Annotated in this window: 58 protein-coding genes (3 of these 58 running past the window's edge); 28 read left to right on the top strand and 30 right to left on the bottom strand. The window is 70.6% G+C overall.

Annotated features, from left to right (window positions below; all coding sequences use genetic code 11):
* The 4 genes from GXW71_RS08155 to GXW71_RS08140 all read left to right on the top strand — a co-directional run.
* Positions 1-289 carry the final stretch of an NAD-dependent epimerase/dehydratase family protein gene (locus GXW71_RS08155; protein WP_211851920.1) on the top strand. It extends 695 nt beyond the left edge of the window, so 289 of the gene's 984 nt are visible here — the last part of the coding sequence; its start codon lies off the left edge, out of view; its stop codon occupies positions 287-289.
* Positions 290-318: 29 nt separating this feature from the next.
* Positions 319-1,728, top strand: a complete 1,410-nt coding sequence (locus GXW71_RS08150; protein WP_211851919.1) for an MmgE/PrpD family protein — start codon at positions 319-321, stop codon at positions 1,726-1,728.
* A 4-nt stretch (positions 1,729-1,732) separates the two neighbouring features.
* On the top strand, positions 1,733-2,701 hold the full coding sequence (locus GXW71_RS08145; RefSeq protein ID WP_211851918.1) for a Bug family tripartite tricarboxylate transporter substrate binding protein: 969 nt from the start codon (positions 1,733-1,735) through the stop codon (positions 2,699-2,701).
* Between the two features lie 61 nt (positions 2,702-2,762).
* Positions 2,763-3,737 (top strand): Bug family tripartite tricarboxylate transporter substrate binding protein, encoded by a 975-nt coding sequence (locus tag GXW71_RS08140; protein WP_246526385.1) that lies wholly within the window; start codon positions 2,763-2,765, stop codon positions 3,735-3,737.
* Here the strand turns inward: GXW71_RS08140 and GXW71_RS08135 are convergent.
* Entirely contained in the window at positions 3,724-6,135 is a 2,412-nt protein-coding gene (locus GXW71_RS08135; RefSeq protein WP_211851916.1) for a molybdopterin-dependent oxidoreductase, read from the bottom strand. The two genes, GXW71_RS08140 and GXW71_RS08135, sit on opposite strands and share 14 nt — an antisense overlap.
* Positions 6,136-6,221: 86 nt before the next feature.
* Between GXW71_RS08135 and GXW71_RS08130 the strand changes: the two genes are divergently transcribed.
* Together GXW71_RS08130 and GXW71_RS08125 are read left to right on the top strand one after the other, a co-directional pair.
* The gene (locus GXW71_RS08130; RefSeq protein WP_211851915.1) at positions 6,222-7,622 is read left to right on the top strand and encodes an aspartate aminotransferase family protein; all 1,401 of its coding nucleotides are present in this window, start codon (positions 6,222-6,224) and stop codon (positions 7,620-7,622) included.
* 194 nt (positions 7,623-7,816) lie between these two features.
* Positions 7,817-8,254: a MarR family winged helix-turn-helix transcriptional regulator gene (locus GXW71_RS08125; RefSeq protein WP_211851914.1), complete on the top strand. Its 438-nt coding sequence runs from the start codon at positions 7,817-7,819 to the stop codon at positions 8,252-8,254.
* Positions 8,255-8,447: 193 nt separating this feature from the next.
* Here GXW71_RS08125 and GXW71_RS08120 read toward each other — a convergent pair whose 3' ends face one another.
* The 8 genes from GXW71_RS08120 to GXW71_RS08085 are packed head-to-tail and all read right to left on the bottom strand — an operon-like array spanning position 8,448 to position 15,824.
* The gene (locus tag GXW71_RS08120; protein WP_211851913.1) at positions 8,448-9,167 is read right to left on the bottom strand and encodes an ABC transporter ATP-binding protein; all 720 of its coding nucleotides are present in this window, start codon (positions 9,165-9,167) and stop codon (positions 8,448-8,450) included.
* Positions 9,154-9,951 carry an ABC transporter ATP-binding protein gene (locus GXW71_RS08115; protein WP_211851912.1) on the bottom strand — a complete coding sequence of 266 codons (798 nt, stop codon included), beginning with the start codon at positions 9,949-9,951 and terminating at the stop codon, positions 9,154-9,156. The genes GXW71_RS08120 and GXW71_RS08115 overlap by 14 nt, the downstream gene beginning before the upstream one ends.
* Positions 9,948-10,979: a branched-chain amino acid ABC transporter permease gene (locus tag GXW71_RS08110; protein ID WP_211851911.1), complete on the bottom strand. Its 1,032-nt coding sequence runs from the start codon at positions 10,977-10,979 to the stop codon at positions 9,948-9,950. The genes GXW71_RS08115 and GXW71_RS08110 overlap by 4 nt, the downstream gene beginning before the upstream one ends.
* Positions 10,976-11,848 carry a branched-chain amino acid ABC transporter permease gene (locus tag GXW71_RS08105; protein WP_211851910.1) on the bottom strand — a complete coding sequence of 291 codons (873 nt, stop codon included), beginning with the start codon at positions 11,846-11,848 and terminating at the stop codon, positions 10,976-10,978. Before GXW71_RS08105 ends, GXW71_RS08110 begins: the two co-directional genes overlap by 4 nt.
* A gap of 18 nt (positions 11,849-11,866) precedes the next feature.
* The gene (locus tag GXW71_RS08100) at positions 11,867-13,024 is read right to left on the bottom strand and encodes an ABC transporter substrate-binding protein (RefSeq protein ID WP_246526384.1); all 1,158 of its coding nucleotides are present in this window, start codon (positions 13,022-13,024) and stop codon (positions 11,867-11,869) included.
* A gap of 23 nt (positions 13,025-13,047) precedes the next feature.
* Entirely contained in the window at positions 13,048-14,025 is a 978-nt protein-coding gene (locus GXW71_RS08095; RefSeq protein WP_211851909.1) for an isopenicillin N synthase family dioxygenase, read from the bottom strand.
* 12 nt (positions 14,026-14,037) lie between these two features.
* Complete coding sequence (locus GXW71_RS08090) at positions 14,038-14,802, bottom strand: SDR family NAD(P)-dependent oxidoreductase (RefSeq protein WP_211851908.1); 765 nt, start codon at positions 14,800-14,802, stop codon at positions 14,038-14,040.
* Positions 14,799-15,824, bottom strand: a complete 1,026-nt coding sequence (locus GXW71_RS08085; RefSeq protein WP_211851907.1) for an ABC transporter substrate-binding protein — start codon at positions 15,822-15,824, stop codon at positions 14,799-14,801. Before GXW71_RS08085 ends, GXW71_RS08090 begins: the two co-directional genes overlap by 4 nt.
* A 372-nt stretch (positions 15,825-16,196) precedes the next feature.
* Between GXW71_RS08085 and GXW71_RS08080 the strand changes: the two genes are divergently transcribed.
* Genes GXW71_RS08080 through GXW71_RS08065 form a run of 4 tightly spaced genes read left to right on the top strand, consistent with a single transcriptional unit; the run spans position 16,197 to position 21,113 of the window.
* Positions 16,197-17,486 (top strand): amidohydrolase/deacetylase family metallohydrolase, encoded by a 1,290-nt coding sequence (locus GXW71_RS08080; RefSeq protein ID WP_211851906.1) that lies wholly within the window; start codon positions 16,197-16,199, stop codon positions 17,484-17,486.
* The gene (locus tag GXW71_RS08075; protein WP_367617267.1) at positions 17,483-19,834 is read left to right on the top strand and encodes a xanthine dehydrogenase family protein molybdopterin-binding subunit; all 2,352 of its coding nucleotides are present in this window, start codon (positions 17,483-17,485) and stop codon (positions 19,832-19,834) included. The genes GXW71_RS08080 and GXW71_RS08075 overlap by 4 nt, the downstream gene beginning before the upstream one ends.
* The gene (locus tag GXW71_RS08070) at positions 19,831-20,634 is read left to right on the top strand and encodes an FAD binding domain-containing protein (protein ID WP_211851905.1); all 804 of its coding nucleotides are present in this window, start codon (positions 19,831-19,833) and stop codon (positions 20,632-20,634) included. The genes GXW71_RS08075 and GXW71_RS08070 overlap by 4 nt, the downstream gene beginning before the upstream one ends.
* On the top strand, positions 20,631-21,113 hold the full coding sequence (locus tag GXW71_RS08065; protein WP_246526383.1) for a (2Fe-2S)-binding protein: 483 nt from the start codon (positions 20,631-20,633) through the stop codon (positions 21,111-21,113). The genes GXW71_RS08070 and GXW71_RS08065 overlap by 4 nt, the downstream gene beginning before the upstream one ends.
* Positions 21,114-21,236: 123 nt before the next feature.
* On the opposite strand, the gene GXW71_RS08060 is transcribed toward GXW71_RS08065, so the two are convergent.
* Entirely contained in the window at positions 21,237-22,253 is a 1,017-nt protein-coding gene (locus GXW71_RS08060) for a polyprenyl synthetase family protein (RefSeq protein WP_367617266.1), read from the bottom strand.
* A 92-nt stretch (positions 22,254-22,345) separates the two neighbouring features.
* Between GXW71_RS08060 and GXW71_RS08055 the strand changes: the two genes are divergently transcribed.
* From GXW71_RS08055 to GXW71_RS08020, 8 genes are all read left to right on the top strand, one after another.
* Entirely contained in the window at positions 22,346-22,573 is a 228-nt protein-coding gene (locus tag GXW71_RS08055) for a putative signal transducing protein (RefSeq protein ID WP_211851904.1), read from the top strand.
* The gene (locus tag GXW71_RS08050; protein WP_211851903.1) at positions 22,570-23,298 is read left to right on the top strand and encodes a tRNA1(Val) (adenine(37)-N6)-methyltransferase; all 729 of its coding nucleotides are present in this window, start codon (positions 22,570-22,572) and stop codon (positions 23,296-23,298) included. Before GXW71_RS08055 ends, GXW71_RS08050 begins: the two co-directional genes overlap by 4 nt.
* A gap of 77 nt (positions 23,299-23,375) precedes the next feature.
* Positions 23,376-24,149 (top strand): enoyl-CoA hydratase-related protein, encoded by a 774-nt coding sequence (locus tag GXW71_RS08045; protein WP_211851902.1) that lies wholly within the window; start codon positions 23,376-23,378, stop codon positions 24,147-24,149.
* An 88-nt stretch (positions 24,150-24,237) separates the two neighbouring features.
* Complete coding sequence (locus GXW71_RS08040; protein ID WP_211851901.1) at positions 24,238-24,663, top strand: GNAT family N-acetyltransferase; 426 nt, start codon at positions 24,238-24,240, stop codon at positions 24,661-24,663.
* A gap of 21 nt (positions 24,664-24,684) precedes the next feature.
* Entirely contained in the window at positions 24,685-25,440 is a 756-nt protein-coding gene (locus GXW71_RS08035) for an AraC family transcriptional regulator (protein ID WP_211851900.1), read from the top strand.
* Between the two features lie 50 nt (positions 25,441-25,490).
* Entirely contained in the window at positions 25,491-26,321 is an 831-nt protein-coding gene (locus GXW71_RS08030) for a PhzF family phenazine biosynthesis protein (RefSeq protein WP_211851899.1), read from the top strand.
* Between the two features lie 50 nt (positions 26,322-26,371).
* The gene (locus GXW71_RS08025) at positions 26,372-27,295 is read left to right on the top strand and encodes a 2-dehydropantoate 2-reductase (protein WP_211851898.1); all 924 of its coding nucleotides are present in this window, start codon (positions 26,372-26,374) and stop codon (positions 27,293-27,295) included.
* 29 nt (positions 27,296-27,324) lie between these two features.
* Positions 27,325-28,566, top strand: coding sequence for an amidohydrolase (locus GXW71_RS08020; RefSeq protein WP_211851897.1), 1,242 nt, complete (start codon positions 27,325-27,327; stop codon positions 28,564-28,566).
* Between the two features lie 12 nt (positions 28,567-28,578).
* Here the strand turns inward: GXW71_RS08020 and GXW71_RS08015 are convergent, their stop codons facing one another.
* A complete protein-coding gene (locus tag GXW71_RS08015; RefSeq protein ID WP_211851896.1) occupies positions 28,579-29,457 on the bottom strand; it encodes a LysR family transcriptional regulator in 879 nt (292 codons plus the stop codon).
* Between the two features lie 109 nt (positions 29,458-29,566).
* Between GXW71_RS08015 and bla the strand changes: the two genes are divergently transcribed.
* The 5 genes from bla to purQ all read left to right on the top strand — a co-directional run bounded on the left by bla (position 29,567) and on the right by purQ (position 32,729).
* Positions 29,567-30,427: a class A beta-lactamase gene (bla, locus tag GXW71_RS08010; RefSeq protein ID WP_211851895.1), complete on the top strand. Its 861-nt coding sequence runs from the start codon at positions 29,567-29,569 to the stop codon at positions 30,425-30,427.
* Positions 30,428-30,709: 282 nt separating this feature from the next.
* On the top strand, positions 30,710-31,474 hold the full coding sequence (gene purC, locus GXW71_RS08005; protein ID WP_211851894.1) for a phosphoribosylaminoimidazolesuccinocarboxamide synthase: 765 nt from the start codon (positions 30,710-30,712) through the stop codon (positions 31,472-31,474).
* Between the two features lie 64 nt (positions 31,475-31,538).
* Positions 31,539-31,778 (top strand): phosphoribosylformylglycinamidine synthase subunit PurS, encoded by a 240-nt coding sequence (purS, locus tag GXW71_RS08000; RefSeq protein ID WP_211851893.1) that lies wholly within the window; start codon positions 31,539-31,541, stop codon positions 31,776-31,778.
* A 4-nt stretch (positions 31,779-31,782) separates the two neighbouring features.
* On the top strand, positions 31,783-32,031 hold the full coding sequence (locus GXW71_RS07995; protein ID WP_246526382.1) for a hypothetical protein: 249 nt from the start codon (positions 31,783-31,785) through the stop codon (positions 32,029-32,031).
* Positions 32,028-32,729, top strand: coding sequence for a phosphoribosylformylglycinamidine synthase subunit PurQ (purQ, locus tag GXW71_RS07990; protein WP_211851892.1), 702 nt, complete (start codon positions 32,028-32,030; stop codon positions 32,727-32,729). Before GXW71_RS07995 ends, purQ begins: the two co-directional genes overlap by 4 nt.
* 8 nt (positions 32,730-32,737) lie before the next feature.
* Here the strand turns inward: purQ and GXW71_RS07985 are convergent, their stop codons facing one another.
* The gene (locus tag GXW71_RS07985) at positions 32,738-34,237 is read right to left on the bottom strand and encodes an LCCL domain-containing protein (protein WP_211851891.1); all 1,500 of its coding nucleotides are present in this window, start codon (positions 34,235-34,237) and stop codon (positions 32,738-32,740) included.
* Positions 34,238-34,474: 237 nt separating this feature from the next.
* Here GXW71_RS07985 and purL point away from each other — a divergent pair, with 237 nt between their 5' ends.
* Genes purL through grxD form a run of 3 tightly spaced genes read left to right on the top strand, consistent with a single transcriptional unit; the run spans position 34,475 to position 37,268 of the window.
* Complete coding sequence (gene purL, locus GXW71_RS07980) at positions 34,475-36,682, top strand: phosphoribosylformylglycinamidine synthase subunit PurL (RefSeq protein ID WP_211851890.1); 2,208 nt, start codon at positions 34,475-34,477, stop codon at positions 36,680-36,682.
* A gap of 3 nt (positions 36,683-36,685) precedes the next feature.
* Positions 36,686-36,919 (top strand): BolA family protein, encoded by a 234-nt coding sequence (locus GXW71_RS07975; protein WP_211851889.1) that lies wholly within the window; start codon positions 36,686-36,688, stop codon positions 36,917-36,919.
* 10 nt (positions 36,920-36,929) lie between these two features.
* A complete protein-coding gene (grxD, locus tag GXW71_RS07970) occupies positions 36,930-37,268 on the top strand; it encodes a Grx4 family monothiol glutaredoxin (RefSeq protein ID WP_211851888.1) in 339 nt (112 codons plus the stop codon).
* 115 nt (positions 37,269-37,383) lie between these two features.
* On the opposite strand, the gene rpsD is transcribed toward grxD, so the two are convergent.
* Positions 37,384-38,001 (bottom strand): 30S ribosomal protein S4, encoded by a 618-nt coding sequence (rpsD, locus tag GXW71_RS07965; RefSeq protein ID WP_211851887.1) that lies wholly within the window; start codon positions 37,999-38,001, stop codon positions 37,384-37,386.
* 183 nt (positions 38,002-38,184) lie between these two features.
* Here rpsD and GXW71_RS07960 point away from each other — a divergent pair, with 183 nt between their 5' ends.
* The gene (locus tag GXW71_RS07960) at positions 38,185-38,436 is read left to right on the top strand and encodes a hypothetical protein (protein WP_246526381.1); all 252 of its coding nucleotides are present in this window, start codon (positions 38,185-38,187) and stop codon (positions 38,434-38,436) included.
* A gap of 113 nt (positions 38,437-38,549) precedes the next feature.
* Positions 38,550-38,966 (top strand): hypothetical protein, encoded by a 417-nt coding sequence (locus GXW71_RS07955; RefSeq protein ID WP_211851886.1) that lies wholly within the window; start codon positions 38,550-38,552, stop codon positions 38,964-38,966.
* A gap of 41 nt (positions 38,967-39,007) precedes the next feature.
* Here the strand turns inward: GXW71_RS07955 and GXW71_RS07950 are convergent, their stop codons facing one another.
* A complete protein-coding gene (locus GXW71_RS07950; protein WP_211851885.1) occupies positions 39,008-39,892 on the bottom strand; it encodes a polysaccharide deacetylase family protein in 885 nt (294 codons plus the stop codon).
* 10 nt (positions 39,893-39,902) lie between these two features.
* Positions 39,903-41,006: a cyanuric acid amidohydrolase gene (gene atzD, locus GXW71_RS07945; protein ID WP_211851884.1), complete on the bottom strand. Its 1,104-nt coding sequence runs from the start codon at positions 41,004-41,006 to the stop codon at positions 39,903-39,905.
* A complete protein-coding gene (locus GXW71_RS07940; protein ID WP_211851883.1) occupies positions 41,003-41,776 on the bottom strand; it encodes an ABC transporter ATP-binding protein in 774 nt (257 codons plus the stop codon). Before GXW71_RS07940 ends, atzD begins: the two co-directional genes overlap by 4 nt.
* Complete coding sequence (locus GXW71_RS07935; protein WP_211851882.1) at positions 41,769-42,614, bottom strand: ABC transporter permease; 846 nt, start codon at positions 42,612-42,614, stop codon at positions 41,769-41,771. The genes GXW71_RS07940 and GXW71_RS07935 overlap by 8 nt, the downstream gene beginning before the upstream one ends.
* A 28-nt stretch (positions 42,615-42,642) precedes the next feature.
* Entirely contained in the window at positions 42,643-43,599 is a 957-nt protein-coding gene (locus GXW71_RS07930; RefSeq protein ID WP_211851881.1) for an ABC transporter substrate-binding protein, read from the bottom strand.
* Positions 43,596-44,006, bottom strand: a complete 411-nt coding sequence (locus GXW71_RS07925; protein ID WP_211851880.1) for an allophanate hydrolase-related protein — start codon at positions 44,004-44,006, stop codon at positions 43,596-43,598. Before GXW71_RS07925 ends, GXW71_RS07930 begins: the two co-directional genes overlap by 4 nt.
* Positions 44,003-45,334 (bottom strand): allophanate hydrolase, encoded by a 1,332-nt coding sequence (atzF, locus tag GXW71_RS07920; RefSeq protein ID WP_211851879.1) that lies wholly within the window; start codon positions 45,332-45,334, stop codon positions 44,003-44,005. The genes GXW71_RS07925 and atzF overlap by 4 nt, the downstream gene beginning before the upstream one ends.
* A 160-nt stretch (positions 45,335-45,494) precedes the next feature.
* Positions 45,495-46,181, bottom strand: a complete 687-nt coding sequence (locus GXW71_RS07915; protein WP_211851878.1) for a GntR family transcriptional regulator — start codon at positions 46,179-46,181, stop codon at positions 45,495-45,497.
* Between the two features lie 37 nt (positions 46,182-46,218).
* Positions 46,219-47,070, bottom strand: a complete 852-nt coding sequence (locus tag GXW71_RS07910; protein WP_211851877.1) for an RNA methyltransferase — start codon at positions 47,068-47,070, stop codon at positions 46,219-46,221.
* A 22-nt stretch (positions 47,071-47,092) separates the two neighbouring features.
* Positions 47,093-48,511 (bottom strand): cysteine--tRNA ligase, encoded by a 1,419-nt coding sequence (gene cysS / locus GXW71_RS07905; RefSeq protein ID WP_211851876.1) that lies wholly within the window; start codon positions 48,509-48,511, stop codon positions 47,093-47,095.
* A gap of 138 nt (positions 48,512-48,649) precedes the next feature.
* On the bottom strand, positions 48,650-49,984 hold the full coding sequence (gene gltX, locus GXW71_RS07900) for a glutamate--tRNA ligase (RefSeq protein ID WP_211851875.1): 1,335 nt from the start codon (positions 49,982-49,984) through the stop codon (positions 48,650-48,652).
* Positions 49,981-50,289, bottom strand: coding sequence for a hypothetical protein (locus GXW71_RS07895; protein WP_211851874.1), 309 nt, complete (start codon positions 50,287-50,289; stop codon positions 49,981-49,983). The genes gltX and GXW71_RS07895 overlap by 4 nt, the downstream gene beginning before the upstream one ends.
* Positions 50,286-50,672, bottom strand: coding sequence for a hypothetical protein (locus GXW71_RS07890; protein WP_211851873.1), 387 nt, complete (start codon positions 50,670-50,672; stop codon positions 50,286-50,288). Before GXW71_RS07890 ends, GXW71_RS07895 begins: the two co-directional genes overlap by 4 nt.
* On the bottom strand, positions 50,669-52,336 hold the full coding sequence (locus tag GXW71_RS07885; RefSeq protein WP_211851872.1) for an NAD+ synthase: 1,668 nt from the start codon (positions 52,334-52,336) through the stop codon (positions 50,669-50,671). The genes GXW71_RS07890 and GXW71_RS07885 overlap by 4 nt, the downstream gene beginning before the upstream one ends.
* A 31-nt stretch (positions 52,337-52,367) precedes the next feature.
* Positions 52,368-53,264 carry a DMT family transporter gene (locus tag GXW71_RS07880; protein WP_211851871.1) on the bottom strand — a complete coding sequence of 299 codons (897 nt, stop codon included), beginning with the start codon at positions 53,262-53,264 and terminating at the stop codon, positions 52,368-52,370.
* A gap of 97 nt (positions 53,265-53,361) precedes the next feature.
* Positions 53,362-54,526, bottom strand: the 3' portion of a protein-coding gene (locus tag GXW71_RS07875) for a beta/alpha barrel domain-containing protein (protein ID WP_211851870.1). 2 nt of this gene lie beyond the right edge of the window; 1,165 of the gene's 1,167 nt are visible here — the last part of the coding sequence; the start codon is cut by the window's right edge — 1 of its three bases falls inside, at position 54,526; its stop codon occupies positions 53,362-53,364.
* Positions 54,525-54,526 carry a 2-nt sliver of a class II 3-deoxy-7-phosphoheptulonate synthase gene (locus tag GXW71_RS07870; RefSeq protein WP_211851869.1) on the bottom strand. The gene runs 1,375 nt beyond the window's last position, so a 2-nt sliver of its 1,377-nt coding sequence is all that appears in the window; its start codon lies off the right edge, out of view; its stop codon straddles the right edge of the window (only 2 of its three bases are visible, at positions 54,525-54,526). Before GXW71_RS07870 ends, GXW71_RS07875 begins: the two co-directional genes overlap by 4 nt.

The raw sequence follows: 54,526 nt of genomic DNA, 5'->3' as shown, positions 1-54,526 counted from the left end.
GGCCGGCTGCCTCGCCGCCATGGCGAGCGAGAAGAGCGGCGCCGTCATGAACCTGGCGACCGGTGTGGACTCCACCCTGACCGATGTGGTGCAGGCGGTGCTGCGCATCTGCGGCTCAGACCTGCAGCCGGAATATCGGCCGGATACGCGCGCGGTCCGCTCCGCCGGCGGCACCCATCTCGGCTTCAGCCGCGGCCGCGCGGAAGCGACGATCGGCTGGGTGCCCAGGATCAACCTCGAAGACGGCATCCGCCGCTACATCGCCTGGCGGGAGACGCGATCGCAGTAGGAGCCCATCCACGGCTGGAGGAAACGATCATGAACATCGCCACCACGCCCGCTGAGGCCAGCACTGCGCCCCTCGCCCGCCGCATCGCCGACTTTGCCGTTGCACTGGATTACGACCTGATCCCCGCCAAGGTGCGGGAACGCGCGCGCATCCAGATGCTGGATGGGCTCGGCGTCGGCCTCGCCTCCAATGCCTATCCCTTCGCAGCACGGGCGATGGCCGGTATCCAGGCGCTCGGCGGTGCCGGCGACTGCGGCGTGCTTGGGCGACCGGAGCGCCTGCCGCTGCGCGATGCCGCCTTGGCGAACGGCATCCTCATCCACGGGCTCGATTTCGACGACACCCACCTCGCCAGCATCGTGCACGCGACCGCCGCCTGCCTGCCCTGCGCCCTCTCGCTCGGCGAGCATCTCGGGGCGCATGGGCGGGATGTGCTGGTGGCCTATGCCGCGGGCATGGAGGCGGCGATCCGCATCGGCGCCGCGGTGAAGGGCGGCTTCCATCACGCCGGCTTCCACGCCACCGGCATCGTCTCCCATTTCAGCAGCGCGATCGTCGCCGGCAAGCTGCTGGGGCTGACGGTGGAGCAACTCGTCTCCGCCCAGGGGATCGCGGCGAGCACCGCCGCCGGCGTGCAGGTCTTCCTCGAGGAAGGCGCCTGGACCAAGCGCTTCCACCCCGGCTGGGGCGCCGTCGCCGGCATCACTGCGGCGCATCTGGCGCAGCACGGCTTCGTCGGGCCCTCGCGGCCCTATGAGGGCAAGTTCGGGCTGCTGGAGACGCATCTGCAGACGCATGCCGGAGAGGCGGATCCGGCGCTGATCGCCGATGCGCTCGGCCAGCGCTGGGACCTCGCGGACACCGCCATCAAGCCCTATCCGGTGTGCCACTTCATCCATGGTGCCGCCGACGCCGCGCTGGAACTGCGGGCGGAGGTGCCGGACCCGCGGGCGATCCGCAGCATCCGTATCCTGCTGCCCGGGCCGACCCTGCCGATCGTCGCCGAGCCGGCTGCCGACAAGGCGCGGCCGCAGACCGACTACGCCGCGAAGTTCAGCGCCCCCTTCGTCATCGCCACCTGCCTGCTGCGCGGCCGCTTCGGCCTGGCGGAGCTGGAGCCGGCGCCGCTGGCCGATCCCGAGGTACTGGCGCTCTCAGCCCGCAGCCACTGCGAGGCCGATCCCGACACCGCCTTCCCCGCCTATTTTTCCGGCGGCGTGGAACTGGAATTGTCGGATCGCCGACGGCTGCGCCGACATGTCCGGGTGAACGGCGGCGCCGGTGAGCGCGCGCTGAACATTGCCGGTGCCTCATCAAAATTCCTCGCGGCCGCCGGCATGCATCTCCCGCCCGCCGCCGCGCGGCGCGCCTGCGATGCGGTGCTGGCGATCGACATGAAGCCGTTGCGCGAGACCATGCCCGCGCTGGTCGGAGGCTGACCCGATGCCTGCTCCGCCATTGTCCCGCCGCGCTGCCCTCGCCCTGCCGGCGCTGCTCGCCCTGCCGCGCGATGCCCGCGCCGCCTGGCCGGACAGGCCGATACGGCTCGTGGCCCCCTTCCCCGCCGGCAGCGGCACCGACATCCTGGCGCGGCTGCTCGCCGAGCCGCTCTCGGAGAGGTTCGGCCAGCCGGTGGTGGTGGAGAACCGTCCCGGTGGCAATGGCGTGGTCGGCAGCGGCGTGGTCGCCACCGCGGCGGCGGATGGCAACACGCTGCTGATGTTCGGCACCAGCGCCGCGGCGATCAACCCGCATCTCCTGCGCCGCCTGCCCTATGATCCGATCCGCGATTTCGCACCGATCGGCAGCATCGCCGAGCAGCCCTACATCCTGGTGGTGCCCCCGGACGCGCCGGGCCGCGATCTGAAATCCTGGCTCGCCGCCGCCCGCGCCCGCCCGCAGGGCCTGACGCTCGCCTATGGCAATGCCGGGTCGCAGATCATGGCGGCGATGCTGGCGCGCGACGCCGGGCTGCGGCTGACCCTGGTGCCCTATCGCGGCACTGCCGAGGCGATCACCGATGTCTCGGTCGGCCGCGTCGATTGCACCTTCGCCGATTTCGGCATCGGCATGGCGCAGCAGCATGCCGCCCGGGTGCGCGCGCTGGCCCAGACGGCCGCGACGCCCTCCCCGCTGGCGCCGGCAATACCGCCGCTGGCGAGCGAGGTGCCCGGCTTCGACGCCGGTGTCTGGTTCAGTCTCGTCGCCCCGGCGGCCACGCCACGGGAGATCCTGGAGCGCGCCGCGACCGTGCTGGATGAGGTGCTGGCCGCGCCGCGATTCCAGGAGAGGCTCGCCAATCTCGGCCTGACGCCGCTGCGCATGGGTCCGGCCGCGCTCGGCGCGCATCTGCAGCGGCAGCTCGCACTCTGGGGCGAACGGGTGCGGCTCGCCGGGATCGAGCCGCAATAGAGGGGCTATGGCGTCGATCAAGGGATAGCCGAAGCGGGGGGATCCAATGTCGCAGACACGCATGAGCCGACGGCCGTTGCTTGGGCTGGCGGCGGGCCTGATGGCAGGCAGGGCGACGGCCCAGTCGGCCTGGCCGCGCCAGCCTGTCCGCATCATCCTGCCGGCGGCGGGCGGTGGCTCCTCCGATCCGCTCGCGCGGTTCGCCGCGCAGGAATTCACCAGGCGCTTCGGGCAACCCTTCATCATCGAAAACCGCCCCGGTGCCTCCGGCAATGTCGGCATGGCGGCGGCGGCGCGGGCGCAGGCCGATGGCCACACGCTCCTGTTCAGTTGGGCCGGGCCGCTGGCCACCAACATGGCGCTCTATCGCAATCTGACCTTCCATTCGCAGCGGGATTTCGATCCGATCGCGCGCTTCGGCGCCATTCCCAATGCGCTGGTGGTGGGGAAGAACTCACCGGTGACCACGCTGGCAGGCTTCCTCGATATGGCGCGCGCCAATCCGGGCGGGGTCAGCTACGGCTCCACCGGCAGCGGCAGTTCGATGCATCTGGCGGGGGCGATGCTCGCGGCGGCGACGGGCACGCAACTGACCCATGTCCCCTACAGCTCGCCCGCGGCCGCGGTGACCGACGTGATCGCCGGGCGCCTCAGTGCCATGTTCCTCGGCGCTCCCGGCGCGGTGCCGCTGAGTCGCGGGGGAGAAATCCGCGTGCTGGCCGTTCTGGCCGAAAGCCGCGCCACCGTCCTGCCCGATGTCCCGACAACTGCGGAGCTGGGCTACCCGAGCGTGGTGATGGGCACCTGGTTCGCCTGGCTGGCGCCCAAGGGGACGCCGCGCCCGGTCATCGTCGCGCTCAACGCGGCCGCCAACGAGATCTTGGACAGCCCCGGGCGCGACTGGCTCCTGCAACAGGGGCTGGAGATCGGCGGCGACGCCGCCGGCGGGCCGCCGGAAAGCCTGGAGCGATTCCTCTCCAGTGAGATCGAGCGCCACGCGGCGCTGGTGCAATCGGCGAATATCAGCGTGGATTAGGCTCAAGCCCTTCCAAGATCTCCAGGATCGGTGGCGGCCGATGGGCGCGAACCAGCGGCAGCGCCTCCGAGAAGCGCTCCACCTCCACCAGGCAGGATTGCGCGGAGGGCCCCTGGCCGAGGCGAGAGGTGCCGATATCCGCGGTCAGCACGTTGCAATTGCCGTGCACGCAGAGGCTGCCCGGCATGCCCGGTTGCAGCGGGTCGAACCAGGCGCCGGTCGCCATCATGACCACGCCGCGCAGCAGCCGGTCGTCGAAGCGGAGACCCGCGAGGCAGGCACCGCGATCGTTGAACACCTTCAGGATCTCGCCGTCGCGGAGCCCCCGCGCCGCCGCGTCCTCGGGGTGCATCAGCAGCGGCTCCCGCCCGGCGATCTTGTCGGCCGCCGCGACCCGGCCGGGATCGAGCTGCCCGTGCAGCCGCGTCGCCGGCTGAAAGGACAGGAGGTGCAGCGGGAAGCGCTTTGCCGGCTCGGCCCCCAGCCATTCCCGCTGCGGGATCCAGACCGGGTGGCCTGGCGCGTCGTCATAGCCGAAGCCTGCCACCGTCGCGCTGAACAGCTCCACCTTGCCGGATGGCGTGTCGAGCGGATGCTCGGCCGGGTCGGCATGAAACTCGGCGAACTGGGTATAGGCCTCCTCCGGCGGGGGCGGCGGAGCTTCCCAGTAGCCCTGGGCCCAGAAGCTGTCGAAATCCGGCGTCTCCACACCCTGCCGCGCGCAGGCCTGGCGCCAGCGCTCGAAGAGATGGCGCAGCCAGGCATCCTCGTCGCGCTGCTCGGTGAAGCGATCGCGGTAGCCGAGCTCTTCGGCGATATCGGCCAGCCAGTCATGGTCGTTGCGCGCCTGCCCGACCGGCGCGATCGCCTGATGCATGGCGCGCAGGAAGCGGTCGCGGCCGGAGCTCGCGATGTCGTTCCGCTCGAGCGTCGTGGTCGCCGGCAGCACGATGTCGGCGTGACGCGCCGCCGCCGTCCACCAGGGCTCCTGCACAATCATGGTCTCGGCACGCGCCCAGGCGCGCAGCAGGCGGTTGAGGTCCTGGTGGTGATGGAAGGGGTTGCCGCCCGACCACCAGATGATGCGGGTGTCGGGCAGCGGCACCTCCCGGCCATTGTAGCTCAGGCTGCCGCCAGGGTTCTCCAGCATCTCGGTGATGCGCGCGACCGGGATGTAGCGCCCGACCGGATTGCGCGTGGCCGGCATGGAGAAGGACGGGTAGTCGCGGCGCGGGTTGCCCATGCCATTGACGCTGCCATAGCCGAAGCCGACCCCGAGCCCGGGCTTGCCGATGGTGCCGAGCATGGCCGCGATCGCGGTCAGCATCCACCAGGGCTGCTCCCCGTAATCGGCGCGCTGCAGCGACCAGGTGGAGGTCAGCATGGTCGGCTGCGCGGTGATCGCCCGCGCGATCGCGATGATGCGGTCGGCCGCGATGCCGGTGATGTCGGCCGCCCAAGCCGGCGTCTTCGCGAGACCGTCGCTTTCCCCCATCACATAGGCGCGGAGCTTGTCCCAGCCCACACAGTGGCTGGCGAGGAAGGCGTGATCCTCGCGCCCTTCCGCCACCATCCAATGCGCGATCGCGAGCAGCAGCGCGGTGTCCGTCCCCGGCCGGATCGGCACCCATTCGGCGTTGAGCCAATCCGGCATGTCGGCGCGATAGGGGGAGACGTTCAGGAAGCGCACGCCCGCCTCCGCCGCGCGGCGGAAGTGCTGCGTATATTCGGTGGCGCCGGCACCGCCCGAGGTCACCAGCCCGTTCTTCAAGGGCAGGCCGCCCAGGCAGAGCATCAGCTTGGCGTGCTGCCCGATCGCGTTCCAATCTGTGACCCGGCCGAGCAGCACCTCCGTGGTGCCGAGCACATGCGGCATCAGCGCCTGGCCGGCCGCGTAGGAATAGGCGTTGAGCTGCGCGGTGAAGCCACCGCCGAGGCCGAGGAAGCGATGGAGCTGGCTGCGCGCATGGTGAAAGCGCCCGGCCGAGGACCAGCCATAGGAGCCGCCGAAGATCGCCTCATGCCCGACCTCGGCCCTGACCCGCGCCACCTGTTCCGCGATCAGCCGCACCACGCGGTCGGCCGGGACCGGCACGAAGGGGTCGCCGCCGCGCAGATGCCCGGCGCGCTTCCCCTCCAGCCAGCCGCGACGGACATAGGCGCGGTCGACCCGGCAGGCGGCGTGCACCACGTCCGGCACCGCGTCGATCAGGCTTCCCGGGAAGGGGTCGCGCGCGAAGGGCCTCACGCCCACCACGCGGCCATCCCGCACCACGGCATCGAAGGCGCCCCAATGCGCCGCGTGGGGCTTGAGCGTCTGATGACCGGAGCGGTCCGAGGTACCCGTCGGATAGGCCCCAAGGTCTGAATCGGACGCTCCACTCACAAGTTCCGTCATCGTCATCATCCTCTCGCGCGGTTGGAGCCGCACGGCGTTCGCGACTACACTAGCCCGAGGACGCCGTCCCAACGAAAGGCCGCATCATGACCCCGCCCGCCGCGCCCAATTCCGCCGCCGCCCGCGACATCGCCTATGCGCTGCATCCGTATACCGACCAGAAGGCGCATGCCGAGAACGGGCCGCTGATCATGACGCGCGGCAAGGGCGTGCGGGTCTTCGACGACAGCGGGCGCGAATACATCGAGACGGTGGCCGGCCTCTGGTGCGCCGCCCTCGGCTTCGACAATGAGCGTCTGGTCGCCGCTGCGACCGAGCAGATGCGCAAGCTCCCCTTCTATCACGGCTTCACCAGCCGCTCGCACGAGCCGCTGATCGAGCTGTCGGAGATGCTGGTGCAGCGGGCGCCGGTGCCGATGAGCAAGGCCTTCTTCGCCAATTCCGGATCGGAGGCGAACGACAGCGCGATCAAGATGATCTGGTACTACAACAACGCCATCGGCCGGCCGCAGAAGAAGAAGATCATCAGCCGGATGAAGGCCTATCACGGCGTCACCCTGGCCTCTGCATCCCTCACCGGCCTGCCGGCCAACCACAAGCTCTTCGACCTGCCGATCGCCGGCATCCTGCACACCGCCTGCCCGCACCACTACCGTTTCGCCCATGAGGGCGAGAGCGAGGAGGATTTCGCGACACGCCTCGCGACCGAGCTGGAGACGCTGATCCTCGCCGAGGGCCCGGACACCGTCGCCGCGATGTTCGCCGAGCCGATCATGGGCGCCGGCGGCGTGCTGCTGCCGCCGCGCGGCTATTTCCCGAAGATCCAGGCGGTCCTGAAGAAGTACGACGTGCTGCTGGTCGCCGACGAGGTGATCTGCGGCTTCGGCCGCACCGGCAATTACTGGGGCAGCCAGACGCTGGACGTGCAGCCGGACATCCTGACCTGCGCCAAGGCGCTCTCGGCCTCCTTCCTGCCGATCTCGGGCGTGCTGGTGAACGAGAAGGTGTTCCAGGGCATCTCCGAAGGCTCCGCCACGGTCGGCACCTGGGGCCATGGCTTCACCTATTCCGGCCATCCCGTGCCCGCCGCGGTCGCGATCGAGACGCTGAAGATCTATGACGAGATCGACATCCTGGGGCATGTCCGCCGCGTCGGCCCGCACATGCAGAAGGCGCTGCGCGACGCCTTCGCCGACCATCCGCTGGTCGGCGAAGTCCGCGGCACCGGCATGATCGCGGCGATCGAGCTCTCCGCCGACAAGGCCAAGAAGACGCCCTTCGACCCCGCGAAGAAGGCGGCGGCGCGGCTGGTGAAGCTCGGCGAGGAGAACGGCCTGATCCTGCGCATGCTGCCGGGCGACGCCATCGCCTTCTCGCCGCCGCTGATCATGGAGGAAGGCGAGGTGGACGACATGGTCGCGCGCTTCGGCAAGGCGCTGGACGCGCTCTCCGTCCAGCTCCGCCGCGAAGGCCTGGCCGTCGTCTGACGGCCCAGGTCGGGAAGGAAAAGGGGGGCCGGGTCCGGCCCCTCACCGCTCGGACACCGCTCCGGCTGAGATCTTCAGGAGTTGTGCCCGGCATGGCCACCCGCCCGCCCCTTGATGACGCCGCGCCGCGGGGGCGCCGGCCTGCTTCGCCGAACGCATCCACAACCCGCCGGGGCGACCCGGGCGCTGTGCTGATGGAACGGCCCGGCGTGCTGATCCGCCGGCTGCACCAGGTGCATTCGGCGATGTTCCAGGAAGAATGCGCCGCCTTCGGCGTGACCCCGGTGCAGTACAGCCTGCTGACCCTGCTGGCCCATATGCCCGGCATGGAACAGGGCGTCGCCGCGGCCGGCCTGCGGCTGGATCGCTTCACCACCGCGGACGTGGTGCGCCGCCTCGAGGCGGCCGGACTCCTGCTCGCCAAGCGCGGCCAGGACCGGCGGGCCAAGATGCTGTTCCTCACCCGCCGCGGCACGGAGGTCTTCGCCGCGATGCAGGCCTGCGTCGCCCGGGCCCATGACCGGCTGGTGGAGCCCCTGCCGGAACGGCGGCGCGCGCCCTTCCTGCGCCTGCTGCGGCAATTGGTGGACCATCACAGCGCGATCGGCGACTCTCCGCCAAAAGTAAGATGATACTTGTGTCGTTGATCGAAAAGCGATCAACGCCCCCTCAAACGCGTCGTGCGAAGAGCACGCTGCTCGCGTGACGCGCTGCGCATCCGCGCAGCTTGGCTTTGTGCGAATAGCACGCCTCCGGCGTGACGCCGGACTACCGGCGGCGCCCATTCGGGCGCTCGGCACGAGTAAAGCAATCGCGCCGTTCGTATCAGGCAGCGAAGGCGCGCCCACCGAGATAGGCCTCGCGCACATCGGCGCTGGCCATCAGCGCTGGCCCGCTGCCGGCGCGGACCACCCGTCCGGTCTCCAGCAGATAGGCACGGTCGCAGAGGCCGAGCGCCGCCAGCGCGTTCTGCTCGACCATCAGTACCATCAACCCCTGGCGCCGCACCTCCTGCACGATCTCGAAGACCTGCTGCACCAAAGCTGGCGCGAGGCCGAGCGAGGGCTCGTCGAACATCACCAGGCGCGGGCGCGACATCAATGCGCGGGCGATGGCGAGCATCTGCTGCTCGCCGCCAGAGAGCGTGCCGGCCGCCTGGCCGGCGCGCTCCTGCAGGCGGGGGAAGCGCGCATACATTGCATCGAGATCCTGGGCGATGCCGGCGGCGTCGCGCCGCAGCAATGCGCCCATCATCAGGTTCTCCCGCACCGAGAGATGCGGGAAGACGCGCCGCCCTTCCGGACAATGGGCGATGCCGCGCCGCAGGATCTCGCGTGGCGAGAGCCCGGCGATCGGCTGCCCATCCCAGGTGACGCGCCCGGCCGCCGGCTTCAGCAACCCGCTGACGGTCTTCAGCGTGGTGGACTTCCCCGCCCCGTTGGCGCCAATCAGGCTGACCAGCTCGCCCTCGCGCACCTCCAGCGAGATGCCGCGCAGCGCCGCGACGCGGCCATAGGCGACCTCGACCTCTTCAAGCCGCAGCATGCGCGCTCTCCCATCCCGGGGCGCCGCCGAGATAGGCGCGGATGACGTCCGGATCCTCGCGGATCTCGGCCGGCGGCCCGGCGGCGATGACGCGGCCCTGGTTCAGCACCACGATGCGGTCGGAGATGCGCATCACCATCGCCATGTCGTGCTCCACCAGCAGGATGGTGGTGCCGCGGTCGCGGAGCCGCCGGATCAGAGCCATGCATTCGGCGGTCTCGGACGGGTTCAGCCCGGCGGCGGGCTCGTCCAGCAGCAGGAGTTGCGGCGCCGCGGCGGCGGCCAGTGCGATGCCGAGGCGGCGCTGCTCGCCATAGGCGAGGGATTCAGCCGGCGTGTCGGCGCGAGCGGCCAGGCCCACGAAATCCAGCATGGCCCAGGCTTCCTCCTGCAGCCGTGCTTCCTCCCGCCGCGCCGCGGGTAGGCGGAGCAAGGCGCCGAGCAACCCGGTGCGGCCACGCAGATGCAGCGCCATCCGTGCGTTCTCGAACACGGTGCAGCGGCCGAAGATGCTGGTGCGCTGGAAGCTCCGCACCAGGCCCGCCGCCGCGATCCGCTCCGGCGCCTGGCCGACGAGATCCTGGCCCCGGAAGCGGACCCGGCCGTCCCTCGGACGCATGTAGCCGGTGATGACGTTGAAGGCGGTGGTCTTGCCGGCGCCGTTGGGCCCGATCAGGCTGACGACCTCGCCCTCCGCGACCGTGAAGCTGAGGTCGGCGATGGCGACCAGGCCGCCGATCTGCACCGCGACCTGTTCGACGGACAACAGGGGCGGCGCGCTCATGGGGCTTCCTGCGACACGGGGCTGGCGGTGGCGCCCCTGCCTGGCCGACGTGCGGGCATCAGCGCGGCGATGGCGGGCACGATGCCGCGCGGCAGGAACATGACGAGCAGGATCATGGCGACGCCATAGGCGATCCACTGCGCTTCCGGCGGCGCCGCGCCGCGCAGCAGATCGGGCAGCAGGCCGAAGATGAGGCCGCCCACCACCGGCCCCCAGAGCGTGCCCTTGCCGCCGGTGATCACCATGATGACCATCGTGACGGTGTAGATGAACAGGAAGACGTCCGGATCGACGATGCGGACGTTGTGCGCGAAGAGGCTGCCTGCCGCGCCGGCGATGCCGGCCGAGACCACGGTCGCGATGACCAGGTAATGCGTCACCCGGATGCCGACGGAACGCGCCAGCGTCTCATTCTCGCGCAGCGCGACCAGGGCGCGGCCGACGCGCGAATGGACGATCTGCCGCACCACGAGGAAGCAGAGCACGGCGACGCCCAGCACCAGCCAATAGGTCTGGTTCTTGGCATAAAGCTCCACGACGCCCTGCCCGGGCAGCCAAAGGGAGAAGGGCGACAGGCCGATCAGCGCCATCGGCCCCTGGGTGAGCTCCACCCAGTTCAGCGCCACCATCCGCAGCACCTGGGCGAAGCAGATGGTGATGATGACGAAGTAGGCGCCGCGCACCCGGAAGGCGAGCCGGCCGAGCAGCCAGCCGAAGCCGCCCGCGACAGCGATGGCGGCCAGGAAGCCGATCCAGACCGGCTGCGGCGGCAGCGTGAGCCGCAGCCCGAAGCCGATGCCGATATCGAAGCCGAGCGAGGCCAGCGCACTGGCATAGGCGCCGAGCCCGAAAAAGGCCGCATGCCCCAGGCTGAGCTGGCCGGTATAGCCGAGCAGCAGGTTCAGGCTGATGGCGCCGATGATGAAGATGCCGGCGGAGGTCAGCACCGAGAGCAGGTAGAGGTCCGGCAGGACCAGCGGCAGCGCCGCCATCGCGGCGACGAAGCACCAACCGGGCACGGCGCTCATCCGACCCGCTCCCGCGGCGCGACGAGGCCCTGCGGACGGATCGCGAGGACCAGGATGATCAGCAGGAAGCCGAAGGCATCCCGGTATTCGGTGGAGACGTAGCCGCCGCCGAATTCCTCGATATAGCCAAGCGCAAAGCCGCCGATCGCCGCCCCCGGCAGATTGCCGAGGCCGCCGAGGATGACGATGGCGAAAGCCTTCAGCCCGACCAGATCCCCCATGGTCGGCGAGACCATGAAGACCGGCCCGAGCAGCGCGCCCGCGGCGGCGGCGAGGCCGGAGCCGATGGCGAAGGTCGCCGTGTTCACCCAGCCGACCCTGACGCCCATCAGCGCCGCGGCTTCCGCATCCTGGAAGGTTGCGCGCATGGCGGTGCCGGCGCGCGTGCGGTCCAGCAGCAGCCAGAAGCCGAGCAGCAGCGCGCAGGCGACCAGCAGCACGAAGATCCGGAGCGGCATCACCGAAATCGGGCCCACCACCAGCGGCGTGCCCGCGAAGGGGCTCGGCACCAGCTTGGCGACGCCGCCCCAGCCCCACATCTCCGCGTTCTGCAGCACCAGCGCGGCGCCGATCATCACCAGCATGACGGAATCGATGTCGGCCCGGCGCAGCGGCCGCAGCAGCAGGAGCTCGATCGCCGCGCCGAGGGCGGCGCCGAGGAGTGCCGCCAGCAGGAGCGAGAGGTAGAAGTTGATCCCGAGCAGCGACACCAGCGCGTAGACCATGTAGGCGCCGAAGGCGTAGAGCTCGCCATGGGTGAAGTTCACCACACGCATGACGCCGAAGATCAAGGTCAGCCCGATCCCCAGCAGCGCATAGGTGCCGCCGAGGACAGTGCCGTTGACGAGGTGCTGCAGGGCCTGGTCCATCGCATTCGCCTCACGCGTTCAGAGCAGGCTGGTCCTGCCCTCGGCCAGGCGGATGATGGAAACGTTCGGCCGGTTCTGGCCGCTCTCCCGCCCCGCCGGGCCTTCCTTGACGAAGCGGATGTCACCGTTGACGCCATGGATATCGACGCGCCAGAGCGCCTCGCGGATCGCCTCGCCTTCGGCCCGGCCGGCCAGCCGGATCGCCTCGGCGACCGTCAGCACGGCGTCATAGCCGCGGAAGCCCTCGGTCAACCCTGCGAATTCCCAGCCCTTCCGGTTCCATTCGGCGGTGTAGGTCTCGGCGATCTGCGGATAGGGCGCCCGCTCGGGGAACCAGGGCGCGTAGAACAGGATGTGGAAGCTCGCATTGCCCGGCGGCAGCGGATTGGCGAGCAGCGCGTCGGGGAAGGAGCCGCCGGTCGTCACGATGCGCTTGCCGAGGCGCTGCTCCACCGCCTGGCGCAGCATCAGGGTCTGCTGCTCGACGCCCGTGGTCAGGAACACGGTGTCGCCGTCCGACTGCTTGAGCGCTGTGAGCTGCGCCGAGAGGTCGGTCGCTTCCGGCGTCATGGTTTCGCTGCGGCCGATCGCGATCCCCGCACCGCCGAGCGCCGCCGAGAATTTCTCCGTGGCGCCCCGGCCGAAATCGTTGTTGACCGAGAGGAAGTCGATCCGGCGGATCGGCGGATCGAACTTGCCCAACAGTTCGCGGAAGGCCGCCGCCTCCATCGCCGAGGTCGGCGCGATGCGGAAGACCCAGGGGTTGCCGGAGGTGGTGATGCGCTCGGCCGAGGAGGTCTCGACCACCATCGGCACGCGGTATTCCAGCAGCTTCGGCATGATGGAGAGCGTGAAGGTCGAGCTCCAGGCGCCGATCAGCACCGGCACCCTGTCCCGCAGCACCAGTTTCTCGGCCGCGGCGACGGCCTCGCGCGGGTTCGACTTGTTGTCCTCCAGGATCAGCTCCAGCGGCCGGCCCATGACGCCGCCCGCGCGGTTCAGCACCTCGACCGCGATCTTCGCGCCATTGGCGACGTAGTTGCCGGAAGCGGCGACCGCGCCGGTCAGCGGCTGCGTCATGCCGATGCGGATCGGCCCGTCGGACTGGGCGCTGGCGGTTCGCAGAAGCGCCGGCATGGCAAGGCCTGACAGCAGGGCGGTGCGTCGGTTCAGCATGCGGGTGGCTCCCTGGGGTTGGATCAAGCGGCTGCGACGCGGGTCTGGCGGTACTTCTCGTCCCGGTAGGCGCCGGAGAGCACCGGCGGATACTTGGCGGCACCCGGCGGGGCGATGCACTCGATCAGGGCGTCGTAGTTCGGGTGATGGAAGAAGGCGATCGACAGGCGGCGGCTGCGCGCGGCGCTGCTGTCGGGCGGGTTGACCACGCGATGGACGTTCGAGACCCAGCGGTCATTGGTCCAGCGCATCAGGAGGTCGCCGATATTGACGACGAAGCGCAGCGGATCCGTCTCGACATCCAGCCATCGGCCGTCGCGGGTCTGCACCTGCAGCCCGCCCGGCACGTTCTCGCCGTTCAGGATGGTCAGCAGGCCGTAATCGGTATGCGCCCCGGCGCGGAGCTGGCCGGGCGCCGGCGGCGCGGTCTGCTCCGGATAGTGGTTGAGCCGCATCGCGGTGATGTGGCGGTCGATCTTGTCGTCGAAGAAGTGCTCGGGAATGCCGAGGCCGAGTGCGGCCAGGCGCATCATCTCGACCGTCAGATGCTCCATCGCCGCGTAATAGGCCGCGGCGGCATCGGCGAAGCCTTGCGGCCGCTCCGGCCAAAGATTCGGCAGGAAATAGCGCTGCCCTTCGGCCGAAGCGTAGTAGGGCTCATCGGGCCAGGACTGCCGGCCGAAGTGATAATACTCCTTGAGGTCGGGCGGCGTCGCCAGCGCATTGCCGAGCGACAGCGCCTCGACACCGAGCGCGATGTAGCCGCGTGGCGTCCCCTTCACCGGATGGATGGCGCGTTGCTTCTCCGCAAGCGGCAGGGCGAAGAAGGCGTTGGCGGTGTCGCGCAGCGCGTCCATCACCGGCGCCGGCACGCCATGGCCGGCGATGGTGAAAAAGCCGATCTCGCGGCAAATGCGGTCGATCTCACGGCCGACCCGCAGACGTTCGGCGGCGCTGCCGCCGAACGCGGTGCTGAGATCGATGACCGGAATGCCACCCATGGTTCCGCCCCTTCAGTGGAAATAGGCGCCGCCGTCGACCACCAGCGTCTGGCCGGTGATGAAGGCGGCATCGGGACCCGCGAAGAAACACACGGCGCCGACCAGGTCTGCCGGCAGCATGTCGCGGGCGAGGACGCGGGTACGGAGCGATGCCTCCTTCACGCCCGCGACCAAGGCCGGGTTGCGCCGCACCCCGTCGCTCAGCGTGAAGCCCGGCGCGACGCTGTTCACCAGCACGCCATGCCGGCCGAGCTCGGTGGCGAGCGCCCGCGTCAGCGACACCACCGCGCCTTTGCTGGACACGTAATGCGCCATGTAGGGGTTGCCCTTGAAGGCGACGCCCGAGCTGATGTTGACGATGCGCCCGCCGCCGCGCCGCCTGAGCGCCGGGAGCGCCGCGCGGCAGCAGAGGAAGGTGCCGATCACGTTGACATCCAGCACCCGCCGCCACTCCGCGACGTCGAGCTCCTCGAAGGGCTTCGGCGTCAGGGTGGCGTAGATCCCGGCATTGTTGACCAAGATGTCGATGCCGCCGAATTGCCGCTCGGCGGCCTCGGCCATCGCCGCCATCTCCGCCTCCGAGGTCACATCGGCAGTAACGCCCTCGGCACGCAGGCCCTGATCGCGCAGCCGCGCGGCGGCATCCTCCGCGCCGATGCGGTCGGCGATCAGGATGGCGGCCCCACGCCGCCCCAGCCCCTCGGCCAGGGCATAGCCGATGCCGGCGCCGCCGCCCGTCACCACCGCGACCTTGCCGCCAAGCGGCGCCTCGCTCACGGCATGCGCTCCGCGACGGGCGGCAGGAAGTCGTTGGTGTAGAGGCTCTCCGCAGCCGGCGGATTGGCCACCTGGTTGACCTCTGCGTTCACCGCGACCAGGCGCTGCATGCGATCCGGCGCCATGGTGCCGAAGCCGTTCTGGCGGACACCGTCGGTCATGATCGCGACGTCACGCGTCATGGTGAAACGCTGCAGCTCCAGGGCTTCGTCGAACAGCGATTCACGGCGCCGCATCGCCGCCATGCCGGCCTGCGGGTCGGCCAGCGCCGCGCGCAGGCCGCCGAGCGTGGCGCGGATGAAGCTGCGCAGCGCCTCAGGATTGCGCTCGGCGAAGGACGCGGAGGCGACCACGCCGTGGCCGTAGAGATCGAGCCCGGCATCGGCATAGGGCAGCACGACGATGTCCTCCGCCCGCACGCCGGCGGCGCGCAGGCTGATCACGGCGGACATCTGCAGGCCCGTGATCCCCTCCACCTGGCCGGACGCCAGCATTGCCTCGCGCAGGCTCGCGGTCATGGAGGTCCAGCGGATCGTGCCGGCATCGATGCCGGCGGCGCGCGCGAAGGCCGGGAACAGCAGGCGGCTGGACTCGCCCTCCGGCGCACCGAGGTTGCGCCCCCGGAGGTCGGCCGGAGTGCGGATGCCGGTGCGGCGCAGCGTGACCACGGCGGCCGGGTTGCGGTCGAACACCACCATCACGGCGATGACGCGGCGCTCGGGGGTCCGGGCGTTGAACTGCACCAGCGAGTTGACGTCGGCGAAGCCGACGTCATAGGCACCCGAGGCGACCTTGGCGATCGTGTCGCCTGACCCGTAGCCGCGATCCATCTGCACGCGCAGCCCGCCGTCGCGGAACAGGCCGCGCTCCTCGGCCAGCGCCCAGATGGCGTGGTAGCCCTGCGGCGCCCAATCCCAGGCGAAGCGAAGGGCCGTCTGCGCCTCGGATCGCGCCGGCGCCAGCAGCGCCGTGATCAGCAGGGCAAGCACGGCCAGCAGGTCACCGAAACCGGGTCTGGTCATGGGCCAGCGCCTCCATGCGCAGCGGATGACCGATGCCAAGCAAGCCCGATGCCAAACATGTCCGACCCAAAGCCGCCCGCAACGACGACACACACCATTCGGATATCCGGCCGCAAAGCCTCACCGGCGATCGCCCATCTCTCCGGCGAACGGCTCCGCGGATGCGCAAAAAATGTGCTGACACCCACATATTTCGTGCAGACATGCGGAGAAGCCGGCTATTTCTTCGCGTGGTGCCAGCCACATAATGGCGGGACGTATCGCAGCCATTGCGCGTCCTCCGACGCCTGTCCGGAATGGCATGCGCCTTGCGTGGCTTCAGCCGGAGACATCCCCGCGCGGGGCAAGCCCGCCGGATGCAGGAGGCCGGTCATGGATTTCACTGAGGCGGGACCCTATGACATCGTGCTGCGCGGCGGGCGGGTCATCGATCCATCGCAGGGGATCGACGGCATCGCCGATGTGGCGGTGCGGGAAGGCCGCATCGCCGCGGTCGGCGCCGCGCTCCCCGGACCGGCGCGGGAGGTGGTGGATGCCTCCGGCCGCCTGGTGCTGCCGGGCATGATCGACACCCACGCGCATGTCTACCGCTATGTCACCGGCCGCTTCGGGCTGGATGCCGACATGGTCGGCGTGCATTCGGGCGTCACCACCCTGGTGGACCAGGGCGGCCCCTCGGTGCTGACCTTCCCGGGCTTCCGCGAATACGCCGTGAAGCCGGCCGCGAGCCGCGTCCTCGCCTTCCTCTCCGCCTACATGGTCGGCGGCCTGGAGGGGCATTACTATCCCGAGCTCTACCGCCCCGACTGCATCGCCGTGGAGGACACGGTCCGCTGCGGCCGCGAGAACGCCGATCTGGTGCGCGGCATCAAGGGTCATGCCGAGATCGGCGGCTTCACCCGCTGGGGCAATGAGGCGATGCGCCGCGCCGCGATGATCGCGCGCGAGCTCGACCGACCGCTCTACATCCATTTCGGCCAGCTCTGGCCGCTGCCGGAGCAGGTGGCCTCTTACGACCCCGATGCGATCCTGCCGGAGATGATCGAGATCATGCGCCCGGGCGACATCCTGGCGCATCCCTTCACCCGGCACCCCGGCGGTTTCGTCGACCGCACGGGAAAGCTGCATCCGGTGGTGCGCGAAGCCCTGGCGCGCGGCCTCAAGGTGGATGTCGGCCACGGCTCGCATTTCTCCTTCCGGATGGCGCGGCTGGTGCTGGAAGCCGGCGTGGTGCCGGAGACGCTGGGCGCCGACATGCACGGCTACAACACCACCATCCCGAAGCCGCGCGGCACGCCGGAGGAGCACCCGGACAAGGAGGAGATGCACCTCTTCGCCGGCAAGCAGAATTTCTCCCTCGCCTCCGCCATGACCAGCATGCTCGCACTCGGTCTCGGGTTGGAGCAGGTGGTGCGCATGGTCACCAGCAACTGCGCGGAGATGCTGCGGATGCCGGGCGAGATCGGCACGCTGCGCCCCGGGACGGAAGCCGACATCTCCATCCTCTCCGATGAGCGCGGCCGCTTCCTGCTGCAGGACAATGAAGGCACGCAGGTGGTGGCGGAGCGTCTGCTGCGGCCGCTGTTCTGCCTGCGTGCGGGCCGCCGCTACGATGCCGATTCGGTGGTGCTGCCGCGCCCTGTGCTCGCCGGGGCCGCGTGACGGCGGTGGGAGCGGCCGACGCGCCGCCGCAGGGGGTCGGCGCCAGCCTGCGCCGCAAGGAGGATGCGCGCTTCCTGCGCGGCCGTGGGCGCTATGTCGGCGACATCACGCAAGCCGGCATGCTGGAGGTCGCCTTCCTGCGCAGCCCCGTCGCGCATGCCCGCCTGCTCGGAGTGACGAAGCCAGAGGGCGCCGAGGATCGCGTCTTCACCGCAGGCGACCTGCTGGGGGTGGGCGCCATCCGCGCCGCCTCCAACCTGGCGGGCTTCCGCGTCTCGGAGCAGCCGGTGCTGGCGCGTGGCAAGCTGCGGCATGTCGGCGAGGCGATCGCCGCCTGCGTCGCGCCGACCCGCGCCGAGGCTGAGGACCTCGCCGCCGCCTGCACCCTCGACTACGAGGAATTGCCGGTGGTGACGGACATGCTGGCCGCCCGCGCGCCGGATGCGGCCCTGATCCATGAGCACTGGCCCGACAACGCCTTCCTCGAGACGCGACGCGAGGAGGATCTTTCGGACCTCGACGGGATTGCCGCTGCCAAGGTGACCCGCCGGCTGCGCACCGCGCGGCACTGCATGGCGCCGCTCGAAGGCCGCGGCGTGCTGGCGGAATGGGATCCGCGGCTGGAGCAGCTCATCGTCACCAGTTCCGCCCAGATGCCGCATGTGATCAGGACCGGGCTCGCGGAGATTCTCGGCCTGGACGAAGCGCAGGTGCGCGTCATCGCGCCCGATGTCGGCGGCGGCTTCGGCTACAAGGGCATCCTGCTGCCGGAGGAGGTAGTCTCGGCCCATCTCGCGATGCGGCTCGACCGGCCGGTGCGCTGGATCGAGGATCGGCTGGAGCAGCTCACCGCCAATGCCAATTGCCGGGAGCACCATTACGTCGTCACCGCCTGGGCGGATCGCGAAGGCCGGCTGCTGGGCGTCGAGGTTGATGCGACGGTCGATGCCGGCGCCTATTCCTCCTACCCCTTCAGCGCCTGCCTGGAAGCGGCGCAGATCGGCTCGATCTTTCCCGGCCCCTACACCCTGCCGCGTTTCCGCTGCCGCACCGTCTCGGCCTGCACCAACAAGCCGCCGATCCTGCCCTATCGCGGCGTCGCCCGCACCGGCGTCTGCTATGCGATGGAGACCACGCTGGATGCGCTGGCGCGCCAGCTCGGCATCGGCACGGACGCCATCCGCCTCGCCAATCTCGTGCCACCGGAGGCCATGCCGTACCGCAACCTCGTCGGCAAGGTCTTCGACAGCGGCGACTATCCGGAAGCACTGCGCCGCGCCATCGCCTGCTTCGACCTCGATCGGTTGCGCGCGCGCCAGGCGGCGGGGGAATACGTCGGCTTCGGTCTCGGCATCTTCTGCGAGCAGGGTGCGCATGGCACTTCGGTCTATCACGGCTGGGGCATCCCCATGGTGCCCGGCTACGAACAGGCGCTGGCCCGCTTCACCCCGGATGGCGGGCTGGAGCTGCGCACCGGCGTGCACAGCCACGGCCAGGGGCTGGAGACCACGCTGGCGCAGGTGGCGCATGAGGTGCTGGGCGTGCCCACCGCGCGCATCCGGGTGGTGCATGGCGACACCGCGCTGACCCCCTATTCCACTGGCACCTGGGGCAGCCGCGCCATGGTGATGGCCGGTGGCGCGGTCGCCGAAGCCTGCCGCCTGCTGGGCGAGCGGGCGCTCGCGATCGGCGCCGTGCTGCTGCAGGCCGGGCCCGAGGCGGTCGAGCTCGCCGGCGGCGCCGTGCGGCGGCGCGACGGCAGCGCCGCGGTCGCGCTGGAAGAGATCGCACGCACCTGGTACCGGCGGCCGCAGCATCTGGCACGCGACGTCGATACCGGAGGGCTCGAGGTCACCGCCGGCTATCGCCCGGATCCGGACACCGGCACCCATTCCTATGCCTGCCACGCCGTCATCGCCCGCATCGACCGCGACACCGGCGCGGTGGCGCTGGAGGATTACGTGGTGGTCGAGGATGGCGGCAAGCTGGTCAACCCGATGATCGTGGATGGCCAGGTGCTGGGCGGGCTCGCCCAGGGCATCGGCACGGCGCTCTATGAGGAGATGCCCTTCGATGCCGCCGGCCAGCCGCTGGCGGGCACGCTCGCCGATTACCTGCTGCCCGGCGCCACCGAGGTGCCGGATGTCCGGCTCGACCACATGGAGACGCCGAGCCCCTGGACCCGCTTCGGCCAGAAGGGCATCGGCGAGAGCGGCGCGATCGGCCCGCCGGCCGCGATCGTCAACGCCATCAACGACGCGCTGCATCGCTTCGGCGCAGAACTCACCGACCTGCCCGCGAGCCCGGCCCGGGTGCTGGCGGCGCTCGAAGCGGGGCGCCGCCGATGAAACCCGCGCCCTTCGGCTATGCCCGGCCCGGGGACTGGCCCGAGGCGCTGTCGCTGCTGCGGGACGGGGCGCGGCCCCTGGCCGGCGGCCAGTCGCTCGGCCCGATGCTGAACCTGCGGCTGGCGCAGCCGGCCACGGTCATCGATCTCCGGCATCTGCCGGGCTTTGCCGGCGTCGCGGTGCAGGACGGGTATTGTCGGATCGGCGCCGGCACCAGCCATGCGGAGATCGAGGACGGCGCGATCCCCGGGCGGCTCGGCGCGATCCTGGCGGGTGTGGCGCGGCGCATCGCCTATCGCGCGGTGCGCAACCGCGGCACGATCGGCGGCAGCCTGGCGCATGCCGATCCCGCGGCGGACTGGGTCGCGGTGCTGCCCTGCTTCGATGGTGCGGCGATCGCGCTCGGTGCCTCCGGGGAACGGCGGATTCCGCTGGCCGATTTCGTCCTGGGCCTCATGGAGACGGCGCTGCGGCCGGATGAGGTGCTGCGCGCCATCGAGCTGCCGGTGCTGCCGCCGGAGGCGCGATGGGGCCATTGGAAATTCTGCCGCAAGCCGGGCGAATTCTCCAAGGCGACAGCCTGCGTCCTGGCGGTACCGGGCGAACCGCCGCGCGCGGTGCTGGCGGCGCTCGACATGCCCCCCCTGGTGATCGCCGACGCCGGTGCGCTGCTCGCGGCGCCGGAGGCCGAGGCGGCACGGATCGTGGCGGGCTTGGCATTGCGCGATCCCTGGCGGGCCGCCCTGGTGCGCACCGCGCTGCATCGCGCCGCCCTGGCCGCCTGGGAGATGGAAGAATGAGCCGGATGCCGATCCGCATGACGGTCAATGGCAAGGCCGCCGAGCTGGTGGCCGAGCCACGTACGCATCTGGCCGATCTGCTGCGCGGCGCATTGCTGCTCACCGGCACCCATCTCGGCTGCGAGCATGGCGTCTGCGGCGCCTGCACCGTGGAGCTGGACGGCATCCCGGCAAGGTCCTGCATCACCCATGCGGGCGCCTGCGACGGCGCCGCTGTGCGCAGCATCGAAGGCTTCGACGCCGATCCGGTGATGGCGGCGCTGCGCGAAGCCTTCTCCGCCGAGCACGCGCTGCAGTGCGGCTACTGCACGCCGGGCATGCTGATCACAGCGCGCGACATCATCCTGCGGCTGCCCGATGCCGATGAAGCACGGGTGCGGGAGGAGCTGTCGGGCAATCTCTGCCGCTGCACCGGCTATCGCGGCATCGTCCACGCCGTGCTGCGCGTCCTCGCGGAGCGGCGCGGCACGGCGCCGTAGAGTGTGATGACTTGAGGCGGAATCGCCAAGAAGTCTGAATCACACAATCAAACAAAGTGCTGGAGCACATGATGCGTGAGCAGTTGCGAGCGCATCATGCTCCAGGCCGACACGGCGGCGCCGTCAGCGCGCGCGGGCGATACAGAAATCGATGATGCCGATCATCGCCTGGCGCGCCAAGCTGTCCGGGAAGAGCCCGAGCGCCGCCCGCGCTTCCGCCCCGTAATCCTCCGCGCGCCGGACCGTGTCGGCGAGCGCGCCGCGGTCGCGCATCAGCGCCGTCGCACGCTCCAAGTCGGCATCGGTCTGTTCACGCTGCTCGATGGTGCGGTGCCAGAAGGCGCGCTCCTCCTCCGTGCCGCGGGCGAAGGCGAGCAGGACCGGCAGGGTGATCTTCCCTTCCCGGAAGTCGTCGCCCACGGTCTTGCCGAGCTTCGCCTGCTCCGCGCTGTAGTCGAGCGCGTCATCGATGAGCTGGAAGGCAATGCCGAGCGCCCGCCCATAGGCGCGGAGCGCCGCCCGCTCCGCCGCCGGCCGGTCCGCGACCACGCCGCCCACCTCGGTCGCCGCGGCGAAGAGCGCCGCGGTCTTGCCCTCGATCACTTCCAGATACTGCGCCTCGGTCGACGCGGTGTCGTTCTGGATGACGAGTTGCAGCACCTCCCCTTCCGCGATGGTGGCGGAGGCCGCGGAAAGGATCGCCAGCACGTCGAGCGACCCATCCTCCACCATGAGCTGGAAGGCGCGCGCGAACAGGAAATCGCCCACCAGCACCGAAGGCTTGTTGCCGAACAGCGCGTTGGCGGAGGCCTGGCCGCGGCGCAGCGCGCTTTCGTCCACCACGTCGTCATGCAGCAGGGTCGCGGTGTGGATGAACTCCACGCAGGCGGCGAGCCGGATATGGCGCGTGCCCTCATGCCCGCAGAGTCGGGCGGCGGCGAGGGTCAGCAGCGGCCGCAGCCGCTTGCCGCCCGCCGCGACGATATGCGCGGCGAGTTGCGGTATCAGCGCCACCGGGCTCTGCATCCGCTCCACGATCAGGCGGTTGCAGGCCGCGATATCGGCATCCACCAGCGCGGTCAGCGCCTCCAGCGCGCCCTCGCCGGTGGTGTCTTTCGGGCGAATGGCGGACGCGTTCACACAGCTTGACCCCGGTTTGCTGGCGGCACCATACCGATGGGGTCCCGCAGCGGCAAGGCGCGGGAAATGCTGGGAAAACAAGGCGAAACGAGATGCGTGTGGTGGCCAGGACGACGGATCCGGTGCGGCTCGGCTTCCTTGCCGCGCTGCTCGCCGATGCGGGGATCGGGACAGTGGTGCTCGACCAGCACATCAGCGCGGTGGAAGGCGGCATCGGCGCCTTTCCCCGCCGCCTCGCGGTTGCGGAGCAAGACGCCGACCGCGCGCTCGCCGTGCTGCGCGAGGCCGGCGAGGATGGCGGGGCCGACGGAGCCGCATGAACGACACCACCGAGGATGGGCTGCTCGGCGGCCGCGTGCGCCTGATCCAGCCCCGCGCCCGCGGCCTGCGGGCGGGGCTCGACGCCGTGCTGCTCGCGGCCGCGGTCCCGGCGCGCGGTGGGGAAGCGGTGATCGAGGCCGGCTGCGGCAGCGGCGCTGCCTTCCTCTGCCTCGCCGCGCGTGTTCCCGGCATCCGCGTCGCGGCGGTGGAACGCGAGCCTGCCATGGCGGCGCTTGCCGCGGGGAATGCCGAGATCAACGGCGTGCCGGCGCGCGTCGCGATCGGCGATGTCGCGGATGCGGCCCTCGCCCGCACCCTTGGCCCCCTGCGCCACGGCTTCGCCAATCCGCCCTATTGGCCGGGCGGCACCGCGCCGCCGGAGGCGCTGCGCGCCGCGGCCACGCATGAGCGCGGCGCCGGGCTCGATGCCTGGGCGCGCTTTCTGGCCGCCGCCGTCGCCGCGGGCGGCAGCGCGACCCTGATTCTGCCGGCCGCCCGCTTCGATGCCGGCGTCGCCGCACTGCGCAAAGCGGGTTTCGGTTCTCTCGTCCTGCTGCCGCTCGCGCCCCGCGCCGGCCAGCCCGCCAAGCGCGTGCTGTTGCAGGGCCGCCGCGAGGGCCGCGGCCCGGCCCGGGTGCTGCCGCCCTTCGTGCTGCATGCGGAGGACGGCTTCACCCCGGAAGCGGAGGCGGTGCTGCGCGACGGCGCGGCGCTGCCGCTGTGAATCCGTAGACCACAGGCCGTGCGGGCGCGGCCGGCGACAAAAAGGCGTATGTCGAAGCAAGCCAGGGAGGCCAGGGAATGAGCGAGCATATCGAGGTCAGGCGGGACGGGCCGGTGCTGGAGATCCTCTTCGCGCGCCCGGAAAAGAAGAACGCGTTGTCCAACGCCATGTACCGCGCCGCGCGCGAGGCGCTGGAGGCGGCGCAGACCGACGGCAGCATCCGGGTCGTCCTGTTCGGGTCGGAAGGCGATGCCTTCACGGCCGGCAACGACATCGCCGATTTCGCCGCCGCCGCCGCCGGCGGCGAGCGGCGCGAGCCGGAGGCCTTCCGCTTCATCGAGGCGCTGGGCCGCGCGGAGAAGCCGATCGTCGCCGCGGTGCCGGGCTTCGCCGTCGGCGTCGGCATGACGATGCTGCTGCATTGCGACCTGGTCTATGTGGCCGAGACGGCGAAGCTCTCGACCCCCTTCGTCAACCTGGCCCTCGTCCCGGAAGCGGCGTCGAGCCTGCTGCTGCCGCTCCGCATCGGCCATGCGCGTGCCTTCGCCATGTTCGCGCTCGGCGAAAGCCTTTCCGGCGCCGAGGCCTTCACGCTCGGCCTCGCCAACAAGGCCCTGCCGGCGGCGGAGGTGCTGCCCGCCGCGCGTGCCGCGGCGAAGGCGCTGGCGGAACGGCCGCTGGGAGCGGTGCTCGCGACCAAACGGCTGATGCGCGATGTCGCGGGCATTCTGGCGCGGATGGGCGGCGAACGGCAGATCTTCGGCGAACGCCTGCAGAGCGCCGAGGCTCGCGAGGCCTTCCAGGCCTTTGCAGAGCGCCGGCCGCCGGATTTCTCCCGCTTGACGTCATGAGCCTCGGCAGCCGTCAAAGACGCGTCACCGGCATCCCCGGCCCAGAAACTGCTTCGGCGTCGCGCCGTGGGTCGGGCAGTCTTCGGTCATGAGCGAGCCGCCCCGCATCCTCTATGCCCGGGAATCGGCGCTGGACGTCGCCGAGTTCCGGCGCGTGCTGGAGGAATCCGGCCTCGGTGCGACCCGCCCGGTCGATGACGAGCCCCGGCTGCAGGCCATGCTCGCGGCCGCCGACCTGGTGCTGACGGCGCGGCTCGACCAGCCCGGCACGCCGCTGGTCGGCGTGGCTCGCGCCGTCACCGATTTCGCCTGGTGCTGCTACCTCTCGGAACTGGCGGTCTCCGCCTCGGTGCAGGGGCTCGGTATCGGCAAGGGGCTGCTGGAGGAGGCGCGCCGCCAGCTCGGGCCGAAGGTCAGCCTGGTCCTGGCCTCGATGCCGGATGCCGTCGGCTTCTATCACCGCATGGGCATGGCGCCGCTGGCCAATGCCTTCTGGTACAAGCGCTCGATCTGAGAACCTGTTGGGGAATCGGCCATGGTCTTCGCCCTGCAGCAGGACGACTGGGCCGCCGCTTCCGTGACGGGCGGCGACTACGCCACCGATTGGCATGCGCATGACTGCGCCATGCTGCTCCTGCCCCGGCAGGGGCGCATGCTCTGCGCGCTGGAGGGGGTGCGGCGGCCTTCCGTGATCCGCCCCGGCGAAGCCCTGCTGGTCGCGCCGGGTGTCGGCCATCGCACCCGTGCGGCGGATGCCGCGCATCGGCACATCGTGCTCTATGCGCGCCCGGCCCGCCTCGCGGCCTGGCTGCCACCGCGCGGCTGGCGTCTCGGCGCACTGCCGCCCCGCATGCTCCCGCTGCTGGCCTATCGCGACGCGGTGCCGGAAGGCTCGGCGCGGGCGGGGCTCGCCGAGCGCCTGCTGCTGGAGGAAGCCTGCGGCAACGCCCCCGCGCCGGTGCCGGCGCAGCACGGCGCCGCGCTGGCGCAGGCGGTCGCGGACCATCTCCGGGCCCGGCTGCACGAGGCGCAGGCGCTGGACGACCTGGCGGCCCGTTTCGGGATCTCCCGCCGGCAGCTCACCCGGCTTTTTCGCCGGCACATCGGTGCCAGCATCGCCGATCATCTCGGAGAGCTCCGCGCCCGCGAGGCGGCGCGGCGCATCGCCGCGGGGCAAGGCGTGCTGGCGGCCGCCCATGCGGTCGGCCTCGCTTCGCCATCGCATCTGGCGCGGCTGTTCCGCCGGCATCTGGGCCATGCCCCCGCCGCGTCCCGATCGGGCGCGCGATAGGGCCCGATCCGGCGCGCGCCCAGGCCCCGGGCGGGGTCTAGGCTGGGGGCATGCGACAGCCTTTGCCCACGCCCATCCTGCTCTCCGTCTTCCCGGCCGGTCCGGGCGGTGGCAATCCCTGCCCCGTGGTGCTCGACGCCAGCGGCATGGACGCGGCCGCGATGCAGGCGCTCGCCGCCGCCTATGGCCATGAGAGCGTCTTCGTCCTGCCGCCGGCGGATGCCGCCACCGTCGATTACGGCTTCCGCTTCTTCGTGCCCGCGCATGAGATGGAGATGTGCGGGCACGCGACGCTCGGCGCGGCCTGGCTGCTGCGGCAGGGAGCGGCGCTCTCCTGTGACGGCCTGCGCATCGAGACCCTCTCCGGCCCGGTGCGGGCGATCTTCGGGCCGGACGGATCGGTCGAGATCACCCAGCCCGCCGGCCATGCGACCGAGGTCGCGGAGGTTCCGGCCGTGCTGGGGGCGCTGGGAGTCACGGAGCGAGACCTGCTGCCCGGCGCACGGCTGCTCAATGCCGCCACCAGCCGGGTGAAGACCCTGGTCCCGCTCGCCGATCCCGCGCGGCTGCACCGCCTCGCCCCCGACCCCGCGGCGGTCGGCGCGGCCTGCGCGGCGATCGGCTCGACCGGTCTCTACCCCTGGGCAGCCGATACCGGCGGCATCCTGCATGCCCGGCAATTCCCGCGCGGCTCGGGCTATCCCGAGGATGCCGCGACCGGCATCGCTGCCGCCGCGTTGTTCCACGGCCTCGGCGCCCCTTCCGGCGGGATCGTCGTGCGGCAGGGCGAGGCCATGGGCCGGCCGAGCGAGATCCGGGTGCGGCCGGATCCGGAAGGCCCGGGCTGCCGGATCGGCGGCCGCGTGGAGCGCCTGGCGTGAGGCGCGGCAGCCACGCTTGACGGTGCCGGGCACACACCCACACTTGCGGGATGTCGCCCCCAGCAGCGCAGCCCCCGTCGACCATCGCCGTCATCGGCCTCGGCAGCATCGGCGGCATCGCCGCCGGATGCCTGCTGACCGCAGGGCTGCATGATCTATTTGCCTGCGTGCGGCGGCCGCTGCAGAGCCTCACGCTCGACCGGCCCGGCAGCAGCGCGACGCTGCCGCTCCGCGCCCTGACCAGCCCCGATGCGGCGCAGCCGGTCGACTGGGTCCTGGTCTGCACCAAGACGCATGAGACCGAGGCGATCGGCCCCTGGCTCCAGCGGCTCTGCGGCCCCGCGACCCGGGTCGCGGTGCTGCAGAACGGCCTTGGCCATGCCGAGCGCGTCGCGCCCTTCATCGGCGGCGCGGCCGTGGTCCCGGCGATCGTCTACTACAATGGCGAGCGGCTGGCGCCCGACCATGTGCGGCTGACCCCGGTCGGTGAGCGCGACGTCGCGGTTTCGGACGATGCCACGGGGCGCGCCTTCGCGGCGCTCTTCGACGGCACGCCGCTGCGCGTCGCGACCAGCGCCGAATTCACCACGCTGCTCTGGCGGAAGCTGCTGATCAACGCCGCCGCCAACCCGATGACCGCGCTGACCCGCCAGCGCCAGGCGGTGCTGCGGCGCCCCGATATCCACGCGCTGTGCCTCACGGTGCTCGGCGAGGCCGTCGCGGTCGGGCGCGCCGAGGGCGCGGCGCTTGCCGAGGACGAGGCGGAGCGCATCATGGCCGCGCTGCTCACCTATGCGCCGGGCCTCGGCACCTCGATGTATTTCGACACCCTCGCCGGCCGACCGCTGGAGGCCGATGCGATCCTCGGCGCGATCGTCGCGGCGGGCGAACGGCACGGCATCCCGACGCCGTGCAACCAGACGCTGCTGACCCTGCTGCGGGCGATCAGCGACGCGGCGAAGACGGCCGGCTGAACACCGGCGCCGGCATGGGAGGCACTGCGATGACCGATCATGGATGCGACCTGCTGCTGACCAATTTCCGCCTTCCGCATGGGGCCGCCGCGGGCCATCGGATCGCGGTCGCCGGCGGCCGCATCGCGGCCATCCTCGAGCCGGGTGCCCCGGCCCCCAATGCGCGCGAGGTCCTGGACCTGCAAGGCGACCTGCTGCTGCCCGGCCTGGTCGACGGCCATATGCACCTGGACAAGACCTTGTCCGGCCTGCCCTGGCAGCCCCATGCGGCGGAACCCTTCCGGCAGAGCCGCATCGAGACCGACCAGCGGGTCCTGCCCGGGCTGCCGCTCGGCACGGCCGAGCGCGCCGGGTATCTGCTGCGCCGCTGCATGGCCAATGGCACCGCCCATGTCCGCACCCATGCCGATGTCCTGCCCGCCTTCGGCCTGTCGGCGCTCGAAGGCGTGCTGCAGGCGCGGGAGGCGCATGCACACGCGGTGACCGTGCAGGTCGTCGCCTTCCCGCAGGCCGGCGTGATGCGCCAGGGCGCCACCACCATGCTCGATCTCCTCGATGCCGCTGTCCGCGCCGGTGCCGATCTGGTCGGCGGCATCGATCCCTGCGACGTGGACCGCGACCCCGCCGGCCAGCTCGACGGCATCTTCGCGGTGGCGGAGCGGCGGGGGGTCGGGATCGACATCCATCTGCATGAGCCGGGCGAGCTCGGCCTCTACAGCCTGCAGGAGATCTGTGCCCGGACGCGCGCCCGGGGCATGCAGGGAAAGGTGACGGTCAGTCATGGCTTCTGCCTGGGCGGAATCCCGGAATCCAAGCAGAAGGCGGCAGCGGCGCTGATGGCGTCTTCCGGCGTCTCGCTGGTCACGCATGGGGCGGGCAGCGCCACCTTGCCGCCGCTGATGCTGCTGCGCCGGGCAGGCGTGCGCGTGTTCTGCGGCAATGACGATGTGCGCGATACCTGGAGCCCCTATGGCACCGCCGACATGCTGGAACGCGCCTCCGTGATCGGCTGGCGCGAGGATCTCCGGCACGACCACCTGCTGGAGGAGCTGTTCGCGATGATCTCCTCGGAGGGCGCGGCCGCGCTCGGGATCGAGCGCTACGGCATCGCGCCCGGCCATCCCGCGAATTTCTTCACCCTGCCGGCCGAGAATGTGCCGGATGCGATCGCCACCCATCCGCCGCGTCGCCGGGTCTTTCATGCCGGCCGGCCGGTGGCGGGCACCGATGCCGGCCAAGGCGCCGGCATTCCGGCGCCGCGGGCCGGGTGAGCTGAGCACGTCTCACGCTTCCTCCCGCCCTCGCTGCGCGGTGAGCCAGGTGCGGAATGCTGCCATCGCCACCGTCTCCCGCCGCGACTTCAGCCAGGTCAGCCAATAGGCCCCGGCCGCGATCTCCGTCGTGAAGGGCCGCACCAGCCGCCCCGTGCGCAGGTCGCGCGCGAACAGCGCGACCGGCAGCAGCGCGGCACCAGCTCCCTGCGCCGCCGCTTCCGCCATGGCGACGGAACTGTCGAAGACGACGCCACGGAGCGCCGGGCAGGCCGCGCCCGCTTGCGCGAACCAGTGCGCCCATTCGTCGGCGCGGTAGCTCCTGAGCAGCGGCACCGAAGCCAGGTCGGCCGGCTGGCGCAGCCGCTCGGCGAGCGGCGGGGCGCAGAGTGGGGAGAGCGGTGCGTCGAGCAGCCGCACCGCCTCCGTCCCGTGCCAGGCGCCGTCGCCGAAGCGGATGGCGCAATCGAGACCCTCTCCCGCCAGGTCCACCCGATTGTTGTTGGTCAGGATGCGCAGGTCGACGAAGGGGTGCTCTTCCTGGAAATCACGCAGCCGCGGCAGCAGCCAGCCGACCGCAAAGGTTGCGACGGCGCCGACCGTCAGCACCTCCCGCACCCGCCCGCCCTCGAAGCGGTCGAGCGTCGCGCCGATGCGGCGAAACGCCTCCTCCAGCACCGGCAGCAGCGCCGCGCCCTCATCGGTCAAAGCGAGGCCGCGCGGCAGGCGGCGGAACAGCCGCAGCCCCAAGATTTCCTCAAGGCCTTTCACCTGATGGCTCACCGCCGCCTGGGTCACGTGCAGCTCCAGCCCCGCGCGCGTGAAGCTCAGGTGGCGCGCGGAGGCCTCGAAGGCGCGGAGCGCGTTCAGCGGCAGGTTCGGTCGCACCATGGCAGAATCCCAAATTTTCCTCATGCCTCGCGCAAGACATCATGCTTTGTCCAGCCTGCCGGCCGCGGCCATACCTCCCCGCGCCACGAACCCTTATGGAGCGGACTTCATGATCGGCAGGCGGACCCTCGCCCTCGGCGCAACCCTGGCCATGACGGCAGCACATCAGGCCCGCGCGGCGGAGGAAGCCCTCCCCGCCGCCCTCGCGCGGATCGAGCGGGAGAGCGGCGGCAGGCTCGGCGTCGCCGTGCTCGACACCGGCTCGGGCTTCCGCGCCGCACATCGCGGGCAGGAGCGGTTCCCGATGTGCAGCACCTTCAAGCTGCTGCTCGCCGCCGCCGTCCTCGCCCGCGCCGATGCCGGGCAGGAGAGCCTGGACCGCCGCATCCGCATCCCGCGCGAGGCGCTGATCGCGCATTCGCCGGTCACCGAGACTCGGGTGGGCCGGGACATGTCGCTGGCCGAGCTCTGCGCCGCCACCACGACGATCAGCGACAATGCCGCCGCGAACCTGCTGCTGCCGACCATCGGCGGCCCCGCCGGCCTCACCGCCTGGCTGCGCAGCATCGGCGACGCCGTCACCCGCCTCGACCGCTTCGAGCCGGAGCTGAATGTGGTCCCGCCCGGCGATGAGCGGGACACCACCACCCCCGCCGCCATGCTCGCGGATATGCAGGCGCTGGCGCTCGGCGATCGCCTCTCCGCGCCGTCGCGGGCGCAGCTCCTCGGCTGGATGCTGGATTGCCGCACCAATGATACGCGGCTGAAGGCGGGGCTGCCCGCGGGCTGGCGGATCGGCAGCAAGACCGGGACCCACAGCCCCACCAGCAACGATGTCGGGATCCTCTGGCCGCCAGGCCGCGCACCGGTGCTGGTCGCAGCCTTCCTCACCAGTGCTGCCGCGTCCCCGGAGCGGCGCGATGCCAGCCTCGCCGCGGTCGGCCGCGCTGTCGCGGCGGCACTCGCCTGAGGCGGGGGGGGCGCGCTGGGACATCATCGGCCATGGCGATGCCGCGCCCTGGAACATCGTCTTCCGGAATGGCCTGCTGGCTGCTCCGCAAACGGCCGGCGCTGGAATCGGCCACGGCGTAACGATGACCTGCGTCGGCGGCGGGCCCACGGAACCGCCACGCGCCGCCGACCCGCGTCAAGCGCAGACCCGCCCCGGTGGCGCCCCCACCCCGCCGCTGCTATACGGCGCCTGATTTCCGTCAGGCGCCCCCCGCCCGGCGGCCGCAAGGATTCTGATTCAATGGCGCGACGCCGACAGCTCTTTGAGGGCAAGGCCAAGATCCTGTTCGAGGGACCCGAGCCAGGCACCCTGGTCCAGTACTTCAAGGACGATGCCACCGCCTTCAACGCGCAGAAGAAGGGCATCATCACCGGCAAGGGCGTGCTCAACAACCGCATCAGCGAATACCTGATGACGCGCCTGACCGAGATCGGCATACCCACGCACTTTATCCGCCGCCTGAACATGCGCGAGCAGCTCATCCGCGAGGTGGAGATCATCCCGCTCGAGGTCGTGGTGCGCAATGTCGCCGCCGGGTCCTTCGCGACCCGCCTTGGCATCCAGGAAGGCACCCGTCTGCCGCGTTCGATCATCGAATACTATTACAAGAACGACGCGCTGAACGATCCGATGGTCTGCGAGGAGCACATCACCTGCTTCGGTTGGGCCTCGACCCAGGACCTCGACGACGTGGTGGCGCTGACGCTGCGCGTGAACGACTTCCTGACCGGCCTCTTCCTCGGCGTCGGCATCTCGCTGGTGGATTTCAAGCTGGAATTCGGCCGTCTCTTCGAGAATGAGGAGATGCGCATCGTCCTCGCCGACGAGATCAGCCCGGACAATTGCCGCCTCTGGGACAGCAAGACCGGCGAGAAGATGGACAAGGACCGCTTCCGCCGCGACCTCGGCAAGGTCGAGGAAGGCTATCAGGAAGTGGCCCGCCGCCTCGGCATCCTGCCCGAGGCGGGCGTGCGCGACATGAAGGGGCCGGAGGCGATGCAATGACCTCCGATCGTCGCAGGGCGGAGCCGGAGGCGAGCACCGGAGACGTGAATCGGAGGTCTGAACCATGAAGTTGCTTGTCACCGTGATGCCGAAGAACGGCGTCCTCGACCCCCAGGGCAAAGCCATCGCTCAGGCCCTCGGCACCCTCGGCTTCGGCGGCGTCAACGACGTGCGCGCCGGCAAGGTGATCGAGCTCGACGTCGCCGAGACCGATCCCGCCAAGGCCCGCGCCGCGGCGGAGGAGATGGCCCGCAAGCTGCTGGCCAACACCGTCATCGAGAGCTTCCGCGTGGAGACCGCCTGATCCGATGCCGATGAAGCTCAGCCTGGTGGTCATGGTCGCCCTCACGGTGCTGATCGCCATCGGGCTGCGCTGGCGCGAGGAGCGCGCCGTGCACCTGGGCCATCAGAAGCCGAAGCGCCTCGGCCTCATCGGCGGCATCAAGGCGAAGGCCAACCGCTACATCACCGCCGCAGCCCTCGCCGCCGTCGCGACCATCGCGATCATGGGCGGGCTGCACTGGCTCCGCGTTCTGCAACAGGGATCGATGCCATGAAGGCCGCCATCATCGTCTTCCCCGGCACCAACCGCGAGCGCGACATGAAGATCGCGCTCGAGCGCGCCTCCGGCCATGCGCCGGCGATGCTGTTCCACCGCGAGACCGAGTTGCCGGCGGGCACCGATCTGGTGGTGCTGCCGGGCGGCTTCTCCTATGGCGACTATCTCCGCTGCGGCGCCATGGCCGCGCAGTCGCCGATCATGGCGGCGGTGCGCGCCCATGCCGATCGTGGCGGCCTGGTCCTCGGTGTCTGCAACGGCTTCCAGATCATGATCGAGGCCGGGCTGCTGCCGGGCGGGCTGCTGCGCAACGCGACGCTGCGCTTCCTCTCCATGGATTGCCGCATGCGAGTGGAGCGTGCCGGCACCCCCTTCACCGGCCGCTGGCAGAAGGGTGCGACCTTCCGCGCGCCGATGGCGCATGGCGACGGCAACTACTTCGCCGACGAGGCGACGCTCGACCGGCTGGAGGGCGAGGGCCTGGTCGCCTTCCGCTATGTGGACGATCGCGGCGAGGTGACGCCCGAGGCCAACCGCAACGGCAGCGCCCGGAACATCGCCGGCATCCTCTCCCCCAACCTCCGGATGTGTGGCCTGATGCCGCATCCGGAGGATCTGGTGGACCCGCTGATGGGCGGCGAGGATGGGCTGCCGATGTTCGAGAGCCTTGTGGAGAGCCTGGCCGAGACGGCTTGAGAGCGGCGCTACGGCGCCCTCACCGCCTGCACGCGCCGGTTCAGCGACCGGCCGTCCTCGGTCGCATTGTCCGCGATCGGCTCGTCCTGCCCGCGCCCCAGCGCACTGAGCCGCCCGGCATCGATGCCGGAGGCGACCAGCCATTGCCGCACCGCCTCCGCGCGCCGGTAGGAAAGTGGGATGTTGATCGCCGCCGAGCCGCGGTTGTCGGTATGGCCGATCAGCCCGAGGCGCAGCGCGGGATCGGCGGCCAACGCCTCCCGTAGCTGTGCCAGCACCGCCGCGGCCGAGAGATCGAGATCGGCCGAATTGGTGCGGAAGGTGATGTAGAGCTGCACCTGCCCGGTGCGGCGGAGCGTCTCGGCGACCGGCGCCTGCACCGGGCCGCTGCCCTGCACTGCCGCCTGCCCGCCCATGAAACGGTAGCTCGCGCCGTAGGCGCCGAAGCTCATGCTCTGTACGCCCCGGCGCGTGGTGCCGATATAGCGCGGCTGGCCGGGGAGCATCTGCAGGGACACCGTGCCGCCGGTCAGCGGGATGATGCCGGCATGCACTGCGGCGCGGCAGGTGGCGGAATCCGCCGAATAGGTATCGCTCCCCCAGATCGACCCGCGCAGCGTCGCTTCCCCGGGGCAGAGGCAGGTCAGCGTCTCGTCGCTGCCCGCATAGACGGCCATGTCGTCCGGGCATTGCGTCGGACCGCTGGCGGCCGGCGCCGCGGCCTGGGCCGCGGGCGCGATATTCTCGAAACGGTAGCTCGACCGGTAGGCGCCAAAGCTGATGCTTTCGACGCCGCGCCGCGTGGTCCCGGGATAGCGCGCCTGGCCCGGCAGCATCCGCAAGGTCACGGTGCCGCCCTGCCGGCCGACCGCACCGGCATGCAGCGCTGCCCGGCAGGTCGCGGAATCACCCGAATAGGTGTCGGTGCCCCAGACCGAACCGCGCGCCACCTGCTCCGCCGGGCAGACACAGGTCAGCACCTCGTCGCTGCCGTCATAGGAGGTCATGTCGTCCGGGCACTGCGTCGGGGCCGCGGCCACGGCAGGGGGTACGGATGGTGACGCGGCGGTCCCTGGCGCGGCAGCCGGCGCGACATTCTCGAAGCGGTAGCTCGACCGGTAGGCGCCGAAGCTGATGCTCTCCACGCCGCGCCGTGTGGTCCCGGGATAGCGGGCCTGGCCCGGCAGCATCCGCAAGGTCACCGTGCCGCCCTGCCGGCCGACCGCGCCGGCATGCAGCGCTGCCCGGCAGGTCGCGGAATCACCCGAATAGGTGTCGGTGCCCCAGACCGAACCGCGCGCCACCTGCTCCGCCGGGCAGATGCAGGTCAGCACCTCGTCGCTGCCGGCATAGGACGTCATGTCGTCCGGGCATTGCGTCGGGGCCGCGGTTGCCGAGGGCGCGGGCTCGGCCGATGCGGCGGGCGGCTTGCCCTGCCCGAAGGCGTCGCCAACCCCGGCCAGCAGCAGCATTGGCAGAAGAATCGCGAGGCCCCTGAAACCCGGCATCGTCCACCTCCATGACCGGTCGCCAGCATCGCCGATGGCCGCCGCAGTCGTCGATCCGAAACTGCAACGCTTTGGCTTCCGCCCGAGCACGTCACCGTGTATCCGAGAGGTGGACGCTCGTCCCACCTCTGGGGATGAGGTCGCAGCAAGCTGCGATGAACGCCATGCGCCTCCGCTCTGCGGGCCGTGACGAAGGCCCCCCTGGACATTCGGCGCGCGCCTGCCGACAACGCGGTTATGTCCGCCCCCGCCCCCCTCGACGCCGCCCGCGCCCAGCAGCTTGCCGCCGAATTCGGCCTGAAGCCGGAGGAGTACGAGCGGGTGCTGGTCATCCTCGGCCGCACCCCCTCCCTCACCGAGCTCGGCGTCTTCAGCGTGATGTGGAGCGAGCACTGCTCCTACAAATCCTCCCGCGTCTGGTTGCGGGAGCTGCCGACCAAGGCGCCCTGGGTGATCCAGGGCCCGGGCGAGAATGCCGGCGTCATCGACATCGGCGAGGGGCTGGCGGCGGTCTTCAAGATGGAGAGCCACAACCACCCGAGCTACATCGAGCCCTATAACGGCGCGGCGACGGGGGTCGGCGGCATCCTGCGCGACGTCTTCACGATGGGCGCGCGGCCAATCGCCAACCTCAACGCGCTCCGCTTCGGCAGCCCCGACGCGCCGCGCATGAAGCAGGTGATCGACGGCGTGGTACGCGGCATCGGCGGCTACGGCAATTGCGTCGGCGTGCCGACGGTGGGCGGCGAGGTGAATTTCCACCCCGCCTACAACGGCAACCCGCTGGTCAATGCGATGACCGTCGGCATCGCCCATTCCGACCGCATCTTCCTCAGCGCCGCCGCCGGCGTCGGCAATCCGGTCGTCTATGTCGGCTCCAAGACCGGCCGCGACGGCATCCACGGCGCCACCATGGCGAGCGCCGAATTCAGCGCCGACAGCGAGGAGAAGCGCCCGACCGTGCAGATCGGCGACCCCTTCGCCGAGAAGCTGCTGATCGAGGCCTGCCTGGAGCTGATGGCGACCGACGCCATCGTCGCCATCCAGGACATGGGCGCGGCCGGCCTCACCAGCAGCGGTGTGGAGATGGCCAGCAAGGGCGGCGTCGGCATCGAGCTGTTCATGGAGCGCGTCCCCCAGCGCGAGGAGGGGATGAGCGCCTACGAGATGATGCTCTCCGAGAGCCAGGAACGCATGCTGATGATCCTGAAGCCCGGGCGGGAGCCCGAGGCCGAGGCGATCTTCCGCAAGTGGGAGCTGGATTTCGCTGTCATCGGCCACCTGACCAATAGCGGCCGGATCGTCATCCGCCACAACGGCGTGGTCGAAGCCGACATCCCGCTGGCGCCGCTGGAATCGGAAGCCCCCCTCTACCGCCGCCCGATCGCGGACACGCCGAGGTCCCCGATCCTCGAGGCCGGCGACATCCCCGATCCGGTCGGCGTGCTGCCGGCGCTGAAGTCGCTGGTCGGCTCGCTCGACCTCTGCTCCCGCCGCTGGATCTGGGACCAGTATGACAGCCTAGTGAACGGTCAGACCGTGCAGCGCCCGGGCGGCGCCGACGCCGCCGTGGTCAAGATCGAGGGCCGCAAACGGGCGCTCGCCATGACCACCGACTGCACGCCCCGCTACTGCTACGCGGACCCCGAGGAGGGCGGCCGCCAGGCGGTGACCGAGGCCTGGCGCAACCTGACCGCGGTCGGCGCCCAACCGCTCGCCATCACCGACAACATGAATTTCGGCAACCCCGAGAAGCCCGAGATCATGGGCCAGTTCGCCGCCGCGGTGCGTGGCATGGCGTCCGCCTGCCATACGCTCGACTTCCCGGTGATCTCCGGCAATGTCTCGCTCTACAACGAGACCGAGGGCCGCGGGATCCTACCCACCCCCGCGATCGGCGGCGTCGGCGTGCTGGAGGATGCGGCCCAGGCGATCGGCCTCGCCTTCGACGCCGGGCTCGACCTCGTGCTGCTCGGCGAGACGCATGGCTGGCTCGGCCAGTCGCTCTGGCTGCGCGAGATCGCGGGGCGGGAGGAAGGGGCGCCGCCGCCGGTCGACCTGGCGGCCGAACGCCGCGCCGGCGATTTCGTCCGCGCCCGCATCCTGGATGGCACCATCACGGCCTGCCACGACGTCTCCGATGGCGGGCTGCTGGTCGCGGTCGCGGAGATGGCGATGGGCAAGGGCGTCGGCGTGGCGCTGGAGCCGGCGCCGGAGACCATCCCGCCGCATGCCTTCTGGTTCGGGGAGGATCAGGGCCGCTACGTCGTGGCCGTGGCCAGCGCCGATGACCTCAAGATCGCCGCCGCGGGTGCCGGGGTGCCGGCCTATCGCCTGGGCCGCACCGGCGGTGGGGCCTTGGCGCTGGACGGTCAAGGTTCCATATCCGTGAACGAGCTGCGGGCGGCGCATGAGGCGACGCTCCCGGCGCTGATGGGGGGTTGAGGCATGGCGATGCAGCCGGCGGAGATCGAAGCGCTGATCAAGGCGGCGATCCCCGACGCCATGGTGACGATCGAGGACCTCGCCGGCGACGGCGACCACTATGCCGCGACCGTCATCTCCGAGAGTTTCCGGGGCATCTCCCGCGTCAAGCAGCACCAGATCGTCTACGCTGCCCTGCAGGGCCGCATGGGGGGCGTGCTGCACGCCCTCGCCCTGCAGACGGCCGCACCGGAATAGGGACACAGCGATGACCGAAGCCGTTCACGCCCGCATCCAGGGCGAAATCGACCAGAGCCCCGTGCTGCTCTTCATGAAGGGCACGCCGGTCTTTCCGCAATGCGGGTTCTCCGCCCGCGTGGTGCAGATCCTTTCCCACATAGGCGTGCCCTTCAAGGGCGTGAACGTGCTGGAGGACATGGAGCTGCGCGAGGGCATCAAGAGCTTCAGCAACTGGCCGACCATCCCGCAGCTCTATGTCGCGGGCGAGTTCGTTGGCGGCTGCGACATCGTCACCGAGATGTTCCAGTCCGGCGAGCTCTCCGCGCTGCTGGCCGAAAAAGGCGTGCCGCACAAGGCCGAGGCCTAAGCCTCGCGGGCTGGCGCCTGCCCTCGAGGCCGGCGCCCCGCAAGCCGGCTGAGAAAGAAGAAAGGCCCGGGACCATCGGTCCCGGGCCTTTCGATATCGCGTCAGGGCAGCCGGATCAGCGCGAGTAGAACTCGACGACCAGGTTCGGCTCCATCTGCACGGGGTAGGGCACATCCGAGAGCTTGGGCGCGCGCAGGAAGCGGCCCTTCATGGCACGGTGGTCGATCTCGATGTACTCCGGCACCTCGCGCTCGCCGCTCTGGGCGGCGTCGAGGACGGCGACGAGCTGCTTCGAGCTCTCCTTCACCTCGATCACATCATTGTCCTTCACGATGTAGGACGGGATGTTGAGGCGCTTGCCGTTCACCGTGACATGGCCGTGGTTCACGAACTGGCGGGCCGCGAAGGGGGTCACCGCCAGCTTCATGCGGTAGACCACGGCGTCCAGGCGGCGCTCCAGCAGCTCGATCAGGTTCTCGGAGGTGTCGCCCTTGCGGCGCACGGCCTCCTCGTAATACTTGCGGAATGCCTTCTCGCCGATGTTGCCGTAGTAGCCCTTCAGCTTCTGCTTCGCCATGAGCTGGATGCCGAAGTCGGTCGGCTTGTTCTTGCGGCGCTGGCCATGCTGGCCCGGCCCGTAGTCCCGCTTGTTGACGGGGCTCTTCGCCCGGCCCCAGAGGTTCACCCCAAGGCGGCGGTTGATCTTGTACTTGCTTTCGGCGCGCTTCGTCATGCGCGTGTCCTTCGTCGTCGTCGCGCGGACCCCTTGCCAGGGCCTCGTCGCTCTGTTGTCCCGGTAGTCCTGGGTCCCGGACGGACCCTGGCGGGCGCAGGCCGCGAGGGCATGCGCATGCGCGATGCCCCGGCCCGTCCACGTTCCCGGGAAGAGGCGCGGCTATAGGGGCGCCTCCGGGGCTTGTCAAACCATGGGCCGGGCCCCTACTCCGGCGCCATGGTGACGCGCGAAGAAATCCTGGTCCTCGGCCTGACCGCGGGGGTCATGGGCAGCCTCGTGGGTGGGCTGATGCTCGGGGTCGGGCTCGGGCTCGCCGTGCAGGGCGCGCATATTGGCTGGCTGCTGGTGCTGCCAGCGGCACCGCTTTCCGGCATCATCGGCTATCTGCTCGCGCGCCGGCTGGCGCGGCGCGTGGACAGCGGCCTGCGCTGAACGATTGCGATCACTTCCTGGACTCTTTCAGCGAATTTCATCAGCCACGGCTTCACTACCGGCCACGCAACGTTCTAGGTTTTGTCAGCAAGAACCGTTCGGGAGCTCCGTCGATGCGCCTCACCGCTCTCTGCTTCGTCACCGCCCTCGCGGCGCTGCCGTTGAGCCAGGCCAACGCCTATGGCGTCAGCCAGATCCATTTTTCGATCGGCCGCAACAGTCCGATGCCGGACTGCCACCAGCGGGCGCGCGAGGTCTTCGAGCGCGCCGGGCTGCGCGTGCTGGGGACCGGCAATGCCAGCGTCGGCGCCGAGCCGCAGGACGGCACGACGCTCGCGACCATCTACTGCGTCCCGTCCGCGGGCGTCGTGGTGGCGACCGTCGCCGGCGACAATACCCAGGCGACCGCCCCGGTGCTGGAGCGCATCCGTGAGGCCTGGTCGGGCAGCGGCGGCGCCCAGACCGGCGGCGGCCAGCCGGGCGGCGGCCAGCCCGGCGGCGGGCTCGGCGGCCCGCGCATCACGAAGTAAGCGGGCACCGCTGGACGGATGCGGGCCGGCAACGGCCCGTGTCAGGCGGGATCGCCGCTCGCGAGATACCAGTCAAGCAGGTCGCGGCCCTGCCGGAACACCACCCCCGGCAGGGCCGCGAGGCTGTCCAGCATCGCCTCGAAGGCGGCAATCCGGTGCGGCACCGCGGAGATATAGGGGTGCACCGCGATCCCCATCACCCGCGCCCCGCTGGTCTCCGCTTCCGCCAGCAACCGGGCCGCGGCGAGCATGGCGCGGCGGCCGAGCTCCTCCTCCGCATGGTGCTGGATCATGACCACCGGGATGTCGTTCAGCTCGACCGGATAGGGCAGTGCTACCAGCGGCCCATGCGCCGTCGCAATGCGCGACGGGCGATCATCGACCGGGAAATCGCCGAGATAGCGGATGCCGGCTTCGGCCAGCAGGTCCGGCGTCTCCAGCGTCTCCGTGAGGCCTGGGCCGAGCCAGCCCAGCACCGGCGCCTGGGTGAAGGCGGCGATCGTCTCCACGCTGCGGAAGATCATCGCCCGCTGATCCTCGATGCGATGCGTCGGCACCTGATGGAAGCCATGGCCCATGAAGTCCCATCCGGCATCGCGCGCGGCCGCGGCGACGCGGGGATATTCCAGGCAGACCGAGGCGTTGCAGGAGAGGGTCGGCCGGATGCCGCGTCTGGCGAAGGCATCGGCGAAGCGCCAGAAGCCGACCCGCATCCCGTATTCATGCCAGGCCCAGTTCGGCACGTCCGGCAACAGGGCGGCGCCGGTCGGCGGTGACAGCACCTGGCGCGGCATCGGATTGTCGATCAGCCAGTGCTCGACATTCACCACGGGCCAGATGGCGAGCTTCGCGCCGCCGGGCAGCGTCAGTGCCGGGCGGTCGATCGCGGCGGTGTAAGCCAGGCGCTGCTCGGGGCGCTGCGGCATGGTGGGCTCCCTATAGATCTGCGCGCCGCGCGATCACCGCGACCGGGCCGCCACCATCCGGCCCCTGGTGCTCGGCGCCGCCGGAGACGAAGAGCGCGGTGCGGCCGGTGGCCGCAGCGATGACGCCGCCGACCAGGGCGCGGGCATGGCGCGTGGCGTTGATGTCGCTGTCCTCGTTCATGATGTGCCGCGCGCCGCGGATGCGGCCATCCGAGGATGGCTCCGCCTTGGCCAGAACGGCCACCAGGCGCGCCTGCTCGGCGTCCGGCAATTGCCCGCCGCCGGCATCCAGACCGGCGGCGCGCAGCGCGCGCTGCACCGCGGGCAGGTCGATGGCATCCGCCATCACGTCATGGGCGATGACGAGGTCGCCCGCCCAGTCCGGGCTCATGCCGAACAGGATGATCTCGTTGCGCATCAGCTCGACACCGGCCGAGGTGCCGGCGCGCCCGGAATAGAGCGCCGTGTCGCTGCCGATCGCCGCATCGGCCAGGGCGTCGCGCGCGACCTCCCCCAGCGCCAGCGCGACGCCGAGCGCCGAGGCGCCGCGCGACAGGCCCATCGAGGCATAGGTGTCGTGGGTCGCGACGGTGGCACCGCGGGATGCGGCCTCCGCGATGCGCTCCGTGGTCAGCAGCGGGCATTTGATCTGGACGTAGTGGATCTCCGCCATGCCGGAAGCGGCGGCCCGGATGGCCTCGGCAGTGGCTTCCACCTGCGCCATGCGGCCGATCTCCTCCGGCGCGAAATCGCGGGTGAAGGCGGTGGCGATGGCGAGTGCACCGGCGGGATTCGCCGCAGCATCGGTGCGGCCGACGCTGAAGACCAGGAAATGCGGCGACAGCCCGCCCTCGGTGCCGCCGGACATCACCATCGCGACGCGGTGCGCAACCTCGGCCGGCGCGGTGCCGAGTCGCACCGCGAGCATCTGGGTCAGCGACTGCACCGCGAAGGCCCGGGTGAAGTCGTTGACGCAGCCATTGCCCTCGGTCTTGCCGAGGATGGCGACGACATCGCGCGGGTCCGGCACGCCGGCGTCGAACAGCGCCTCAATGGCCGCGACGTCGCCGGGGTGGCGCATCGCGACGCGATGAACGGCCGCGCGGCGGATCATGCCGCCTTCGGCGCGTGATGGCTGTGCAGCCGGGCACTCAGGACGCGGCGCACGGCGTTGAATTCGGGGCTCGCGACATCGCGCGGGCGCGGCAGCTCCACCTCATGGGTGCTGGCGATGCGGCCGGGGCCTGGCTCCATCACCACGACCCGATTGGAGAGGAAGATCGCCTCCTCGATCGAATGGGTGACGAAGAGCACCGTCAGGCCCGTGCGTTGCCAGATCTCCAGCAGCTCGTCCTGCAGGCGTTCGCGCGTCATGGCATCGAGCGCGCCGAAGGGCTCGTCCATCAGCACCATCTCGGCGTCATTCGCCAGCACCCGCGCGATCGCGACACGCTGCTTCATGCCGCCCGAGAGCTGGTGCGGCCAGACATCGGCGAAGCGCGTCAGCCCGACCATCTCCACGAAGCGGTCGACGGTCTCCCGCACCTCCGCCTTGGGGCGCCCGCGGGAGGCCGGGCCGAAGCCGATATTCTGGCGCACGGTGAGCCAGGGAAACAGGCCGTAATCCTGGAACACCATGCCGCGGTCGGGCGCCGGGCCCAGGACCGGCTTGCCCCACATCAGCGCCTCCCCCGATGTCGGCTGCTCGAAGCCGGCGACGATGCGGAGCAGGGTCGACTTGCCGCAGCCGGAAGCGCCGATCAAGCAGATGAACTCGCCCTTGCGCACGGTCAGGTTCGCGTCGCGCAGCGCGTCGATGCTCTGGCCCTGCAGCACGAAGCGCTTGGAGACGTTCTTCACCTCGAGGATGGGAATTTCAACCATGATGCTGCGGGCTCCAGCGAAGCAGGCGGTTCATCAGGGCGAGAACGATGCGATCGGAGATGAAGCCGGCGATACCGATCACGATCATGCCGCAGATGACGAGCTCGGTGCGCGACAAGGTCCGCGCATCCATGATGACGGCGCCGAGGCCCTGCGGCACGCCGGTCATCTCGCCGACCACGATAACGAACCAGGCGAGCCCGAGGCCGAGGCGGAGCCCGGTGAAGATGGATGGCAGGGAGGCCGGCAGCACCACCTTGAAGAACTGCGCATTGCCCCGGCAGCCGAGCATCGACGCCGCTTCGAACAGCCGCGTCTCGACGCTGCGAACGCCAAAGATGGTGTTGAGCAGGATCGGGTAGAAGGCCCCGAGGAAGACCAGGAAGAAAGCCGAGCGCGGCCCGAGCCCGAAGAGGATCATCGAGAGCGGCAGCCAGGCAGTGACCGGGATGGGCCGCATGAGCTGCAGGAAAGGGTCGAGCAGGTCGCGGATCAGCGGCACCCGCCCGATCAGGATGCCGAGCGGCACAGCGCAGAGCGCGGCCAGCGCGAAGCCGCCATAGACTCGGGTCGCGGAGGCGACGAGGTGGATGAGCAAGGTGCCGGAGAAGGCATCGTCCCAGATGCCGCCCCAGGCGAAGTCCACCATGTATTCCGCGACGTCATAGGGCGAGGGGATGAGCTGGGTCATCCCCCCGGCCACCGCCAGATGCCAGAACAGCAGCAGCAGCAACGGCACGATCAGCGCGAGGCCAACCGTCCCCGCGCTGTCGAGCAAACGCCTGAAGGGCGGCACGCGCCGTGCCGCGGGCACGGGTTCGGCGACGGCTTGCGACATGGCGGCCCCCTCTCCTTCCGGTTCTGCCTCAGGCGGCCGCCGCGACCTCGTTGGAGAAGCGCGGATTGAGGAACTTCGCAAAATCCGGCAGTCGGCGGATCTGGCGCAGGTCGAGCATGCGCTGCGCATAGGTGCGCGACTGGCGAACCACGGTCTCATCCAGGCGCCAGATGTATTCGACGTTCTGCGCGCCGAGTGCATTGTCGACGGCCCCGCGCGGCGCGCCGAGGATGCGCACCGTCGCCTCCGCCACCTCGCGCGGATTGGCAGCCATGTACTCGCTGGCCTGCCGATGGATGCGCAGCATGGTGGTGACCAGGGCCGGATCCTGGGCGATCATCTGCTCGCTGGTACCGAAGATCATGTTCAGCCCGCCCATCGCGGTGCCGTAGGGGTATTCGACGAGCTGCCCGATGCCGGAGGAGAGCGAGAGGCCGGGGCCCGGCTCGGCGCCCACATAGGCGTCGATGTCGCCGCGCTGGAGCATGGCGTGCATCTCGCCGAAGGGCACGCGCACCGCGGTGATGTCGCGCACCGTCATGCCTTCGCTCCTGAGACGGTCGAGGATGAAGACCTCCTGCGTCGAGCCCGGCCAGATGCCGATGCGCTTGCCGCGCAGGTCGCGCAGCGTGCGGAGCTCGCTGCCCGCTTTCGAGACGATGCCCATGCCACGGTTGCAGAAGGCGCCGACCACGACGATCGGTTCACCCGCCGCGGCGCCGAGCGTCGCCGCCGCGATGCCGAAGCCGCCGAAATCGACGGAGCGGGTGACGACCGCGTTCTTGCCGTCGGTCGGGCTGTCGAAGGTGATGATCTCTACGGTCAGCCCCTGCGGCGCGAAGCGCTGGTAGAAATGCGGCGTCATCGAATGGATCAGGCGCAGCGAGCCCATCTTCACGGTGCGGGCTGCCTGGGCGCGCGCGAGATGCGGGACGGCGAGCGGCGCGATGGCGGCGCCCGTGATGAGGTGACGGCGACGAATCATGGAACGGCCTCCTTCTGTTCGGCGATGGATGCAAGAAAGGCGCGCCAGCCGCCGTGACGGCTGATCTCCTCGGCGCCCCGCAGCCCTTCGGGTTCGGCGAGGAAGCCCTTGGGGCGGGAGCCATCGGCGAGCAGCAGGGTGCCGATGCAGAGCGGCGGCGGCACCGCGGCGACGAAAGCCGCGAAGCCTTCCGGCGGCAGCGCCCAGACCTCGGTCGCGATGGCGAAGCCCTCCCCCGCCGCGGTGCGCAGCAGGCCGGGACGGCGCGGCGGCCCGCCGGCCAGCGCAAAAAAGCGGTAACAGGGTTCGGTCGCGACGGCGCGCAGCAGCGCGCCGCCGCGCGTGGTCAGCTCATGGTTCAGGGCCAGTCCCGAGAGATGCGCGCCGACGACCGCGATCTCGATCATGCCGCCTCTCCCATGAAGCGTGCGGCCAGGCGTGCGAGGCGCGCATCGGAGCCAAAGGGGCCGATGAAGGTGACGCCTGCCGGCAAGCCGTCCGGCCGCAGCGGCCCGGGGACGGCGATCGCCGCGAGCCCGAGCAGGTTCACGAAATTCGTGTAGGTGCCGAGCCGGGCGTTGGGCCCGATCGGATCGGCCTCCAGCGCCGCGAGCGTCGGGAATTGCGGGACCGAGGGGAGGACGATCGCCTCCACCTGCTCCCAGACTACCTCTGTCCGGCGGCGCAGGATGGCGAGCTGGTGCATGGCGCGGATGGCGTCGGTCGCGGTGAACCGGTCGGCGCCGAGCGTGATCTCGCGCACCACCGGATGGGTCGCCGCGGGGTTCGCGCGCACGAAACCCCCGAAGCTGGCATCGCGCTCGGCGACCAGCGCGCTCTCGTAGAGCATCCGCGCGATGGCGAGGAAGTCGGCGACCGAGACCGGCGACACGGCCGGCGCAGCGCCCTGCAGCGTGGGCAGGGCCGCGTCCCAGGCATGCCGCGCCTCCGCCTCGTCGAAGATCAGTGTGGCGGTGTCGGGAATGCCCAGGCGCGCGATCGGCGACGGATCGTCGGGCGCAGCGGCGCGCGCATAGGGATCTTCCGGGTCATAGCCACGCATTGCGTCGAAGACCGTCCAGGCGCCGGCGACGTCGCGCGCAAAGGCGGAAATGCAGTCGAGGCTGCGGCAGGCCGGCACCACGCCACGAACAGAGACGACGCCGGGCGATGGCTTGAGGCCGACCAGGCCGTTCAGCGCCGCCGGCACCCGCCCCGACCCGGCTGTATCGGTGCCGAGGGCGAAGGGCACGAGGCCGAGCGCCACCGCGACCGCGCTGCCGGAGCTGGAACCGCCGGGTACGCGATCGGGGGCTGCGGTGTTGCGCGGCACCGGGTGCGGTGTGCGCACGCCCACCAGCCCGGTCGCGAATTGGTCGAGATTGGTCTTGGCGACCGGAATCGCACCCGCCGCGCGCAGCCGCGCCACCGCCGGCGCATCCGTCCCAGGCAGATAGGCGAAAGCGGGGCAGGCCGCGGTCGTCGGCCGCCCTGATACATCGATATTGTCCTTCACCGCGAAGGGCACGCCCCAAAGGGGGAAGCGCTCCGGGTCGAAGGGCGGCAGCGATGCGGCTTCCGCCAGCAGCCCCGGCAACGGCGTCACATCGAGGAAGACGCCGGGATCTGGGCAGGCCTGAATGGCCGCATGGGCTGCGGCCAGCAGGTCAGCAGGGCGCATGCCGCCCTCATAGGCAGTGCGATAGCCGGCTATGTCGGTCGGCGGAGCAGGCATCGGCGCGTTCCCCAGGCCTGGGAACACAGCAATGTGCGTGCCAGAGCACGGAAGCCCAGAAATTGTTCCAACTCAAGAAGTTAACAGGGAAGTCCCTGGCATCATCGGCTCTTCGTGTATGCACAACGCCCGGATTGGATGGATTCTGCCTTATTTTTACTCAGATGCCGGCCATCAGCGCCCAGGCTTCCTCGGTCAGCCGAAGATGCAGCCGGGCGGCCGCCGCGGCCGTCGCCCCATCCCCGCGCGCGATCGCGGTCAGGATCTCCCCATGCTCGGCGTGGGAGCGCCGCAGCCTCTCCGGCGCCTCGAGCTGCGCGCCCCGGAAGGGGGCCAGGCGCTGCCGCGTCGCGCCGGCCAACTCCGCCAGATAGGCATTGCCGGATCCGGCATAGAGCCGGCGATGGAATTCCACATTGGCGGCGCGATACTCGGCGAGACGCGAAAACCGCACCATCTCCGCCATGCTGCCGTGCAATACCTCCAGCGCGCGCCGCTCGCGCGGCGGCATGGCGCTGGCGCAAAGGGTCGCGACCATCGCCTCCAGCTCCGCCATCACCTGGAACATGCCGTGCAGCCGCGCCGTATCCGGCCGGGCGACGACGGCGCCGCGGCGGGGACGATGCTCGACCAGCCCGGTTGCCGCCAGTTGCCGCAGCGCCTCGCGCACCGGGGTGCGGGAGACGCCGAATTCGGCCGCGAGTTGCAGTTCCTCGAGCGCGGTGCCCGGCGGGCGCTCGCCGCCGACAATCGCCTCGGCCAGTTGCGTCGCCAGGGCTTCGGCATGGGTCGGGCGCGACAGGCGGCTGCGCCGGCGGGGACTCGATGGGGCGGCAGAGGCGTCCATGGCCCAAGACTAGAGCATCTTCGCCAGCCCGGGTGATTCACCGGCGCGGGATCTGTCCCTCGTCCGCCTCTCCTGCCCCGCCCCAGGGCGGTGCCGGGTCAGGCTCCGGCAGCCGGCCGCGCGTCATGCGGCCACGCGAGAGTTCGGTCACCACGCCATGCAGCGTGCGCAGTTCCTGCTCGGTCACCGCACCGCGCTGGAACCAGTGGCGGAGGTTGCGCACCATGGTCGGTCGCTTGTGCTCGGTGTCGAGGAAGCCGCTGGCATCGAGCTCGGCGACCAGCCGTTCCAGGAAGGCTTCCAGCTCACCCTTGGTCGCGACCCGCGTCTCGTTGGTGACGAGCAGGCGCGGCGGCGTCGCCTCCGCCGCGGTCCACCATTCATAGGCAAGGATCATCACCGCCTGCGCCAGGTTCAGCGACATATGCGCGGGGTTGAGCGGATAGCGCACCAGCGTGTCGCAGCAGGCGAGGTCCTCCGCGGTCAGCCCCGCCCGCTCCGGTCCGAACAGCACCGCGACGCGCTGATCCCGCGCGTTGAGGGCGCGCAGATCCTCCGCGGCGGCACGGGCGGTCAGGGTGCGGACGATGACGTGGCGCGGCCGCGGGCAGGTGCCGAAGACATGGTGGCAATCGGCGACCGCCGCCTCAACGCTGTCGAAGACCTGCGCCGCATCGAGGATGCGGTCGGCGCCGGAGGCCATGCGCCAGGCATGCTCTTGCGGCCAGCCGTCGCGCGGCGCGACCAGCCGCAGATGGAACAGCCCGCCATTCGCCATGGCGCGGGCGGCGGCGCCGATATTGTCCGCGAGCTGGGGCCGCACCAGGACGACCACCGGGCTCTCGCCCGGCGGCGGCACCAGATCGGCGCCGCCATCGCGGCCGGTCATCGGAACCTCCTCGGGGGCGAGATCAGGCCCGCCGCCATGTGGTGCCGCCCGCCCCGTCCTCCAGCACGATGCCCTGCGCCTGCAGCTCGGCGCGGATCCGATCGGCTTCCGCGAAGTCGCGTGCCTTGCGCGCGGCGAGCCGCGCCGCGATGGCGGCCTCGATCGCCGCCGCATCGACGCCGCCGCGCAGCCAGGCCTCGGCATCACCCTGGAAGAGGCCGAGCACGCCGGCGGCTTCCCGGAAGGCCGCCGCCGCCTCACCTGGCGCCGGCGCCCAGTCCTGCCCGATGCGGGACAGCACCGCGGTCGCGCTGCCGCCGACCGTCGCGACATTCTCGAGCGTGCGCAGGTCGCGCAGCCGCGCGATGGTGCCGGGTGTGTTGAGATCGTCGCGGAGCGGCGCCATGGCCCATTCCGCCATGGCGGCGATATCAGCGCCGTCGGCCGCCGGCGCGCGGGCCAGCATCGCATAGCCGTCGTCGAGCTCCAGCTTCGCCTCATCGAGCCCGGCCAGGGTGAAGTCGATCGCCTGGCGGTAATGGGTCTTCAGCAGCAGCAGCCGGAAGGCCTCGCCGGCCCAGGCGCCCCGCGCCAGGATGTCGCGCACGGTCATGAAGTTGCCGAGCGACTTCGACATCTTCTCCCCGTCCACCAGCAGCATGCCGTTGTGCATCCAGTAGCGGGAGAAGCGGCTGCCGGGGAAAGCGCAGGCGGATTGCGCCAGCTCATTCTCATGGTGCGGAAAGAGCAGGTCGTGCCCGCCGCCATGGATGTCGAACTCCTCGCCGAGATAGCGCCAGGACATCGCGCTGCACTCGATGTGCCAGCCCGGGCGGCCGCGGCCCCAGGGGCTGTCCCAGCCCGGCGTCGTGTCGTCGGACGGCTTCCACAGCACGAAATCGCCGGCATCGCGCTTGTAGGGCGCGACATCGATGCGGGCGCCGGCCAGCAACTCGTCCGGCGTGCGGCCGGAAAGTTGCCCATACCCGGCGTAGGAAGGGACGCTGAACAGCACATGCCCTTCCGCGGCATAGGCATGGCCGCGGTCGATCAGCCGCTCGATCAGGGTGATCATCTGGGCGACGTTCTGCGTCGCGCGCGGCTCCTCATCCGGCGGCAGGGCGCCGAGAGCGGCCATGTCACGGTGGAAGTCCGCCGTGGTGCGCGCGGTGATGGCCGCGATCGGCTCCCCGCTCTCGCGGGCGCGCGCATTGATCTTGTCGTCGATGTCGGTGATGTTCCGCACATAGGTGACGCGCGGATAGAGCCGGCGCAGCAGCCTCACCAGCACGTCGAAGACCACGACCGGCCGGGCATTGCCGAGATGCGCCAGGTCATAGACCGTCGGGCCGCAGACATAGAGCCTGATATGCCCGGGATCGATCGGCGCGAAAGCCTCGCGTTTGCGGGCGGCGCTGTTGTGCAGGTGCAGTTCGGTCATGGTGGTCCAGGAACAGGGGTGCGGTCAGGCAGGCGCGTGGGGATTTCTTCTCCCCGGCGGCGGTTCAGCGACAGAGCGCGGATGCTTGGAGCCTGGACGCGGACATGGCGTCCTTTCTGCCCGGTCGCGGGCCCAGGTTCAAGCGGAAGCGCCCAGCCTGAGCCGCTGCACCACCCTCTCCCGCCCGATCAGCGGCAGCAGTCGCTTGAGGTCGGGGCCATGCTCCTCCCCCGTCAGCGCCAGGCGGAGCGGCAGGAACAGCGCCTTGCCCTTGCGGCCGGTGGTGACCTTCAACGCCTCCACCCAGATGCCCCAGGTCGCCTCGTCCCAGGGCTCCGGCGGCAGGGCGTCCAGCGCGGCGCGGAGGAAATCCAGCTCCGCCTCCTGCGCCGGCGGCACGATGCTGCCGCGGACTACGTCGAACCAGGGCCGGGCTTCCCGCAACAGGTCGAGGTTGCCGCGCACCGCGTTCCAGAAGGCCTCGTCCGCCTCCTCCGGCAGCCGGTCGCGGACGTCAGCGAAGGAGGCCGTGTGCAGCACCCGCCGGTTCAGCGCCAGCAAATGGCGTGGGTCGAAGCGCGCCGCCGAGTGCGAGACGCGGCCGAGGTGGTAATCCTTCGCGAGCTCCCGCGGCATGCCCGGCACCGGGTCGGCGGAGGTACCAAGGGCGGCCAGATAGCCCGCCAGCGCCGCCGGCTCGATGCCGTCGCGCCGGAACTGGCGCAGCGAGATGGAGCCGAGCCGCTTCGAGAGCTGCCCGCCATCGGCATCGGTCAGCAGCGGCAGGTGACCGAAGGTCAACCGGCCGGAATCGCCGCCCAGCGCCTCGAAAAGGTCGATCTGGATGCCGGTGTTGGTGACGTGGTCCTCGCCCCGCACCACATGGGTGACGCCGGTCTCGAGGTCGTCCACCACCGAGGTGAAGGTGTAGAGCGGGGAGCCATCGGCGCGGATCAGCACCGGGTCGCTGATCGCCTGCAGCTTCACGCTGCGCCCGCCGAGCACCGCATCGCGCCAGGTAATGCTGCGCGGCGACAGCAGGAAACGCCAATAGGGCTGCTTCCCGTTCGCCAGCGCACGCTCGTACTGTTCCGGCGTCATCTTCAGCGCCTCCCGGTCATAGACCGGGGCGCGGCCCTCGCGGCGGCGTCGTTCGCGCTTGGCCGCGAGTTCCTCCTCGCTCTCGAAGCAGGGGTAGAGGCGCTTGGCACCTTTCAGATGCTCGGCGGCGGCGGCGTAGCGATCGAGCCGCTCGGACTGCGCGAAGCGCTCATCCCAGTCGAGGCCAAGCCAGCGCAGATCCTCCTCGATCGCCTGGGCGAATTCCGGCGTGCTGCGCGCTGTATCGGTGTCGTCGAGGCGAAGCACGAAGCGCCCGCCATGGCGCCGCGCCAGCAGCCAGTTGGCGAGTGCGATGCGGGCATTGCCGGCGTGCAGGAGGCCGGTCGGCGACGGCGCGAAGCGGAGTTTCATGGCTCGATCGCCTGGTAGTTCGTGTCACGCGGGGAGGTCGCGGGGTTGGCGATGCAATGGGCGACCCAGGCCTCGGTGTCGAGCCCCTCGGTCGCCGCGTATTCGCCCCAGCCGAAATAGGCGGCGCGCAGCGCCTCGGGATCCGGCGCTTCGGCGCGCAAATCCTCGATCTGGGCGCGGATGAACCGGCGGGCGTATTCCTGCGCGGCCTCGGCAGAGGCGAAGCCCTCGACGGTCCACTCCTCCTCGGGATCCTGGTAGGCGGCGAAGTCACCGCAGAGGACCTGGTGGCGGGGCGGCTTCATGCCGTCTCGTCTCCATCGTCATCCTCGTCGTCATCCTCGTCGGCACGGGGGTCGAGGACACGCCAGTTGCGTTCCTCCGCATCGCTCGGCGGCATCGCCGCGAAGGCATCCAGTTCCTTGGCACTCTTCCAGGCCTGGTCGCCGCCCTCCTCGATCTCCGCATCCTCGCCATAGGCGAACCAGGCTGCCAGCACGGCATCCGCCGCCATACCCGGCGCGCGGCAGCGCTCCAGGCTGTCGCGCACATAGCGGCGCGCGAAGGCATTGGCATGCTCGAGCGTCAGGAAGCCTCGGATCGTCTCCACCGGCTCGGCGCCATTGGCGCCGGACATGTCGAGGATGCGGACGCTGAAGCCACCTTCCGGGGAGAACAGCCCGCTCATGACACCAGCGCCGTGAAGCCGTTGGTGATGGGGTAACGCCGGTCGCGGCCGAAGGCGCGCGGCGTGATCTTCACGCCGGGCGGCGCCTGACGGCGCTTGTATTCGGCGCGGTCGAGCATCTTCCAGACGCGCAGCACCGTCGCGCGGTCGAAGCCCGCAGCCACCAGCGCATCGACCGACTTCTCGCCCTCGATCAGGCCTTCCAGGATGGCATCCAACTCCTCATAGGGCGGCAGGCTGTCCTGGTCCTTCTGATCGGGCTTGAGCTCGGCCGAGGGCGGCTTGGTGATGACACGCTCCGGCATCGCGGCCCCCTGCGGACCGCGGCTGCCTGCCGGCACATGCGCGTTGCGCCAGCGGCAGAGCGCGAAGACGGTCGTCTTGTAGACGTCCTTCAGCACCGAATAGCCGCCGCACATGTCGCCATAGAGCGTCGCGTAGCCGGTCGACATCTCGCTCTTGTTGCCGGTGGTCAGCAGCATCTCGCCGAACTTGTTGGACAGCGCCATCAGGGTGACGCCGCGGATGCGCGACTGCAGATTCTCCTCGGTGATATCGGGCGGGCGATTGCCGAAGGCGGGCGCCAGCATGGCGCCGAAGGCCTCCATCGCCGGGCCGATATTAATGCTGTCGTAGCGGATGCCGAGCAGCTCGGCGCAGGCGGCCGCATCCTCCAGGCTCTCGGCGCTGGTGTAGGGGGACGGCATCATCACCGCGTGCACCCGGTCGGGGCCGAGCGCATCGGCGGCGACCGCGGCCGAGATCGCGGAATCGATGCCGCCCGACAGGCCCAGCACCACGCCCGGGAAGCGGTTCTTCTCCACATAGTCGCGGAGCCCCAGCATCATCGCGCCATAGATCTGGGCCAGTGGCTCCGGCGTCGGCGCGACCGCACCCTGGGCGCAGACCAGGCGCTCCCCCTCCCGGTGCCATTCGGTCAGCCGGATCTCCTCCTGGAACATCGGCAGCAGGTGGGCGAGGCCGCGATCCGGGTTCATGACGAAGGAAGCGCCTTCGAAGACCAGCTCGTCCTGGCCGCAGACCTGGGCCAGGAAGACGAAGGGCAGCCCGGTCTCGACCACGCGGGAGACCGCCAGCGGCACGCGCTGGCGCTCATGCTTGTCGACCTCGAAGGGGGAGCCGTTGATCGAGAGCAGGATCTCGGCGCCGCTCTCCGACAGGGTCTCGGAGACGGCCGGGAACCACCAGTCCTCACAGACCATCATCCCCAGGCGGAAGCCGCGGAAGGGCACCGGGCCGGGCGCTGGGCCGGCATCGAAGACGCGCTTCTCGTCGAAGACACCGTAATTCGGCAGCTCATGCTTGGCCCGCCGGGCGGCGACCTTGCCGCCATCGAGCAGGAAGGCCGCGTTGTGCAGCAGCTCGCCATTCTGCCAGGGGCCGCCGACGATGACGCCAGGCCCGCCATCGGCGGTTTCGGCGGCCAGCGCCGCGATCGCCTCCGCGCAGGCCGCGACGAAGGCGGGCTTCTTCACGAGATCCTCGGGCGGGTAGCCGCCGATCGAGAATTCCGGCGTCACCAGCAGGTCGGCGCCGAGGCGCGCGGCCTCGGCACGGGCGGCGCGGATGCGCGCGACATTCGCGGTGATGGCGCCGGCATGCGAATTGATCTGCGCCAGTGCGATCTTCAGGGTCTCGGCCATGAGCCGTATCTAGTGCGGATCGCCCATATCGTCACGCCCTGCGCGCCGCGGCGACACCCCATACCAGCCCCGCGCAGGCGAGCCCGACACCCGCGATGCCGGCCGGCCCGAGCTGTTCGCCCAGCAGCACCCAGGCCGAAACCGCGACCAGGGCCGGCACCGCCCCGGCCGAGAGCGTGATCGGGCCGGGGCCAAGGGCGGCGACCGAGCGTGTGTAGAACAGCCCGGCCACGACGGCGGCGAGGGCGCCGTGATAGACGACCGGGACCAGCATGGCGCCGAGGCTCGCCTCCGCCGTGGCCGAAGGCAGCAGCAGCCACCAGACCGGCAGGTAGACCAGCGCGGCATAGAGCCCGACGGCCAGCGTCGCCTCCAGCGCCGGCAGCCGCCAGCGCCGCACCAGCAGGGTATAAGCAGCCCAGCTGAAGGCGGCGGCGGCGTAGCAGAGATCGCCCCGCCAGGCGCCGGTCGCGGCGGGCCCAGCCTCGAAGGCCAGAAGCAAGACGCCGGCGACCACGCCGCCGAGGCTGATCAGGCGCGTCCGGCCGGGGACCTCCCGCAGGAAGATCCAGGCGAGCAGGCTGGTCGCGACCGGCAGCCCGGCCGACATGATCACCGCCGCATGGGCGGCGGGCGCCAGGGTGAAGCCGAGATAGGCCGAGAGCGGGAAGGCGATGCCGGCAGTCGCGACCACGGCGGCCAGCCGGTGCGGCGCCATGCGCGGCAGGCCGCGCAGCGCCAGGATCGGCAGCACGGCCAGGAAGGCGCCGACATAGCGCATGGCGCCGACATCCCAGGCGGTCAGCGGGGAAAGCGCGGCGACGCGGCCAGTGATCTGGAAGCCGACCCAGATCAGCACCACCGCGAGGGCGCAGAGCCAGCCGATGCGGCGTTCCCGCGCGAGCGCTGCCTCCGTTTCGCTGGTCAACCGATTCAGCCTTCGCCCGTCAGGCGCGGAGGAACTCACGGGGAGGCGCGGCCAATTCAGACCTCCACGCCTCCGGCGCACCGGTCATCGGACGCGCTCACCCATGCCCGTTCTTCTTGCGCGCGCCATTGCGCCGCAGCAGGAATTCGCGGCCGATCTTCACCCGCGCGGCGCCGTCATATTCGACGATGTCAGCGGTGGCGTAGGTCTCGCTCCAGGCGTCGGGGATGAAGCTGCCGGTGCCGACGACGTCGATCGGCGCCCGCGCCTCCGCCATCACCCGGCACTTCCCGACCCCGAAGCCGGAGGAGGCGACGATCCGCACATGCGGATAGCCGGCCTCGTCCAGTGCCTCCCGCATGCGCCAGATGGCGGCGGCGGAGACGCCGGTGCCGACCAGGTGCCGCAGCTCCGTCTCGCTGAGGTAACGGCGGATGGCGCCCGGCACGTGGCGCTCCAGCACTGCGTAGCTCTCGGCAGGATCCAGCCCTTCCAGGAAGCGGCCGCCATGGGTATCGAGGCGGACGGCCATGCGGCCGGAAGCCGCGATCTCCGGGAAGCGGGCGCAGACCGCCAGCCCGTCCGAAACCTCGCGGCCGAAATAATCCACCAGCACAGTGAGCCCTTCATCCGGAAAGGTCTCATGGAACATCTCGGCGGCGCGGACGGTCGATCCGGCATAACCGATCAGGGCATGCGGCATGGTGCCGCGCCCCGCCGGCTCCCCGAACCAATGAGCCGTCGCGTCATTGGCATTGCCGATGAAGCCCTTGGCCCCTTCCTTGCGGGCGGCGGCGCTGCCGACGGAGGCGGCATAGGCCATCATCTCCTGCATCTCGGCGCCGGCGCAGTGCCGGGCCTCCATGGCCAGGAAGGAGGCGGAGGGCAGTTCGAGGCACATCTGGTAGGCGTTGTGCGCCGCGACGCAAGGCGCGCCGAGCTTCTGGAGCAGAATGGTCTCCAGCTCCGAGAGCTTCGCGAAGCTGCCGGAGATGTAGAGCAGCGGATCGCCGGCGCCGGCCCATTGCCCTTCTTCGTGCATCAGCTCGATCGCGAAATCCGTGCCGCGCTGGGCCGCGGCACGCCGCAGGAAATCGAGCGCCAGGCGTGGCGCCGAGATCACCGGGCGTCGGAGGAACACCGCATAGGTGACCCGCGCATCGCCGAAGCGCTCGACGACGGCCCGGGTGCGCTTGAAATAGCTGTCGGTGCGCGCGGCGATGGCGGCGTCCGTCACTTCCTCCGCCGCGCGGTCGGTGGTC

It is taken from the genome of Plastoroseomonas hellenica (assembly GCF_018129085.1).
Lineage (GTDB): Bacteria > Pseudomonadota > Alphaproteobacteria > Acetobacterales > Acetobacteraceae > Plastoroseomonas > Plastoroseomonas hellenica.
This window is presented reverse-complemented; position numbering and strand designations above follow the sequence as displayed.

Excerpts from the sequence above, each read along its gene's own strand:
- purL (WP_211851890.1), top strand. The coding sequence starts at position 34,475 with ATGTCCGCCCCCGCCCCCCTCGACGCCGCCCGCGCCCAGCAGCTTGCC.
- GXW71_RS08045 (WP_211851902.1), top strand. The coding sequence starts at position 23,376 with ATGAGCGAGCATATCGAGGTCAGGCGGGACGGGCCGGTGCTGGAGATC.
- grxD (WP_211851888.1), top strand. The coding sequence starts at position 36,930 with ATGACCGAAGCCGTTCACGCCCGCATCCAGGGCGAAATCGACCAGAGC.
- GXW71_RS08115 (WP_211851912.1), bottom strand. The coding sequence starts at position 9,951 with ATGAGCGCGCCGCCCCTGTTGTCCGTCGAACAGGTCGCGGTGCAGATC.
- GXW71_RS07955 (WP_211851886.1), top strand. The coding sequence starts at position 38,550 with ATGCGCCTCACCGCTCTCTGCTTCGTCACCGCCCTCGCGGCGCTGCCG.
- GXW71_RS07975 (WP_211851889.1), top strand. The coding sequence starts at position 36,686 with ATGGCGATGCAGCCGGCGGAGATCGAAGCGCTGATCAAGGCGGCGATC.
- GXW71_RS08055 (WP_211851904.1), top strand. The coding sequence starts at position 22,346 with ATGCGTGTGGTGGCCAGGACGACGGATCCGGTGCGGCTCGGCTTCCTT.
- cysS (WP_211851876.1), bottom strand. The coding sequence starts at position 48,511 with ATGACCGAACTGCACCTGCACAACAGCGCCGCCCGCAAACGCGAGGCT.
- GXW71_RS08105 (WP_211851910.1), bottom strand. The coding sequence starts at position 11,848 with ATGGACCAGGCCCTGCAGCACCTCGTCAACGGCACTGTCCTCGGCGGC.
- GXW71_RS08050 (WP_211851903.1), top strand. The coding sequence starts at position 22,570 with ATGAACGACACCACCGAGGATGGGCTGCTCGGCGGCCGCGTGCGCCTG.
- GXW71_RS08120 (WP_211851913.1), bottom strand. The coding sequence starts at position 9,167 with ATGCTGCGGCTTGAAGAGGTCGAGGTCGCCTATGGCCGCGTCGCGGCG.
- GXW71_RS08135 (WP_211851916.1), bottom strand. The coding sequence starts at position 6,135 with ATGACGGAACTTGTGAGTGGAGCGTCCGATTCAGACCTTGGGGCCTAT.
- GXW71_RS08085 (WP_211851907.1), bottom strand. The coding sequence starts at position 15,824 with ATGACCAGACCCGGTTTCGGTGACCTGCTGGCCGTGCTTGCCCTGCTG.
- GXW71_RS07995 (WP_246526382.1), top strand. The coding sequence starts at position 31,783 with ATGCCGATGAAGCTCAGCCTGGTGGTCATGGTCGCCCTCACGGTGCTG.
- GXW71_RS08040 (WP_211851901.1), top strand. The coding sequence starts at position 24,238 with ATGAGCGAGCCGCCCCGCATCCTCTATGCCCGGGAATCGGCGCTGGAC.
- GXW71_RS08110 (WP_211851911.1), bottom strand. The coding sequence starts at position 10,979 with ATGAGCGCCGTGCCCGGTTGGTGCTTCGTCGCCGCGATGGCGGCGCTG.
- GXW71_RS07910 (WP_211851877.1), bottom strand. The coding sequence starts at position 47,070 with ATGACCGGCCGCGATGGCGGCGCCGATCTGGTGCCGCCGCCGGGCGAG.
- purS (WP_211851893.1), top strand. The coding sequence starts at position 31,539 with ATGAAGTTGCTTGTCACCGTGATGCCGAAGAACGGCGTCCTCGACCCC.
- gltX (WP_211851875.1), bottom strand. The coding sequence starts at position 49,984 with ATGAAACTCCGCTTCGCGCCGTCGCCGACCGGCCTCCTGCACGCCGGC.
- GXW71_RS08145 (WP_211851918.1), top strand. The coding sequence starts at position 1,733 with ATGCCTGCTCCGCCATTGTCCCGCCGCGCTGCCCTCGCCCTGCCGGCG.
- GXW71_RS07890 (WP_211851873.1), bottom strand. The coding sequence starts at position 50,672 with ATGAGCGGGCTGTTCTCCCCGGAAGGTGGCTTCAGCGTCCGCATCCTC.
- GXW71_RS08125 (WP_211851914.1), top strand. The coding sequence starts at position 7,817 with ATGGAACGGCCCGGCGTGCTGATCCGCCGGCTGCACCAGGTGCATTCG.
- GXW71_RS08150 (WP_211851919.1), top strand. The coding sequence starts at position 319 with ATGAACATCGCCACCACGCCCGCTGAGGCCAGCACTGCGCCCCTCGCC.
- atzF (WP_211851879.1), bottom strand. The coding sequence starts at position 45,334 with ATGCCTGCTCCGCCGACCGACATAGCCGGCTATCGCACTGCCTATGAG.
- GXW71_RS08025 (WP_211851898.1), top strand. The coding sequence starts at position 26,372 with ATGTCGCCCCCAGCAGCGCAGCCCCCGTCGACCATCGCCGTCATCGGC.
- bla (WP_211851895.1), top strand. The coding sequence starts at position 29,567 with ATGATCGGCAGGCGGACCCTCGCCCTCGGCGCAACCCTGGCCATGACG.
- GXW71_RS08030 (WP_211851899.1), top strand. The coding sequence starts at position 25,491 with ATGCGACAGCCTTTGCCCACGCCCATCCTGCTCTCCGTCTTCCCGGCC.
- GXW71_RS08080 (WP_211851906.1), top strand. The coding sequence starts at position 16,197 with ATGGATTTCACTGAGGCGGGACCCTATGACATCGTGCTGCGCGGCGGG.
- GXW71_RS08140 (WP_246526385.1), top strand. The coding sequence starts at position 2,763 with ATGAGCCGACGGCCGTTGCTTGGGCTGGCGGCGGGCCTGATGGCAGGC.
- GXW71_RS08095 (WP_211851909.1), bottom strand. The coding sequence starts at position 14,025 with ATGGGTGGCATTCCGGTCATCGATCTCAGCACCGCGTTCGGCGGCAGC.
- rpsD (WP_211851887.1), bottom strand. The coding sequence starts at position 38,001 with ATGACGAAGCGCGCCGAAAGCAAGTACAAGATCAACCGCCGCCTTGGG.
- GXW71_RS07935 (WP_211851882.1), bottom strand. The coding sequence starts at position 42,614 with ATGTCGCAAGCCGTCGCCGAACCCGTGCCCGCGGCACGGCGCGTGCCG.
- GXW71_RS08020 (WP_211851897.1), top strand. The coding sequence starts at position 27,325 with ATGACCGATCATGGATGCGACCTGCTGCTGACCAATTTCCGCCTTCCG.
- GXW71_RS07985 (WP_211851891.1), bottom strand. The coding sequence starts at position 34,237 with ATGCCGGGTTTCAGGGGCCTCGCGATTCTTCTGCCAATGCTGCTGCTG.
- GXW71_RS07950 (WP_211851885.1), bottom strand. The coding sequence starts at position 39,892 with ATGCCGCAGCGCCCCGAGCAGCGCCTGGCTTACACCGCCGCGATCGAC.
- GXW71_RS08065 (WP_246526383.1), top strand. The coding sequence starts at position 20,631 with ATGAGCCGGATGCCGATCCGCATGACGGTCAATGGCAAGGCCGCCGAG.
- GXW71_RS07925 (WP_211851880.1), bottom strand. The coding sequence starts at position 44,006 with ATGATCGAGATCGCGGTCGTCGGCGCGCATCTCTCGGGACTGGCCCTG.
- GXW71_RS07930 (WP_211851881.1), bottom strand. The coding sequence starts at position 43,599 with ATGATTCGTCGCCGTCACCTCATCACGGGCGCCGCCATCGCGCCGCTC.
- purC (WP_211851894.1), top strand. The coding sequence starts at position 30,710 with ATGGCGCGACGCCGACAGCTCTTTGAGGGCAAGGCCAAGATCCTGTTC.
- atzD (WP_211851884.1), bottom strand. The coding sequence starts at position 41,006 with ATGATCCGCCGCGCGGCCGTTCATCGCGTCGCGATGCGCCACCCCGGC.
- GXW71_RS07885 (WP_211851872.1), bottom strand. The coding sequence starts at position 52,336 with ATGGCCGAGACCCTGAAGATCGCACTGGCGCAGATCAATTCGCATGCC.
- GXW71_RS08015 (WP_211851896.1), bottom strand. The coding sequence starts at position 29,457 with ATGGTGCGACCGAACCTGCCGCTGAACGCGCTCCGCGCCTTCGAGGCC.
- GXW71_RS08130 (WP_211851915.1), top strand. The coding sequence starts at position 6,222 with ATGACCCCGCCCGCCGCGCCCAATTCCGCCGCCGCCCGCGACATCGCC.
- GXW71_RS07895 (WP_211851874.1), bottom strand. The coding sequence starts at position 50,289 with ATGAAGCCGCCCCGCCACCAGGTCCTCTGCGGTGACTTCGCCGCCTAC.
- GXW71_RS07940 (WP_211851883.1), bottom strand. The coding sequence starts at position 41,776 with ATGGTTGAAATTCCCATCCTCGAGGTGAAGAACGTCTCCAAGCGCTTC.
- purQ (WP_211851892.1), top strand. The coding sequence starts at position 32,028 with ATGAAGGCCGCCATCATCGTCTTCCCCGGCACCAACCGCGAGCGCGAC.
- GXW71_RS07915 (WP_211851878.1), bottom strand. The coding sequence starts at position 46,181 with ATGGACGCCTCTGCCGCCCCATCGAGTCCCCGCCGGCGCAGCCGCCTG.
- GXW71_RS08100 (WP_246526384.1), bottom strand. The coding sequence starts at position 13,024 with ATGCTGAACCGACGCACCGCCCTGCTGTCAGGCCTTGCCATGCCGGCG.
- GXW71_RS08035 (WP_211851900.1), top strand. The coding sequence starts at position 24,685 with ATGGTCTTCGCCCTGCAGCAGGACGACTGGGCCGCCGCTTCCGTGACG.
- GXW71_RS08070 (WP_211851905.1), top strand. The coding sequence starts at position 19,831 with ATGAAACCCGCGCCCTTCGGCTATGCCCGGCCCGGGGACTGGCCCGAG.